This is a genomic window from Thalassospira sp. MCCC 1A02898, assembly GCF_001618185.1.
GTDB classification, from domain to species: Bacteria; Pseudomonadota; Alphaproteobacteria; order Rhodospirillales; family Thalassospiraceae; genus Thalassospira; species Thalassospira tepidiphila.
Genome location: NZ_LPXK01000007.1, coordinates 1 through 54,059 on the forward strand (window position 1 = coordinate 1; position 54,059 = coordinate 54,059).

Below are 54,059 nucleotides of genomic sequence, written 5' to 3' on the forward strand. Positions count from 1 at the left end.
GTCACACGCCGTTCTTCTCGAACTACCGTCCGCAGTTCTACTTCCGTACGACTGACGTAACCGGTTCGATCGAGCTGCCGGCTGGCACTGAAATGGTTATGCCGGGCGACAACGTTCAGATGACCGCAACTCTCATTGCACCGATCGCAATGGACGAAGGTCTGCGTTTCGCAATCCGTGAAGGCGGTCGTACCGTCGGCGCGGGCGTTGTTGCCAAGATCATCGAATAATTTTTTCTCTTGATCTTTGTGGAGCGGGCGGCTATGTAAGCCGCCCGCAACACTTTTGCGGCAATCGTCAACTCCAGTTGAGGGGCCGGTGTCCTTTTGAGGGCTCCGGTACATAATTACATGGATAGTCAGAACATTCGCATTCGCCTCAAGGCGTTTGACCATCGCGTGCTGGATCAGTCCACGCGTGAGATCGTCAATACGGCGAAGCGCACTGGCGCAGAGGTCCGCGGCCCGATTCCGCTGCCGACCCGCATCGAAAAGTACACTGTTCTGCGGTCTCCGCACGTGAACAAAAAGTCACGCGAACAGCTTGAAATCCGTACGCACAAGCGTCTTCTCGACATTGTCGACCCGACCCCGCAAACCGTCGATGCTCTTATGAAGCTCGACCTTGCGTCCGGTGTCGATGTCGAGATCAAACTTTAATCGGGAGTAAGCCGCAATGCGTAGTGGACTTATTACCCAGAAGGTCGGTATGACCCGCGTCTTCAACGACGACGGTTCCCACCTTCCTGTAACCGTTCTGAAGGTCGAAGATCTTCAGGTTGTCGCCAACCGTACCAACGACACCGACGGCTACGTCGCTGTTCAGCTTGGTTATGGCAAAGCGAAAGTGAAAAACGTATCCAAGCCGATGCGTGGCCACTTCGCCAAAGCCAAGGTTGAGCCGAAAGCCAAACTTGCTGAATTCCGCGTGAGCGAAGATGGCCTGATCGAAGTTGGTGCAGAACTTGCTGCAACCCATTTCGTCGAAGGTCAGTACGTTGACGTAATCGGCACGTCCATCGGTAAAGGTTTTGCCGGTGCGATGAAGCGTCACAACTTCGGTGGTCTGCGTGCGTCGCACGGTGTGTCTGTATCGCACCGTTCGCATGGTTCCACCGGTCAGTGCCAGGACCCGGGCCGCGTCTTCAAAGGTAAGAAGATGGCTGGTCACCTCGGTGCCGCACGTGTAACCGTTCAGTCCCTTAAAGTCGTGTCTTCGGACGCCGACAAAGGCCTGATCCTGGTGCATGGTGCCGTTCCGGGTCACAAGGGTGCCTATGTCCTTGTCAAGGATGCCGTGAAGCGTGCTGCACCGGAAGGTCTGCCGTTCCCGGCCGCGCTCAAGGGTGCTGCCCCGGCCGCTGAAGAAGCTGTCGCCGAGGATAAGGAATAAGCATCATGAAGCTCGACATTCTCAAACTTGACGCTTCCAAGTCCGGTAAGATTGATCTTGCAGAAGACATCTTTGGTCTGGAAGTACGTCGTGACGTCCTGCACCGCATGGTGAACTGGCAGCTGGCAAAACGCCGTGCCGGTACCCACAAGGTAAAGGAAAAGTCCGAAGTTTCCGCAACCACGAAAAAATTCGTGCGTCAGAAGGGTAGTGGCGGTGCACGTCACGGTTCCCGTAAAGCCGCACAGTTCCGTGGTGGTGGTACCGTGCACGGTCCGCGCGTTCGCGACCACGCACACGATCTGACCAAGAAGTTCCGTAAACTCGCGCTGAAAACCGCTCTGTCGGCCAAGGCAAAAGACGGTAAGCTTATCGTTCTTGATAATGCGGAATTCTCGGACGCCAAAACCAAGAATCTGGTCGCAGTTTTCAATAAACTCGGCTGGAAGTCTGCACTGATCATCGACGGTGCGCAGGTCAACGAAGGTTTTGCACGCGCAGCGCGCAACATCCCGCAGGTTGATGTGCTCCCGCAGATTGGTGCTAACGTCTATGACATCCTGCGCCGTGACACCCTGGTGCTGACCAAGGGTGCGGTCGAAGCGTTGGAGGCACGTCTCAAATGACGATCATCAGCAAAGAGCGGATGTACGAAGTCATCCGCGCCCCGCATATCACTGAAAAGTCGACGCTGATTTCTGAACACAACGCAGTTGCGTTCAAAGTTGCGATCGACGCCACCAAGCCGGAGATCAAGGCTGCTGTGGAAGGTCTGTTCGGGGTGAAGGTCAAGGCGGTCAATACCTCTGTGGTAAAAGGAAAGACCAAGCGTTTTCGCGGTATTTCCGGTCGTCGGAGCGATTTCAAGAAAGCGATGGTGACCCTCGAAGAGGGCCAGTCCATCGATGTGACTACGGGAATCTAAGACAATGGCTTTGAAGAAGTTTAAACCAACCTCTCCTGGTCGCCGTCAGCTGGTTCTCGTGGATCGTTCTGATCTCCACAAGGGCAAGCCGATCAAAGCGTTGACCGAAGGTCTTCGCAAGAAAGGTGGCCGTAACAACACTGGTCGTATCACCGCCCGCCGTATTGGTGGTGGTCACAAACGTCGTTACCGTCTCATCGACTTCAAACGTACCAAGTTTGACGTCGTCGGTACCGTCGAACGTTTGGAATATGATCCGAACCGTACCGCGTTTATCGCACTGGTTCGCTATTCCGACGACGAGCTGGCCTACATCCTCGCACCGCAGCGTCTCGCTGTCGGCGACAACATTGTTGCCGCTGAACGCGTAGACATTAAGCCGGGTAACGCCGCACCGCTGAAGAACATTCCGGTCGGTACCATTGTCCATAACGTCGAACTGAAAGCCGGTAAAGGTGGTCAGGTCGCACGTTCAGCAGGCTCGTATGTACAGCTTGTTGGTAAGGACCAGGGTTACGCCCAGCTTAAGCTGTCCTCCGGTGAGGTACGTTTGGTTCGTGGTGAATGCATGGCTACCATTGGTGCCGTGTCCAACCCGGACCATCAGAACTCGAACCTTGGTAAAGCCGGCCGTAATCGCTGGCTTGGCAAGCGTCCTTCGGTTCGTGGCGTTGCCATGAACCCGATCGATCACCCGCATGGTGGTGGTGAAGGTCGTACGTCGGGTGGTCGTCACCCGGTTACGCCGTGGGGCAAGCCTACCAAGGGCAAACGTACCCGCTCGAACAAAAAGACCGACGCGCTCATCATGCGCCGTCGTCACAAGAGCTAACGGAGGAGGCTAGACTATGGCGCGTTCCGTTTGGAAGGGTCCGTTTGTTGACGGATACCTTCTTAAGAAAGCCGATACTGTCCGTGCCTCAGGCCGGAATGAGGTAATTAAGACCTGGTCGCGGCGTTCGACGATTCTGCCGCAATTCGTAGGCCTCACCTTTGGGGTTTACAATGGCCAGAAATTCCTGCCGGTGCTCGTGACCGAAGATATGATTGGTCACAAGTTCGGTGAATTCTCGCCGACCCGTACCTACTATGGTCACGCGGCCGACAAAAAGGCGAAGAGGAAGTAACGATGGGTAAGAAAGCTGACATCCGTCGGCTGGCGGATAACGAGGCTGCGGCTTCGCTCCGGGCAGTACGCATTTCCCCGCGTAAGCTCAACCTCGTCGCCGAGTCGATTCGTGGTATGAAGGCAGAAGCTGCTTTGGCAGAACTGACCTTCTCCAATAAACGCATTTCGCAGGACGTCAAAAAGCTGCTGGAATCGGCAATTGCTAATGCCGAAAACAACCATCAGCTCGATGTTGACCGTCTCTATATTAAAGAGGCATCTGTTGGTAAGGCCTTCGTAATGAAGCGCTGGCGCGCCCGTGCACGCGGTCGTGTTGGCAAAATCATTAAGCCGTTCTCCAACATGCGCATCGTCGTTTGCGAACGTGAGGAGGCCGAGTAATGGGTCAGAAAATTAATCCGATCGGTCTGCGCGTTGGCATTAACCGTACCTGGGATTCCCGCTGGTACGCCAACAAGGCCGATTTCGCTGGTCTTCTTCACGAAGATCTCGCGATCCGCAATTTCATCTTCGACCGTCTGAAACAGGCGGGTGTATCGAAGGTGATTATCGAACGTCCGGCGAAGAAAGCCCGCATTTCGATTCACACCGCTCGTCCGGGCGTTGTGATCGGGAAAAAAGGCCAGGACATCGAGAAGCTCAAGAACGATCTGCAGAAACTGGCAAATGCCGAAGTGCAGGTTAACATCATCGAGATCCGCAAGCCGGAACTCGATGCCAAGCTGGTCGCTGACAACATCGCCCAGCAGCTTGAGCGCCGTGTTTCGTTCCGTCGCGCTATGAAGCGCTCGGTTCAGAACGCAATGCGTCTCGGTGCCGGTGGCATTCGTATTAATGCTGCTGGTCGTCTTGGTGGCGCTGAAATCGCCCGTACCGAATGGTACCGTGAAGGTCGCGTTCCGCTGCATACCCTGCGTGCGGACGTTGATTATGGCACTTCGGAAGCACACACCACCTACGGTGTTTGCGGTCTGAAGGTCTGGATCTTCAAGGGCGAAATCATGGCACATGATCCGTTGGCTTCTGAGCGTCGCGCTCTCGAGTCGGCTGGTTCCGGTCGTAAGTAAGGAGATCCCGATATGCTTTCTCCGAAACGTACAAAGTTCCGTAAAGCCCACAAAGGCCGCCTCAAAGGCGAAGCCAAGGGTGGTACCGAACTTAATTTCGGCGCTTATGGCTTGAAAGCCATGGAGCCGGAGCGTATAACGGCGCGTCAGATCGAAGCGGCTCGCCGCGCGATCACCCGCCACATGCGCCGTCAAGGCCGTGTGTGGATTCGCGTTTTCCCGGATCTCCCGGTCTCGCAGAAGCCTGCCGAAGTCCGTCAGGGTAAAGGTAAAGGCTCGCCTGAATATTGGGCGGCACGCGTTAAACCGGGTCGGATCATGTTTGAACTCGACGGTGTTCCGTTGGATCTTGCACGCCGAGCTTTCGAGCTGGCGTCGGCAAAACTGCCGATCAAGACCAAGTTTGTCACCCGTCTTGGTGAAGGGGAGTAATTAGTGATGAAAATTGCTGATCTCCGCGCTAAAAGCGCTGACGAACTGAAGCAGCTGCTTCTGGACCTGCGTAAGGAATCGTTCAATATGCGTTTCCAGCAGGCTTCGGGGCAGTTCGAGAACACTGCGCGGGTCCGCCAGGTCCGTCGTGATATTGCCCGCATTAAAACCCTTCTCGGTAACGAGAAGGGTGCAACCGCGGCCTAACTGGACACGCAGAGGAGTAGACACACATGCCGAGGCGTGTATTGCAGGGGACAGTCGTTTCGACCAAAAACGACAAGACCGTGGTGGTCCGAGTGGAGCGCCAGGTCATGCACCCGCTGTATAAAAAGTACGTGCGTAAGTCGAAGAAATTCCACGCGCACGATGAAGAGAACCGCTTCAAAACGGGTGACGTTGTTCGCATTCGCGAATGCAAACCGATCTCGAAGTTGAAGTCTTGGGAAGTAGTGGTCGAGGAGTGAGTCCTCAGCCCAATCATAGTCAAGGGGTAAACCCATGATCCAGATGCAGTCCAATCTGGACGTCGCCGACAACAGCGGCGCTCGCCGCGTCCAGTGCATCAAGGTGCTGGGCGGCTCGAAGCGCAAAACCGCCAACGTTGGTGATGTTATCGTGGTTTCCGTCAAGGAAGCCATTCCGCGCGGTCGCGTAAAGAAGGGTGCAGTTCACAAAGCTGTCATCGTTCGCACCGCAAAGGAAATTCGTCGTGCCGATGGCTCGGCGATCCGCTTTGACCGCAACGCTGCCGTTCTCATTAATGCGAACGGCGAGCCGATCGGCACGCGTATTTTTGGCCCGGTAACCCGTGAACTTCGTTCTAAAGGTTACATGAAGATCATTTCGCTCGCTCCGGAGGTGCTGTAATGGCTGCCAAGATTAAAAAGGGCGATCGCGTCGTTGTTCTGACGGGTAAAGACAAAGGGAAAACCGGCGAAGTTCTCGCCGCTTTCCCGACCGAGAACAAAGTTCTGGTTTCGGGCATTAACCTGGTGAAACGTCACCAGCGCCCGACCGGTGCTGATGCTGGTGGCATCGTCGAAAAGGAAGCAAAAATTGCTGTTTCCAACGTCGCGATTGTTGACCCGAAAGAAAACAAGCCGACCCGCGTCGGTTTCAAGACCCTCGATGATGGTCGCAAGGTTCGCGTAGCGAAGCTCAGCGGCGAAGTCATCGACAACTGAGGGACGGAAAAATGACGCGCCTGCGCGAACATTATAAAGAAGTGGTGCGTGACGCACTCCAGAAGGAGTTCTCCTACGAGAACACCATGGAGATTCCGCGCCTCGAGAAAATCGTGATCAACATGGGTGTCGGCGACGCCACCCAGGATCGTAAGAAGCTGGAAGGTGCTGCTGCGGATCTCGCTGCTATCACCGGTCAGAAGCCTGTCTTCACCAAAGCGAAAAAGTCCGTTGCGGCTTTCAAGCTGCGTGAAGGTATGAACATCGGTTGTAAAGTGACCTTGCGTCGCGACCGTATGTTTGAGTTCTTGGACCGCCTGGTCACCATCGCGCTGCCGCGCGTTCGTGACTTCCGCGGCCTGAACAAAAAATCTTTCGATGGTCGTGGCAACTTTGCCATGGGCTTGAAAGAACAGTTCGTCTTTCCTGAGGTAGAGTACGACAAAGTCGACTCTGTTCGCGGGATGGATATCATCATTTGTACCACGGCTAAGTCCGACGATGAAGCTCTCGCCCTTCTTAAGGGCTTTGATCTTCCGTTCGGAAACTAACGGAGGTTGGCCCATGGCCAAGAAAAGCGCTGTAGAGCGTGAACTCAAACGTGAACGCCTGGCAAAAAAATATGCTGCCAAGCGTGCCGCCCTTAAAGCGGTTATCGCAAATCGCGAGACGACCCCTGAGGATCGTATCGTTGCTGTGATGAAACTCGCCCAGCTGCCGCGTAACTCGGCTCGTATCCGTCAGCGTATTCGCTGCCAGATCACCGGTCGTCCGCGTGGTGTCTATCGCAAATTCCGCCTGTCCCGTATCGCGCTTCGTGAACTTGCTTCACGTGGTCAGATCCCGGGCATGGTGAAGTCGAGCTGGTAAGGAGGACATCACATGTCGATGACTGATCCAGTCGGTGATATGCTCACGCGTATCCGTAACGGCCAGCGCGTTGGTAAATCCAGCGTCGTTTCGCCGGCTTCGAAACTGCGTACCGGTGTGCTGGATGTTCTCCAGCGCGAAGGTTATATCCGCGGTTACAATGTTAATGAAATTCGCAAGGGCGTCAGCGAAATCACCATCGAACTCAAATATTTTGAGGGTGATGGCGTGATTAAGCAGATCGACCGCGTCTCGACCCCGGGTCGTCGTGTATATTCGAAGATCAAAGATCTTCCGAAGGTATATAACGGTCTGGGCATCGCAGTCCTGTCCACTCCGCGAGGGGTTCTATCGGATCAGGAGGCTCGCGAGCAGAATGTCGGCGGCGAAATCCTCTGCAAGGTATTCTAAGGAGGGCCAACGATGTCGCGAGTAGGAAAAAACCCGGTGGTCGTGCCTAACGGCGTTACCATCACCTTGACCGAAGAGCAGATCAGCGCAAAAGGCAAGCTCGGTGAGCTTAACCTGGCTTTGACCTCGGACGTATCCGTCACTCAGGAAGATAACCAGATCTTCGTGAAACCTAAAAACGATAGCAAGCGCGCACGTGCCCTTTGGGGTACCACCCGTGCCAATATCGCGAACCTCGTTACCGGGGTTTCGGAAGGGTTCACCAAGAAACTGGAAATCACCGGTGTTGGTTACCGTGCGCAGGTTCAGGGCAAAAACCTGGTTCTGCAGCTTGGCTTCTCACATGACGTAGAAATGGAGATCCCTGCGGGTCTTAACGTCGTTGCTGAAAAGCCGACCCTCGTCGCCATTTCTGGCGCAGATAAACAACTCGTTGGTCAGTTCGCTGCGAATGCACGCGGCTGGCGCGGTCCGGAGCCTTACAAAGGCAAGGGTGTCCGCTACGAAGGCGAGTATATCTTGCGCAAAGAAGGCAAGAAGAAGTAAGGACAGGCACGATGAAAAACGTGAGAAGCCTATTCGAACGCCGCAAGCGTCGCGTTCGTTTTGCGATCCGCCAGAAAGCGGCCGGTCGCCCGCGCCTCAGCGTGCACCGTTCGAACGCCCACATCTATGCTCAGATCATCGACGATGTCAAAGGCACCACCCTGGTGGCTGCCTCGACGATGGAGAAAGATCTGAAGGCGAAAGGCAGCAATGCCGACGCCGCTGCTCTGGTTGGCAAGGCAATTGCCGAGCGCGCAGTCAAAGCTGGTGTGAAAACGGTCGTTTTCGATCGTGGCGGGTATCTGTTCCATGGCCGGGTGAAAGCTCTGGCCGATGCCGCCCGTGAGGGCGGTCTGGACTTCTAAGGAGCACGACCATGGCACGTAACCAGAATCAACAGCAGCAGGCGCCGAAAGCCCGTGAAGAAAACGAACTCGTCGACAAGCTGGTTGGTATCAACCGCGTCGCGAAAGTCGTTAAGGGCGGCCGTCGCTTTGCTTTCTCCGCAATGGTAGTTGTCGGTGACCAGCGCGGTCGCGTCGGATACGGCACGGGTAAAGCCCGTGAAGTTCCGGAAGCGATCCGTAAGGCCACCGAAGCTGCTAAACGTAACATGATCCGCGTTCCGCTGCGTGAAGGCCGTACCCTTCACCATGATACGCAGGGCCATTTCGGTGCAGGCAAGGTTATCCTTCGCTCCGCTCCGGCTGGTACCGGTATCATCGCAGGCGGTGCGATGCGTGCGGTTTTCGAAACCATGGGCGTTCAGGACGTTGTGTCCAAATGCACCGGTTCGAACAACCCGCACAACGTGATCCGCGCAACCCTTGACGCTCTGGTCAACGGTGCTTCCCCGCGTCAGGTCGCTGCTAAGCGTGGCCTGAAAGTCGGTGACGTCGTTGCCCGTCGCGATAGCGGTTCGGCTGCTGCCGCCGTTCTCGAAAAGGAGTAATTCGATATGGCTGCTAAGAAAAAAGCGACCGTACGCGTTACCCAGACGGGTTCGCCGATCGGACGTCCGGCTGATCAGCGCCAGACCCTCGTTGGTCTTGGCCTGAACAAACTGCACCGGACTCGTGAGCTGGAAGATACTCCGGCTGTTCGCGGTATGATCGCAAAGGTCAAACACCTCGTCCGTGTGGACGAGGCTTGATTGACCCCAGATCGAAAAGGTGTTGAACGATGAAACTCAACGAACTCGCCGATAACCCGGGTGCCCGCAACGCGCGCACCCGCGTCGGTCGCGGCATCGGTTCGGGCAAAGGCAAAACTTCTGGCGCAGGTCAGAAGGGTCAGAAGTCCCGTTCGGGTGTAGCCATCAATGGCTTCGAAGGTGGGCAGATGCCTATCTATCGCCGTCTTCCGAAACGCGGCTTCAAAAACCCGTTCAAGAAACAGTTCGGCGTTGTGAACCTTGGTACCCTTCAGACTGCCGTTGATAACGGCGTTCTTGAAGAAGGTGCAAATGTCACCGTCGCTGTTCTTGCGGAAAAAGGTCTGGCTCGTCCGCAGAAAGACGGTCTGCGTCTTCTTGCCAAAGGCGAACTGAAAGCGAAACTGAACATCGAAATCTCCGGTGCTTCCAAAGCAGCTGTCGAAGCTGTCGAGAAAGCTGGTGGTTCGGTCAAGGTTCTTGCTCCGGTCGCTGCTGCAGAATCCGCAGAATAAGCCTAAATTGACTTCGAGAGGGTCCGGTTCCAGTACACGGGACCGGACCCTCCAGTTTATGTGTATTGGGAGATGAGTGCATGGCATCGGCCGCCGAGCAGCTTGCCGCGAACCTGAATTGGTCCGCTTTTTCAAAGTCAACCGAGCTTAAAAAGCGTATCTGGTTCACTTTGGGCGCGCTTATTGTTTACCGTCTTGGAACCTATATTCCGGTTCCTGGTGTCGACCCGTCTATTCTTGCTGACATTTTCCGTCAGAATGCGGGTGGCGTTCTGGGCATGTTTGACATGTTCGCCGGTGGTGCGCTGGGTCGTATGACGATCTTCGCGCTGAATATCATGCCGTACATCTCGGCCTCGATTATTATTCAGTTGATGACGACTGTTTCGCCAACGCTTGAGCAACTCAAGAAGGAAGGCGAGCAGGGTCGTAAAAAGATTAATCAATATACCCGCTATCTGACGGTGCTGATTGCAACGGTGCAGGCATGGGGCATTGCTGTTGGTCTTGAAAGCATGACCGGTTCGACCGGTGCTGCTGTTGTGGATCCGGGCATGTTCTTCCGCATTACCGCTGTGATCACCCTTGTTGGTGGCACCATGTTCCTGATGTGGCTTGGTGAACAGATCACCCAGCGCGGCATTGGTAACGGTATTTCTCTGATCATCTTCACCGGTATTGTTGCCGGTCTGCCAAGCGCGATTGCAGGAACCCTTGAACTGGGGCGTACCGGTGCGATCTCTGCACTGGTTATCGTTGCAATCATCGTTCTGGCAATCGCGGTTATCGCCTTCATCGTCTTTGTTGAACGTGCGCAGCGCCGCGTTCTGATCCAGTACCCGAAACGCCAGGTCGGCATGAAGGTCATGGAAGGTCAGAGCTCGCACCTGCCGCTCAAGATCAACACTGCCGGTGTTATTCCGCCGATCTTCGCAAGCTCGCTGCTGCTCATGCCGCTGTCGGTTGCCCAGTTCACCACCGGTGTTGATGCTCCGGCCTGGTTGACGACTGCAACTGCACTGCTTGGTCGTGGTCAGCCGCTTTATATTGCGCTTTATATCGGTTTGATTGTCTTCTTTGCCTTCTTCTACACCGCGGTTGTTTTCAACCCGGAAGATACGGCAGACAACCTGAAGAAACATGGTGGCTTTATTCCGGGCATTCGTCCGGGTAAAAATACAGCCAACTATCTGGATTTCATTCTGACCCGTCTGACGGTGATCGGTGCAGCGTATCTCGCATTCGTCTGTATCCTGCCGGAACTTCTGATCGCGGAATGGTCTGTTCCCTTCTACTTTGGTGGGACTAGCCTCCTGATCGTTGTCACGGTAACCATGGATACCGTTGCGCAGATTCAGTCTCATATGCTGGCTCATCAGTATGAAGGCCTGATCAAGAAATCCAAACTGCGTGGTCGCCGCCGTTAACAAGCGACCACCGCATTCAGGGGGAAGACGATGAATATTATCCTTCTTGGCCCTCCCGGCGCAGGGAAAGGTACCCAGGCCAAGCGTCTTGAAACAGGACGCGGCATGATCCAGCTCTCGACGGGCGACATGCTCCGCGCGGCGGTTGCTGCTGGCACGGAACTGGGGCAGAAGGCAAAGGAAGTCATGGACGCGGGCCAGCTCGTATCCGACGATCTGATGATCGGTCTGATTTCCGAACGACTTGACCAGGATGATACCAAAGGTGGTTTCATTCTGGACGGGTTCCCACGCACGACCGCCCAGGCAGAAGCCCTGGACGAGATGCTGGAATCCAAGGGACTGGCACTTGACTATGTGATTGAACTGCGTGTTGACGATGCAGCACTGGTGGCCCGTATTGTCGGCCGCTATACCTGCGCGAAATGCGGGCAGGGCTATCACGACGAGTTCCAGAAACCCGCCAAGGAAGGTGTCTGTGACGTATGTGGCAGCACCGAATTTAAACGCCGTGCGGACGACAATGCCGAGACGGTCACTTCGCGACTGGAAGCTTATCACAAGCAGACAGCACCGATCATTCCTTACTATGAAAAGGTCGGTAAGCTGAAAACAGTTGACGGGATGGCTGAAATCGACCAAGTTACGCGCGAGATTGAAGCCATCCTGGGGTAATTTCCCGGGCAGGGCGTTTTTTTGCTGGCGGGTTGGCAGTAATGCTGGCCCGCTTTTGCAGCGTCCTACCCTACCGGATCTGCCCCTGGGTTTGTTAACAGGAAACAGGAGTTCACATAGTGGCTCGTATTGCTGGCGTAAACATCCCGACCGCTAAGCGTGTCGTGATTGCGCTTACCTACATCACCGGTATTGGCCCGGCTAAAGCCAAAGAAATTTGCGCAAAGGTTGGCATCGAATCCGCAACCCGCGTTCATCAGCTTTCTGATGACCAGGTTCTGAAGGTTCGTGAAGTCATCGACGCTGATTACACCGTCGAAGGCGACCTCCGTCGTGAAACCGCAATGAACATTAAACGTCTGATGGACCTGGGCAGCTATCGCGGCCTGCGTCATCGTCGCGGTCTCCCGGTACGCGGTCAGCGTACCCACACCAACGCTCGCACCCGTAAGGGCCCGGCTAAGCCGATTGCTGGCAAGAAGAAGTAAGGTAGGGGAACGACAATGGCGAAGACTCCTCAGACTCGCGTGCGTCGCCGCGAGCGCAAGAACATTACGAACGGTATCGCGCACGTAAACGCGACCTTCAACAACACCATGATCACCATCACCGACGTACAGGGAAATACCATTTCCTGGTCGACCGCTGGTGGTATGGGTTTCCGCGGTTCGCGTAAATCGACTCCGTATGCTGCACAGATGGCTGCCGAAGACGCAGGTAAAAAAGCTGCTGAACACGGTATGAAAACCCTCGAAGTACAGGTTAAAGGCCCGGGTTCGGGACGTGAATCTGCACTGCGTGCGCTTCAGGCTGTCGGTTTCACCATTACGTCGATCAAAGACGTAACGCCGATTCCGCACAACGGTTGCCGTCCGCGTAAACGTCGTCGCGTCTAATCGCGTCGATCCTTGCGGACGACCCCGCGTTTGGGCCCGGGATGACCGGGCCTCTTCGCGTTTCTCGTGGGGGCAAGTTTATTGCCCTCCTTTCCATAGGCTCCAGTTGCGAAGGTGGGTCTCGTGATTCAAAAGAACTGGCAGGAACTGATTAAGCCGACGAAGCTTGATGTTACTCCGGGTACTGATGCCAGCCGTATTGGTACGATCGTGGCAGAACCGCTGGAGCGCGGTTTTGGTCAGACTCTGGGTAACGCGCTGCGTCGCATTCTGCTGTCGTCGCTCCAGGGTTCGGCAGTTACCGCGATCCAGATCGACGGCGTATTGCACGAATTTTCGTCGATCCCGGGTGTGCGTGAAGATGTCACCGACATCATCCTGAACATTAAGACCATGGGCGTGCGCATGCATGCTGAAGGTCCGAAGAAAATGGCTCTGAAGGCGACCGGCCCTGGTGCCGTCACCGCAGGTCAGATCGAAACCGGTGCGGATATCGAAATCCTTAACCCGGATCTCGAGCTTTGCCATCTTGACGATGGTGCTACGCTCAACATCGAATTCACCGTTGATAACGGTAAAGGCTATGTTGCAGCCAGCTCGCACAGCTCGTCGGACGCGCCGATTGGTCTTATTCCGATCGATGCGATCTTCAGCCCGATCCGTAAAGTGGCCTACAAGGTGGAAAACACCCGTGTTGGTCAGGATACCGACTTTGACAAGCTGTCGCTGACCGTTGAAACCAACGGTGCACTGACCCCGGAAGATTCGGTTGCGCTTGCTGCCCGTATCCTTCAGGACCAGCTGTCGCTGTTCGTCAACTTCGAAGAGCCGGAAGCGGTTGTCGAAGAGAAGAAAGAAGACGAACTGCCGTTCAACCGTAACCTTCTGCGTAAGGTTGACGAGCTTGAGCTGTCGGTACGTTCGGCTAACTGCCTGAAGAACGACAACATCATCTATATCGGTGATCTTGTTCAGAAGACCGAAGCAGAAATGCTCCGTACGCCGAACTTCGGCCGTAAGTCGCTGAACGAAATTAAGGATGTACTGGCTCAGATGGGTCTGCATCTTGGTATGGAAGTCGGCGGTTGGCCGCCGGAAAACATCGAAGAACTTGCTCGCAAGTTCGAAGATCCGTTCTAAGAACGGGTCTTCGGCCTTCGGGCCGAGATCGGAACATTCGTGTTCCAAACCGGGGACCCAGTTGTTTGGGCATCCGGCGGGCTTGTTGCCCACACCGCACGTGCATAACCTGGCCTTTGTGTAAAAGTGATCAGGGTGGCGGCGCGGTTTTACAATCGGTTTCGTGAGCGAAGCCAGGCTATTAAGGAGAGTTACCATGCGTCACGGTATGCAAGGCCGTAAGCTTAATCGTACTTCGTCCCATCGTAAGGCGATGTTTGCCAACATGGCAGTTTCGCTGCTCACCCACGAGCAGATCAAAACCACTCTTCCGAAGGCCAAGGATCTTCGCCCGTATGTCGAAAAACTGATTACGCTGGGCAAGCGGGGCGACCTGCATGCACGCCGTCAGGCCATTTCGATCCTGCGCGATGACAAAGTCGTTGCCAAGCTGTTCGGCGAAATCGCTGACCGCTACAAAGAGCGCGCTGGTGGTTACACCCGTGTTCTCAAGGCTGGCTTCCGTTATGGCGATGCGGCTCCGGTTGCTGTGATTGAACTTGTCGATCGCAACGCCGATGCAAAAGGCGCGGAAGACCGTGCTCGCCTCGAAGCAGAGGGCGAAGGCGAAGAAGCATCTGCTGAATAAGCAGCGCTTCGGCCTTTAAGAAACAGAAACGGGCGATGCCTTACGGTGTCGCCCGTTTTCTTTTTGCTAAATGACGTAAAGTTCATATTTCCGACAAGGTTGCGCGTAAGGTCTAGTTTCCCTAATTGATGACAAGTCTTTGTCGGTCACAAGACCGCGAACAAGCAAACCAACAGAGAGAGTGTGACGTGCAGGCAAGATGGATTTCAAAGATTGTCGCCTTTGCCATAATCGGCCTCGCGACGATTTCCAGCACAGGCAATCTGGCCCATGCCCAAAGCGATGAAGCCACCCTGGATCGGCGTTTGCCGTCAAGCCAGGCGGACATCAAGATGTCGCTTTCGCCATTGGTCAAACAAACCGCCCCGGCGGTTGTCAACATCTACACCAAGAAAGTCGTCGAACAACGCCAGCGCACGCCGTTCTTCAACGACCCGTTCTTCAAGCAGTTCTTTGGCGATCGTTTCGGCGGTGCTTTTGGCGCCCCGCGCCAGCGTGTTGAACGCTCGCTCGGCTCCGGTGTGATTGTTTCGGGCAATGGCACGGTGGTCACCAACCATCACGTGATCGATGGCGCCAGCGAGATCCGCGTCGTCTTACATGACAACCGCGAATTTGATGCCGATCTGGTCGGCTCGGACGAACGCACCGATCTTGCTGTCCTCAAACTGCGCGGGGTGGATAACGAACTGCCGGCCATTCCGTTTGGCGATTCGGACGCGGTCGAGGTTGGCGACCTTGTTCTGGCCATCGGCAACCCTTTTGGTGTCGGACAAACCGTGACCAGTGGCATCGTTTCGGCATTGGCGCGTGCCGGTGTCACCGGTCAGGATTATCAATCCTTCATCCAGACCGATGCGGCGATCAACCCCGGCAACTCCGGCGGCGCATTGGTCGATATTGATGGCAACCTGATCGGGGTGAACTCGGCGATCTTTACCAAGTCTGGCGGGTCGAACGGCATCGGCTTTGCCGTTCCGGCCAATATGATCAAGGTGGTGATGCGCGGCCTGATCAGTGGCGATCTGCGTCGCCCCTGGCTGGGTGCGGCCGGACAGTCGGTGACGGCCGATTTGGCGGCCTCGCTTGAACTTGATCGCCCGCATGGGGTCCTGATCAACAAGGTTCGCGCTGGAAGCCCCGCTGAACGCGGCGGCCTGCAATCGGGTGATGTTGTCATCGCAGTCAATGGCCTGGCGGTTGATAATCCGAACGAGCTTAAATTCCGTATCGCAACACTTGAGCTGAACGGCGAGGCAAAGCTGTCAGTCCTGCGGCGCGGGGCCGAAACCATCCTTGCCATGCCGCTGGAAGTCGCACCGGAAATTCCCGCCCGTGACGAAAGCATCATTGATGGCCGCAATCCTTTCAGCGGCACCAAGATCGCCAATATGAACCCGGCACTAGCCGATGAACTGGGCATCGATACACTTAGCGAAGGTGTGATGATCCTTGCTGTTGCCCGCGATAGCCTCGCACGTCGTACGCGTCTTCAGGCCGGTGACTATATTGTCGAGGTCAATGGACAACCGATCGATACGGTCGCGCGTTTCAAGGAAGTCGTCCGTGCCGGTGAACGCAGCCGCGACTGGAAGATTTCCGTCAAACGCGATGGCAAGGTCCTGACCGGTGATTTCACCCTGTAACCCTCAGGCCTGATACCCAAAACAAAGGCGCGGACCTGTGTGGTGCGCGCCTTTTTTGTGTCTCGGTCAGTCGGCATTACCAGACACGGGCTGATGACGCAGCATCATCAGGGCGGCAAAGGTGACAAGGCCAAGCACGATGGTCAGTAAAATCGCATATTGCCCGTAATCATCGATCAAAAGCCCAAAGACAAACGGGGCGGCCGCCTGTGCAAAGCGCGATGGCGCCATGATATAGCCTTGCCGGGCGCCATATCCAACCGGGCCAAAGGTCGCCAGTGGCAGGGTGCCCTTGGCGATGGTCAAAATGCCATTGCCGATCCCGTGCAAGCTGGTAAACAGCATTCCGACCGGTCCGCCAAAGACCAAAAGCAACACCGCCCCCACCGGATGGGTCAGGGCAGAAAGCCGTGATGAAATCAGCGGATGCATCTTTTTCAGCAAGCCGAATTCGGCCAAGCGGCCCGCAACCTGTGCTGGCCCCACAAGCGACGCGGCAATCAGCGCACCGGCGGCATCCATCCCCGAAATTTGTAACAGGCGCGGCAAATGGGCGGCCATGGCCGTTGCGGTAAACCAGCTGGCGGCAAACACGATGGCCAGCAGGATCATCTGCATATTGAAGATATCCGAACGCGATAGCTTGGCCGGGGCAGGGACAGCGGCAGGGGATGTTTTGGCCGTATCTGCGGCAGCGGATGCTCGGTTGCCTGTCTTGCTGCGCGGGATCAGAAACAGATTAAGCGGCAAGCCCAGCACGATGTGCATCGCCGCCCAGAAATAGCAAGCCGTGCGCCAGTCAAACTCGGCCTCAATCCCGGCGGTAATAGGCCAGCAGATCGTGCTGGCAAAACCGGCAATCAGGGTAATGCCGGTGATCGGACCGCGTGCATCATGGCCATAAATCCAGCTCAGCGTGGCAAAGGCCGACTCATAAAGCCCCATCGACATGCCAACACCAATGACGCACCACGCCACACACATCATGGTCAGGCTATCGGCCGTACCCAGCATCGCAAGACCGACGGCAAAGATCAGGCTGGAAACCGCCAGCACCGCGCGACCACCAAACTGATCAATCCGCGCCCCGGCCTTCGGACCCAGCAGGGCGGCAAACACCAGCGCAAGTGAAAAGGCGCCAAACGCCCAACCCGGTGGAATGCCAAGCTCAATTGCCATCGGTTCTGCCAGAATGGCCGGCAGATACAATGTGGTGCCAAATGCAAGGGTCTGTCCCGTGCCCAACCCGATCACAATCGGCAATTTGGCGGGCGTGCCATGCGAAGTCGACGTCATGGCAGGCACCGACAGTCAGGATCGGGCAGGCAGGCAAAAACGAGCGTCACGAACGTGTTCTTTTTGTTGCTTGGATGGAAACAAGCCTGAAAGCTATGCCGCACATATGCCAGCGTCAATCGACGATGTTTCGTCTGTCATCAATGTCATCTGCGTGTTACGTTTCGCCAAAGTCACCAACCCGCTCAACATCATGATGTCGCTGTATGGTTTCCCTGTTTGAAAGTCAGGTCACGCGCCCTTTGGCCGACAGACTGCGCCCCGCCAAACTCGATGAAGTGGTAGGCCAGGGGCATCTGTTTGGCGATGATGGCCCGATCACCCGCATGATCAAGACCGGCCGTGTGCCGTCGGTGATCCTGTGGGGGCCGCCGGGCTGTGGCAAAACGACATTGGCCCGTCTGATGGCCGATGTTGCCGATATGGCGTTTGAACCGCTTTCTGCGATCTTTTCTGGCGTTGCCGACCTGCGCAAGGTGTTTGAACGTGCCCGTGCGCGCCGGTCGACCGGCGGGGCGACCTTGCTATTCATTGACGAGATCCATCGTTTCAACAAGGCCCAGCAGGACAGCTTCCTACCCTATGTTGAAGACGGCACCATCACCCTGATTGGCGCGACCACCGAAAACCCGTCTTTTGAGCTTAACGCAGCCCTTCTGTCACGGTGTCAGGTATTGGTGCTCAAGCGTCTTGATGATCAGGGCCTCGAAGAACTGCTGGTGCGCGCCGAAAAGGAAATGGGCTTTGAGCTGCCGGTCACGCCCGAGGCCCGCGAAACCCTGCGCGCCATGGCCGATGGCGACGGGCGTTATTGCCTGAACCTGGCAGAGGAACTGTTTTCCCTGCCGCCCAGCGAAGATGACGGTCCGCTTGGCGTGGCGGAGCTTGCCCGCACCGTGCAAAAGCGCATGCCGATCTATGATAAGGGCGATGACAGTCACTACAACCTGATCAGTGCGCTGCATAAATCCATCCGGGGTTCCGACCCGGATGCAGCGTTGTATTGGTTTAACCGGATGCTGGCCGGGGGCGAGGATCCCAAATTCGTTGCCCGCCGACTGACCCGCATGGCGGTCGAGGATATCGGTCTTGCCGATCCGCAGGCCCAGCAATTCTGTATTGGCGCGTGGGAATCATACGAACGCCTTGGCAGTCCCGAAGGCGAACTGGCCTTGGCACAGGCGGTGATTTATCTCGCCCTCGCGCCAAAATCCAACGCCGGTTATGCGGCTTATAAAAAGTCGCTCAAGATCGCGCGCGATACCGGGTCGCTGATGCCGCCCGCCCATATCCTTAATGCCCCGACCAAGCTGATGAAGGATATCGGCTATGGCACCGGCTATGCCTATGACCATGATCAGGAAGATGGTTTTTCCGGCCAGAACTACTTCCCCGAAGGCATGCGTCGTCAAAATTTCTACGAGCCGGTTGAACGCGGCTTTGAACGCGATCTTAAAAAACGCGTCGAATATTTCGACCGCCTGCGCGCAGAGCGTCAAAAGAAACACGACAATAAATAACCAACGGTTATTTAGGTTCCAAAATGGAAACAATCTGGTGAAGAGTCTCTGGCTAAACAGATTGGTTTGGCAGGCGTAAGTTCAGGGCAACAAACAAACCCGGACTCGGAGACTGAAAATGACTAAAGTTCTGCATGTTAGCGCATCTGTGAATGGTGAGAACTCGAACTCCCGCCAGATCGCCCTCAAACTGATCGACCGCATCAAGGCCGCTGATTCTTCGGCAACCGTTATCGAACGTGACACCAACGAAGCAGTCGTTTCAGCGATCACCGGCGAAACCGTTGGTGCCTATTACACCCCGGCTGAAAACCGTTCAGAAGCTCAGAAAAAAGTGATCGCCGCATCTGACAAGATGGTGGCCGAGATTATGGATGCTGATGTTCTTGTCATCGGTGCACCGATGTACAACTTCTCCATCCCCTCGACCCTTAAGGCTTGGGTTGATCTGATTGCACGCGTTGGTGTGACCTTCAATTACACCGAAAACGGCCCGGTTGGTCTGGTCGAAGGCAAAAAAGCCTACATCGTTGCCGCAACCGGTGGCGTTCCGGTCAATAGCCCGGCTGATTTCGCGACCCCGTACCTCAAACAGGTTCTGGCCTTTATCGGCATCACCGATGTCGAAGTTGTCGAAGCGTCTGGTTTTGGCGTTAACGCCGAAGAAGCCATGGCCAAGGCAATTGCCAATGTCGAAGCGGCCAAGCTTCCGGCCGCTGCCTAAGCATCCCGGCTCACAAACTCCGATACATTCCCGCCGATCAGCGAATTTCCATATCCCCCCCCCTTGGTTTGCTGATTGACGGGCGTGTTTCCCGAAATGCCCGACGGTTCCCTCCCGTTCGGGCATTTTGATTCTTAACCTTTTGTGGTTAATGTATCGGAGTTCGCAAAAGGGCAGGTGGTGTCATTGAAACGGCTGGCGATGGTTGCAATCTGGGGACTGCTGGTACTGGCAGGCATTTTCGTAACGGTCCGTTTTACCGGGCTGATGGATCATATGTTGCCTGCTGGCGATCCCCCCAATATGACCTTCGGGCGCGATGCCGACCTTCCGAATGTGCCGAATTTCTTCCTTGCCTGTCCGGCTGACCGGCTGCCTGACAGTGATCGCGCCATGCAAAGTCCGTCTTTTGCGGCATCGGTCGCGACACTGACCGAAGTCTTGATCGAAACAGCCCCGGATCACGGCATGACGTTGATGACCGATGTTTCAGGTGGCAAGGCGGGTCGCCTTTATTTCCTGGCGCGCTCGGCAGTATTTCGTTTTCCCGACTGGGTCGAGATCGAGCTGATCCTGCCGGAAACAGGCAATGATGTGGCTTTCTGTTTGTTCGCCCAATCGGTCTATGGCCGCGATGATTTCGGGCAAAATGAAAAACGCACACGGGCCTGGCTTGATAGCGTAAGCCTGCGGTTCCAAACGCAGAAATGATTGCGTCGGGATATTACTGCTCTATGTCTAGATGCTTACCGAGCAGTGACGAAACAAATTGCTTTGTTGGGACAGGTAACAGGTCGACTGGATGATCACCGCCAAATGTTGCCCATTTGCTGCTAGCGCTTAGAGTGCTGGTTACCAAAAGCATTTTATCGTCTACCTGATAAGCTTGATACTTGATGGTAATTCTGTCCGGCCTACCAGACCATTCAGTTGCTCGGTCTTCCCAATGGAGAATTTCGGGGTCTATGAGAAAGTCGAGCTTCTTTTCTGCTGCTCTCACAAAAGCCTCTTCTAAGTCTTCCACGTTTTCTGCGCGATAAACGGTCTCGCTGTATGGTAGAAGTCGTCTATAGACTTCGTTCGAGAGCATTTGGCCAGAGTTCATATAGTTGATTTCGCCAAAGATCCCGTCTTTGGGGAGCATGATGTAGAAGCTGCTTCCGGGAGCAACAGTCTCGATCACTTGGTGATTGTCAGTTCTATACTTGCTCGAGCATCCAGCGAGTGCAAACGCAAAAGAGATGGTGCACAATAAAGCGAACTTGCGAATGGTCATTGGGGCCCCGAATTTTTATTTATCACTAGAAATTGATATATGAAGAAGAGAGCATCTTCAAGTTGTTCAACGCTGTGTCGTGTTGAAGCAACCTTGGTTGCGTATTTGATATGACCTTTTCACACGTGACATTTCAGGACTGAGGGAATAGGTTCCGCGCCATGCAATTTTCACCGTTGTTAATCGCATCCATTGCCTTGGGCGGTGCCATTGGTGCCGTTGCGCGTCACAGTGTTTCCGTCATGATGGGTTCTGTGATGGGCACTGGATTTCCCTGGGGAACTTTGACGGTCAATGTCGTCGGTTCGTTCCTGATGGGGGTGCTGATCGAGGTTTCCGCCCTGAAGCTATCCATGGGGCTGGAAACGCGCGCACTCCTTGTGACCGGTTTTCTGGGGGCGTTTACAACTTTTTCGACGTTCTCGCTGGATGTTGCGACCTTGTATGAACGGGGCAATATGGGGCTTGCCGCCCTTTATGTTGGTGTTTCCGTGGTGGTCGGTATTTCGGCATTGTTTGGCGCAATCGCGCTGGTAAGGGGTATTCTGCAATGAGTGGTGTCACTCTGCGCAAGGTCAAGGCAGACGAGGCCGACATTCGGCTCGATCGCTGGTTCAAGCGCAACTGTCCCGAATTCACATTTGGTCAGGTCCAGAAATTCCTGCGTGGCGGTCAGATCCGTGTCGATGGCAAACGTGCCAAGGCCAATCAGCGTGTTGAGCCGGGCCAGGAAATCCGTGTGCCACCCGCGCCGGTTATGTCTGGTGGCGGTACAGGCCCATGGGGCGAAGACGGTTCGGGTTATAACCCGTCTGAAGTCCAGCAACGCAAACAATCCGGCCCCGCCAAGTCCGATGCGACCGAGGCAGAGCTGCAGGCACTGCGCGATTCCGTCATTTTCTATGACGAGTTGGTTCTGGCGATCAACAAGCCCGCCGGCCTTGCCGTGCAGGGCGGGACCAACACCAATGTTCATGTCGATGGCATGCTTGATGCGCTGAAGCTTGATAGCAAGGAACGCCCGAAGCTGGTCCACCGTCTGGATAAGGACACCAGCGGTGTTTTGCTGTTGGCCCGTTCGGCATCGGCGGCCCATGCGCTGACCAAGGCGTTCAAGGATAAATCGACCCGCAAGCTTTACTGGGCGATTGTCACCGGTGCGCCAGCGGAACGCGAAGGCATGATTGATGCCCCGCTTGCCAAAATCGCTGGCAAGGGCGGCGAGAAAATGGTCATCGATGAAAAGCTTGGAAAATCGGCACAGTCCGTCTTCCGTCAGCTTCATCGCGCCGGGCGTAAGGCCGCATGGCTTGCCCTGTCACCGCTGACCGGTCGTACGCACCAGTTGCGTGTTCATTGCGAGGCCATCGAATGCCCGATCCTGGGGGATGGCAAATATGGTGGACCCAAGGCGTTTATTGATGGCCTGTCCAATCAGATGCATCTGCATGCACGTGCGATTGATTTCCCGCACCCGGTCACTGGCCATCGCGTCGTGATCGAGGCACCCGTGCCGGAACATTTCGCCGAAACGCTCAAAAAGCTGAACTTCGATCCGAAAACGCCGACCAAATTCCTGACCCCGGAAATTCACCGCGAAAAGGAAGAAAAGCCCAAACCAAAGGCAAAGCCGTCGCGTGCACGCAAGAAATAGGGTGTCGTCGAAACAGACCAGACACCGAAAAGCCGACGCATTGCGTCGGCTTTTTCGTCCTCCTGATCAAACGGCGTTGGGACACAGTCTGTACTAGGTGTTTTTGCTGTCGAAACGTCTCATGAAGGCGTCATAGACCCGGTTCAGGTGTTGGGCATGAACCGTGTTACCCATGCGTTCACACATTTCGGCCTGGCCCTTGATCATCACGGCAAGCTGTTTGCGGCCGTTTTTGGTATGCACCATACACTCACCCTCCTCAAGGGCGGTGACCAATGGAATATGCTCGCACTCGGCAATAGCCAGCACTTCCTCCTCGGTGAGGTCGCTGAAGTCGATGCAGTCGCGAAGTGTAAGCATGGTCTGCCTCCTGTCGCAGAGAGCCTGCCTCTGTCGGGCAGGGCCCTGTAGGCCAGAATTCAATTGTAGCGCGCATTGCACGGCTAAGACAGTAATACAAAATTCACTTGTGGTTTCTGTTGCTTCCCGCACAGCACAAAAAATGCACGGCAATACAACCGCGGGAGACTCGATCTTTGAAACGCTTTCGATTAGTCTCCGCGTTCCAAAATTCGGGATGCCAAACTTTTGATGAAAGACCCCACATGACCACTGATCCGCTGAGACTTGTGATTTTTGATTGCGACGGCACCCTTGTTGACAGCCAGCACGCCATTGCGCATTGCATGGATCATGCCTTTGCGCAGCACGGTCTGGATTGTCCGGGACTGGAAAACACGCGCACTATCATTGGTTTGAGCCTGCCCGAAGCCATCACAAAGCTGGCAAGCCCGGCACGGGTGGATGAGGACATCATCGCAGCCGTGACAGCGGCCTATAAAACCGCGTTCTTTACCCTGCGCCAGACCCCCGATTTCCACGAGCCGCTGTTCCCCGGTGTGCACGAAGTTCTGATGGAAATCGATGGCCGCAAATGGCTAAGCGGTGTGGCAACCGGCAAGGCCCGTCGTGGTCTTGATGCGGTGCTGGCGCGCAACGAACTTGAAGGCCGCTTTGTCACCCTTCAGACCTGTGACAATCATCCGTCAAAGCCCAATCCCGCCATGTTGATGGCAGCCCTTGAAGAAACCGGGGTCGATGCGCCCAATGCGGTGATTGTTGGCGATACCAGCTATGACATCGAAATGGGCCGGGCGGCTGGCATGATCGCCATCGGGGTTGATTGGGGCTATCATGATGTCGATACGCTGCATAAATCAGGTGCGCACGCCGTCATCAGCCACTTTGATGAACTGACCGCTGCCCTTGATACGATTTGGGAAATTGACCGTGACGCCGCTTAAGAATCCCGACCTTGCTCCGATCCGTTTTGAGCTGACCCTGGCCGTCGATCCTGATGATGCGTTCAACGCCTTCACATCGGGTTTTGGCGACTGGTGGCCGACCGATACCCATTCGATCTCAAAAAAGGACTGCATCACGGTCGAATTCAATGACGGGGTCGGCGGCGAAATCATCGAACGCGCCAAGGGGCAGGATGATATCCCGTGGGGTCGGGTAAGAAGCTGGCAACCGGGCGAACATGTGTCCTTTACCTGGCATCCGGGCTGGAGTGCCGGCGACTTTACCCTGGTTGAGGTGTCCTTTGACCTCAACGAGTTTGGTCGCTGTGTGATCCGGTTGGAGCACAAGGCATGGGAAAATGTCGGCCAAATCGCACCAACCCTTCGCGAAGGCTACCTCAAGGGCTGGGAATTTGCCTTTGGCGAATGTTTTGGCAATTACCTGCGCCAAAAACGCTGATCAGTACAGCTGGTATTCAATCAATTCACGCTGCAATTTGACCGGGTCGCGGAACCAGTGGGTGATAAAGCCCAGTTCACGTGCCTGCTGAATGTTGCGTTCGCTGTCATCGATAAACAGGGTTTCGCGCGGGTTAAGCTTGAAGCGTGAAATCGCCAGATCAAAAATCCGAGGATCGGGCTTGGCGAGTTTTTCCTGACCAGACACCAGAATGTCTTCGAAGTGATCAAGGAACTCAAAGCGTTCCAACGCATGCGGCCATGTTTCCGCCGACCAGTTGGTCAGGGCAAACAGGCGGACCTTTTTGCGTTTTTTAAGGTCTTCAAGAATCCCGACCGTGCGATCAATCGCGCCTTTTAGCATCTCCGGCCAGCGTTCCTGCCATGCGGCGATCTCGTCATGATGCTGCGGATAGCGGTGCTGAAGATCAGGGATGGAATTGGCAAAGCTCAGCATCCCCTGATCATGCAGATGGTTCCAGTGCGGATGGCAAACCTCGGCCAGAAAACGCTCCATCTCCGCGTCGTCCTTGAACATCTTGCGATACAGATAGCGCGGATCCCAGTCGACAAGAACGCCGCCAAGGTCGAACAAAACCGTTTCAATATCGCGCATGTCTTCTCCATCTGGCGGGTTGTGGCTGTTGGGTGCCCCTTTTAATCAGGGGACGTGCGTTGGTGCAAGCGGCAGTTAGGGGACTGAGCGCTGTGTTATCATGATCCTTGTTGCGATTGGCACCGTAAACAAACCTGAATGAAATGCGGTCGCGCCTGAATATAGATGACAGGCCAGATGACAGTAATGTCATTTGCCAACCGGGCGTGCCGTCGCAAATGATGTTGATACGGGAAAACCCGAAAACAGGAATCAGAGGAGGCTAGAACATGTGTACGCTAGACGGATGTGGCTCCCACGAACATCTCGGTCCGCCGCCGAAGGCAACCGATGAAGAACGCCGACTGTTTCTGAAGGGCGCAGTTGCCCTGCCTTTGGCTGTTATTCTTGCCGACCCGATGCTGGCCCATGCGGCCGGGCACGGACTTGATAAAGTAACCATCACCACGCCAGAAGGTGATGAAATGGTCGCCGAAGTCGCCATGCCGGCAACCCTGCCGGCACCGACGGTCATTCTGATCCACGAATGGTGGGGGCTTAATGATCATATCCGCGCGGTGGCGGCTGAATATGCCAAGCAGGGCTATATCGCGCTTGCTGTTGATCTTTATGGTGAGCCGCCTGCCACCACGCCGGATGGGGCGCGTTCCCTGATGTCGTCGATGGACCCGGCGGTTGCGACCCGCAAATTGCAGGCCTCGGTCGAATTCCTGCGTAACCACAAGGACTCAACCGGCAAGGTTGGCTCTGTCGGTTGGTGCTTTGGCGGTGGTTGGTCGCTGAATACAGCACTCGCCACCAATATTGACGCAGCCGTGATCTATTACGGTAACGTCAAAAAGACCCCGGAGCAGGTCGCAACGCTCAATGCGCCGATCATGGGCCATTTCGGCACCCTTGATAAAAACATCAACCGGGAAATGGTCGAAGGCTTCGAAGAATCGCTGCGTATTGCTGGCAAGACCGATTACCAGTTCTTCTGGTATGACGCCGATCACGCCTTTGCTAACCCGACGGGTGGCCGCTATGACGGCGAAGACGCTATGCTGGCCTGGGAACGCACGATGGCCTTCTTTGACGAACATCTCAGCTAATCATCGCCAATGGTACGATGAAAAAAGGCCGGGGTTTCCCGGCCTTTTTATTTGTCTGATGATTGGGTTTTGTGGGCTTAATTCGTCGGATTTCCGCGGTTCGCCCATTTGGTTGACCGGCGTTCGATGACGTTAAAGATTTCGTACATCGCAATCCCCATCACCGCGATCACCAGCAATCCGGCAAACACCAGCGGCATGTTGAATTTCGACGAAGCCGACAACATCAAATAACCAACACCCACATTCGACGCGACAGTTTCCGAAATCACCGACCCGACAAAGGCCAGCGTGATTGCAACCTTAAGGGATGCAAAGAAATACGGCATCGCCCGCGGGAAACCGACCTTGATCAGGATGTCACGCCGCGTCGCGCCAAGGGATCGCAGAACATCGCGCAATTCCGGCTCAAGGGTTGCAAGTCCGGTGGCAACGTTGACCACAATCGGGAAGAACGAAATCAAAAATGCTGTGATGATCGCTGGCACCGTGCCAATGCCAAACCACATTACCAGAACCGGGACAAGGGCGACCTTGGGGACAGAGTTAAACCCGACCAAAAGCGGGTTGGCCGCATCATAAATCGCCCGGCTCGACCCGACCAGCGCACCCAGCACAACCCCGAACACCACGGCAATGGCAAAGCCCGCCAGTGTCGTATAAAGCGTGTGATAGGCATGCATCCAGATCGCTTCATGGAACTGCCAACCGACAATGATGCTTTCAGACGGGGTCGGCAGGACATAGGGCGGAATGTTGAAAATCCGCACAATCAGTTCCCACAGCACGAAAAGCCCGATGGCGCTAAGCCATGGCGTTGCTTTGCGAAGGTTCAATTTCTTTTTCATGACTTTTCCCGCCCTTCCTTATGCTTCTCGCACGTCACGAATGTGACTGCGCAATTCGTGGACAAGATCGGTGAAAGGCTGGGTAAAGGTGGTTTCCTGATCGCGTGGGCGGGGCAGGGTGTTTTCACGTTCCACAAGGATTTTACCCGGGCGTTTGGACATCACATAGATGGTATCGGCAAGGTAGGCCGCCTCACGCAAATCATGGGTCACCAGAATAACCGTGAACGGCTTGATCATCCAAAGGTTCTGCAAGATGTCCCAAAGCTCTTCGCGGGTAAAGGCATCCAGCGCACCGAACGGTTCATCCAGCATCAAAAGATCCGGCTCATGGATCAATGACCGGCAGAGCGATGCGCGTTGCTGCATGCCCCCCGACAATTCCCACGGATATTTGTCTTCGTGGCCTTCAAGCCCGACGGTCGCCAGAAGCTTGCGTGCGCGTTCTTCATATTCCGCGCGATGTTTGCGCAGGCGGTTGCGGTGCGGCTTGACGATTTCCATCGGCAGCAAAACGTTATCAAGGGTCGTGCGCCACGGCAAAAGGGTCGGGTTCTGAAACGCCATGCCAACAATCTTGAGCGGCCCGGAAACCTCCTTGCCATCGACAATGACATTGCCCTCTGATGGCGGCATCAGGCCGGAAACCAGTTTCAGCAAGGATGACTTGCCACAGCCCGACGGGCCGACAACGGCGATAAATTCGCCCTTGTCGATCTTCATGTTGGTGGTTTCAAGCGCCAGTTCATCGCCTTCGCTATAGCGAAGTTTGACGTCGTTGAGTTCGACGAAGCTTTTGGACACTGCAGTTATTCCCCCTGCTTGGCCTGTTCGTATTCTTGTTTCTCTGTCATGGAAAACGGGGCAGTCAGAAAATCCGACTGCCCCGCCTCATAAGATGATTACTTCAGCATGCGGTCTTCAGCAGACGGCATGAATTCATCGGTATAGATGTCATCAACAGACGGCTTGTTCTCAAACCCGAATGCCAGCGCAACCTGATCGATGGCCTTGGCCATACGATCTGCTTTGACAAGGCCCATGCCTTCTTCAAGGGTTGCCGGGGTGACGACGTTTTCATCAATCGCCATCTGCAGACGCTGCAGCTCAAGATCCGGGTTGATCAGTGGATCGACTTCCTTAAGCGCATCAATTGCAGACTGCGGATCGGCAATCGCCGCCGCCCAGCCTTTGACCACACCACGCAGGAAGCCTTTAACTTCTTCCGGGTGGTTTTCCATCATGTCCGGTGATGCCAGAATGCCGTTGCCATAGAAGTCCATGCCAAAGTCTTTGTACATAAAGACGGTCAGGTCGTCCTTGGCAACACCCTGCGCCTGCAGGTTCAGGATCGAGGTGAAATAGTGACCGGAAATCGCATCCACATCGCCACGCACCAGCATCGGCTCACGCAGCGGCGGATCCATGCTTTCCCATGTCACAGCATCAAGGTCGAGACCGGTGGCCGATGCAAATGCCGGATACAGTTTGCGCGACGCATCAAAGACCGGTGCGCCAAGGGTTTTGCCAACCAGATCTTCCGGCTTGGTAATGCCGGAACTTTTCAGCATGAACAGCGCGAATGGCGGGCGATCATAAACCATGAAGATCGACTTCATGGCGCGATCCGGGTTGGATGCGTTGAATTCCACCAGCGAGTTGATGTCAGCAAGCGAAAGGTCATAGGCGCCGCTGGCAACGCGGGTGATCGCACCGACCGAACCGTTGCCCGAGTCAATCGTGACATCAAGGCCTTCTTCTTCAAAATAGCCGTTCTTCTTGGCCAGAAGATACGGTGCCGCCGGACCTTCGTATTTCCAGTCGAGCGAGAATTTGATCGCCATATCTGCAAGGGCCGCATGCGCGCCAAGGGCAACAGCCGCCCCGATAGCAGCCCCCAAAAGTCTGTTCGTAAACGTGGTCATGTCTAAAGAAGCCTCCTGAATGCGGATCGATGAAACAATCCAGCCACCTGATAAATCCAATGCGCACTTAGCAATGGTCATGCCATGTCGCCCGTGCGCCCGCTTTGTCGCGGTTTTGTAACCTTCGCCCAGCAGAGTAAGGGTGTTTATTATTTGGTCAATGGGGCAATTTGATCAAAAATTATACAGAAATTCTTGATAATCGCTCAATTGGCGCTCTTTATCTGGCAAATTATGTGGCAAATCACTTGCGCAATCCGCTGCTTTTGGGCATATGGCGGTCATGCTTACACAATCGATCAAACGTTTCTATAAAAAGGCCGATGCGAGCGCCGATGAAACCGGTGCCGGCTGGCGCGTGCTTCTTGATGGTCGTGCGGTGAAAACCCCGGCCAAGGCGGACTTTTTGCTGCCATCCGAAGTCCTTGCGCGTGAAATCGCTGCGGAATGGGATGCGCAGGGCGAAAAAGTCCAGCCTTCCACCATGCCGATCATGCAGCTTGCCGCGACCGCGATTGACCGGGTGCGCTCGAACCGCGATGCGGTGATTGCGGAACTGACCGGCTATGGCCGATCGGATTTGCTGTGCTATCGCGCATCGTTCCCCGAAGACCTGATCGAACGTCAGGCCAAGACATGGCAACCGCTGCTCGATTGGTCAAAAGACCATCTGGGGGTGGTGCTAACGGTCACCGAAGGTGTGATGCCGATCACCCAGGATGATCATGCATTGCTGCGTTTGCAGGATCATGTCGAAGGTTTTGACGACTATTACCTGACCGCCTTGCACAGTCTGACGACGATTTCGGGCTCCGTGATCATTGGTCTTGCTGTCATGAACCGCAAGCTCGACACCACAACCGCGTTTGAAGCCTCGATCCTTGACGAAGGCTATGCCATGGAAAAGTGGGGCGACGATGCCGAGGCCATCGCCCGTCTCGACCGTCATCGGGCAGAGTTCTTGGCCGCCGGACGCTATCTGGAGTTGCTGGGCTAACCTGCAACTGGCCACGCAAACACCGTGACCCATACAAAGGAGCAGGTAACTGCTCCTTTTTTTAATGCCTGTTTCCTGTGCATGTCGGAGCCTTGTTTATCGGTGTTCTACTTTTGAAGGGATTGCCGATCCGGGGCTTCAGTTCAATAAGTTAGCTCGTTCGGGAAAACGATTTCGCGTCTTCGCTGCAGAATCTGCTTTGCATCAATTTTCAATAGGTATAAAACGATACCTATACATTGGTATCGGTTACTTTGGTTTCCTGAAGGAGACGCCAGTACGGCGACGGGATGAATTTGTCGGTAAACTTGACCAAACAGACAGGAACTGACGCTTGCGCTGCTGGTGCGGCGCCGGTTCTCTATGAGTTTTTCCGCAAGACCCCGTCACGGAACTATTTCGGCGCAGGCGTTTTTGAATTGCTTGGCTACGATCCGGTCGACAGTGACTTTGATCGCACACTGGGTTGGGCGTCCTTGCTTCATCCCGATGATGCTTTGATCTTCGCGCAGCACCGAAATCAACAGACGAAAAATGATGCCAACCGGCGGCTAACATTCCGCTTGCGCCATAAGGATGGCAATTGGATCACGGTCGAAGATTGCGCAACGATCCACGAATTGGCCAGTGGCGATGTTGTGACGTCGGGATGCTTGACCCGTCTTGACGCGGCGCAAACCTTGTCGTCATCGGATGGCACCAGTCACACGCTGCAAAAGGGCGGCAATCTGCACAAGCGCCTTCTTAACTCCCTTGCCGAGGGGGTGGTTGTCTATGACGCCACTGGTACGGTAGTCGAGTTCAATAATACTGCGCTTGAGATTCTTGGTCTCACGGGCGACGAACTTTGCCGAAAGACCGTGCCCGAAACACCATGCACCTTTGTGCGCGAAGATGGTGTGCCGCTGACCCGCGATGAGCTTCCCGGCAAAAGGGTGCTTGCAACCGGTGACCGCGAATATGGCGTTGTGTTGGGGGTCAATCGCCCGAATGGCGAATTTGCCTGGATCCGGGTTAATGCAGAACCCCTGCATAACGAACAGACCGGCACCTTTGACGGCGTCATCGTTTCATTCGCCGATATTAACGATGTCAAACAGGCCCAGGTCGCCTTCCGCGAACGTGAACTGCTGTATCGCCAGATGTTTAGCAACACAACGGCGGTCAATATTCTGGTCGATCCGGCAGATGGCCGGATTGTTGATGCCAGCCGCGCAGCAGAAGAACTTTATGGTTTTGCGGATGGCGGTCTTGTTGGTCGGACGATCCCGGACCTTGATGTCGATGGCGCACCATCCATGCACAGGCATGTCAGTGCGGTTCTCGAACATGGCGCGTTGTCGTTTGTCGTTCAGCATCGCCTGGGGAATGGCGAAATCCGCAAGATGCAGGTGCATGCCGGCCTGATAGAGCTGCATGAACGCAAATACATTCACACCACCAATGTCGATATTACCGAGCGCGAACATTACGAACGCATGCTCAAGGATGCCAACCGCAAACTGGCCGAGGAACGCCAGCGTCTTGATGAAATCATCTGGGGCACCAGCGCGGGCACATGGGAATGGAACGTTCAGACCGGCGAAACCCGGTTTAACGAACGCTGGGCCGAAATCATTGGCTACACCCTCGACGAACTTGGCCCCGTAAGCATCGACACATGGCTGGCATATTGCCATCCCGAAGACCTCGAAAAGTCCGAGGCCGCCTTGCAAAGCACCTTCCGGGGTGAGACCGATCACTATCAGTGCGAATGCCGGATGCGCCACAAGGATGGCAGTTGGGTATGGGTTCTTGATCGTGGCAAGGTCGTAGAATGGGATGCGAGTGGCAATCCGCTGCGCATGTCGGGCACCCACGCCGATATCACGCCGACCAAGGCGGTCGAAGCCGAAATTCGCAGGCTTGCCCAGACCGATCAATTGACCGGTCTTTCCAATCGCTATCAGTTCAATTCAATGCTGTCGCAGATCATTCAGATCAACCGGCGCTTTGAAAAAAGCATCGTTTTGCTGCTGCTTGATCTTGATCGTTTCAAACAAGTGAATGACACGTTTGGCCATCCGGTCGGGGACAAGCTTCTGGTCGAAGTGGCCGAAATCATCAAACGCAATTGCCGCGAAGCCGATGTCGTTGCCCGTCTTGGCGGCGATGAATTCGCCGTGGTCCTGCCATTGATGGATGATGTCCGCGATGCCGCCATTCCGGCCCAACGGATTATCGAGGAAGTGTCACGTCCCCTGATCATTGATGGCAACGAAGTCCATGTCGGCATCAGTATCGGCATTTCGACCTGTGCCGATCATAACGGAACGCCGGACTCAATCTATCGCGATGCCGACAAGGCGCTTTATCGCGCCAAGAATTGCGGGCGTAACCGTTTTTGCTTCTATGTCGAAGGCGGTTGCAACGAATGCGGCGCGCTTGATCGGGAACTGTGCGGCCGATACGCCCTGAACCCGCAAAATCAGGATAACTAGGTAAGGTTGGCGGTCGTTCGCAGGCCTACTGCATCCACTTCGCGATCATCTTGTGCTGCACCGCTGCCTGTGCAGCCACCCGGTAATAGGACAGCAATTCACGCATCGGCGATGACATCCGGTCAAAGCCGGAAATAAACGCCACGATGATACCAACCGATGTCTGGCCCTGGATCACAAGGTAACCGCCAACAAACAGCACGCAAATCGGTGCCAGCGCATTCAAAAGGTTGATCAGCGACTTCATGCCGAACTTCAAGACGAAAAGCTGCATGCGATTATCAAACAATGCGGTGATGCCGTTATTGATCGGGCGAAGCTGTTCGTCATCATCCTTGTCGGTCGACATTTCCGAAAGTTCGTCACTGACATCACGCATCTTCTCAACCCGTGCTTCAATAAGTGCATTGATGCGTTTCTGAATGACCGGCACGAGTGCGACCTGCGGGATCAGGGCGATCACGCCAATAAGTCCAATCATCGGCTCGACACTGATCATATAGCCAAGGCCAAAGATCAGCATGCCGCTATTGACGACCGGCTGTGACAGGCCATCGCCCACAAACCCGCCAAGCTTTTCAATCTCGGACCCGATGATCGAAACCGCACGCCCGTTGCTTTCATCCTGGCTGCCGGCCTCGTTATGGGCGTGCAGGCGCGTTAAGTGCTTGCGGTTATACTGGATCGCACTTTCACTGAGCCACCCTTCGTAAATCCGAAGCACAAACTTGATCCCGCCATGGACGACAATCAGGCCGAGATAAAGGGCGGCCAGCGTGATCAAAAGATCAAAGTCCTGTGGCGTGATGGCGTTATCGACAATCCGGCGTTGTAGCTCGATCGGTGCAATGCCAAGGGCGGCCACCAGCACCGCAAGGCTGCAAACCACAACCTGATGCCAGCCACTCATCCGCCAGACATACCCCCATAAGGAGCTGGCAGGGCGGTCGTCGCCGGTTTTTTCCGGATTGCGCGGGCTGAATTTAAACATGGGCTCAATCGATTGTGGTGACGAAGGCGATAAAGGTATGTTGGTGTACGTGGTCTGGGTGCCCCGGATCAGGGGCGATTGCAGTGTGCACCATAATGCCAACGTCTTGCGCATCAAAATGATCCAGCGGCGGGGACGGGCGGATAAGTCGGGCGGACATGCTGCTCTAGACTTTAGTTCAGCCTGCGCGGATATATCGAAATGACGTTAGGGAAATCAGGCGTTTAGGGACTATTCTGGAGCTCTGTCAGAACAGTAAAAATAATTGGCATTCCAGTACCGAATAATGCTATTTCATTCTCCAGACGCGCATACCGGGCCGAAAAGTGCCAGAAGGCCGACCACAGCAAGGAAAACGCAACATGCAGGATATTGTCGCCAAACTCGAAGCGAAGCGCGCCGAAGCTGCCATGGGCGGCGGCCAGCGCCGCATTGATAATCAGCATGCCAAGGGCAAGCTCACCGCGCGTGAACGCCTTGATGTGCTGCTTGACGAAGGCTCCTTCGAAGAATGGGACATGTTTGTCGAACATGATTGCGTCGATTTCGGCATGACCGAAAACCGCATTCCGGGCGACGGTGTCGTCACCGGCCATGGCACGATCAACGGCCGCCTGGTGTTTGTATTCTCTCAGGATTTCACCGTTTTCGGCGGCGCACTTTCGGGTGCCCATGCACGCAAGATCGCCAAGATCATGGATCAGGCGATGAAGGTTGGCGCACCGGTGATCGGGCTTAATGATTCGGGCGGGGCACGTATTCAGGAAGGTGTCGAAAGCCTGGCCGGCTATGCCGATGTCTTCCAGCGCAATGTCGAGGCATCCGGCGTCATCCCGCAAATCTCGCTGATCATGGGGCCATGTGCCGGTGGTGCGGTCTATAGCCCGGCCATGACCGACTTTATTTTTATGGTCAAGGACAGCTCCTATATGTTCGTGACCGGTCCGGATGTGGTCAAAACCGTCACCCACGAGGAAGTCACCCATGAACAGCTGGGCGGGGCATCGACCCACACCAGTGTTTCCGGTGTGGCCGATCTCGCCTTTGACAATGATGTCGATCTGCTGCTTCAGACGCGCCGCTTCATGGACTTCCTGCCGCTGTGCAACAAGGAAGATCCGCCCGCGCGTCTCTGCGAAGATCCGATCAACCGTGATGACTTCTCGCTCGATACCCTGGTGCCAGAAAACCCCAACATGCCCTATGACATGAAGGAACTGATCACCAAGATCGTCGATGAGGGCGACTTCTTTGAAATTCAGGCCGACTACGCCAAAAACATCATTATCGGCATGGCACGCATGGATGGCCGCACGGTTGGTGTGGTTGCCAACCAGCCGATGGTGCTTGCCGGTTGCCTTGATATCGACAGCTCCAAAAAGGCCGCGCGCTTCGTGCGCTTCTGCGATGCCTACAACATTCCGATTGTTACCTTTGTCGATGTGCCGGGCTTCATGCCGGGCACCGCGCAGGAATATGGCGGCATCATCAAACATGGTGCGAAACTGCTCTATGCCTATGCCGAGGCCACCGTGCCCAAGGTCACCGTCATTACCCGTAAGGCCTATGGCGGCGCCTATGACGTGATGTCATCAAAACATCTGCGTGGGGATGTCAACTATGCCTGGCCGACCGCCGAAATCGCGGTGATGGGGCCGAAGGGGGCGGTGGAAATCATCTTCCGCGCGGATATGGATAATCCGGCAAAGATCGAAGCCCGCACCGAAGAATACCGCGAAAAATTCGCCAACCCGTTTGTCGCGGGCCGCAAGGGGTTCATTGATGATGTCATAATGCCGCATGGCACACGCCGCCGCGTCTGCAAGGCGCTTGGCATGCTGCGCAACAAGGACATCAAGAACCCTGAAAAGAAACACGGCAACATTCCGCTGTAAGACAAATTGGGAGACAGAAAAATGTTCAGCAAGATCCTGATTGCCAACCGCGGTGAAATCGCCTGCCGTGTGATCAAATCAGCCCGCAAAATCGGCATCAAAACCGTTGCGGTCTATTCCGATGCCGACAAGGCCGCCCTTCATGTCCAGATGGCTGATGAAGCCGTTCGCATCGGCCCGGCACCGTCTAATCAGTCCTATCTGATTATCGAAAACATTATTGAGGCCTGCAAATCCACCGGGGCCGAGGCTGTCCATCCGGGCTATGGTTTCCTGTCGGAAAATCAGGCTTTTGCCAAGGCGCTTGATGCCGCCGGTATTGCCTTTATCGGCCCGCCGAATGGTGCGATTGCCGCCATGGGCGACAAGATCACGTCAAAGAAAATCGCGGCTGACGCCGGTGTTTCGACCGTGCCGGGCTATATGGGCGTGATCAAGGATACCGCAGAGGCGATCAAGATCGCCAACGATATCGGCTATCCGGTGATGCTCAAGGCGTCTGCTGGCGGCGGCGGCAAGGGCATGCGTATTGCGCGCAACGATGCCGAATGCCGCGAAGGCTTCGAACGTGCCACGTCAGAAGCCGCAAGCTCCTTTGGCGATGACCGTGTCTTTGTAGAAAAATTCGTCGAAGAACCGCGCCACATTGAAATTCAGGTGCTGGCCGACAAGCACGGCAATGCGATCTATCTCGGCGAACGCGAATGCTCCATCCAGCGTCGCCACCAAAAGGTCGTCGAAGAAGCTCCGTCACCCTTTATCGATCCCGCCACCCGCAAGGCCATGGGCGAACAGGCTGTGGCACTGGCACGCGCGGTGGATTATTGCTCTGCCGGTACGGTGGAATTCATCGTTGATAAAGACAAGAATTTCTACTTCCTTGAAATGAACACCCGTCTTCAGGTCGAACATCCGGTGACCGAACTTGTCACCGGTCAGGACCTTGTCGAATGGATGATCAAGATCGCCGATGGCGAGAAGCTCACACTCAAACAGGATGACGTCAAACTCACCGGCTGGGCCATGGAAACCCGCGTCTATGCCGAGGATCCCTTCCGCGAATTCCTGCCGTCCACCGGGCGTCTGGTGCGCTATCAGCCGCCTGCGGAATCAGACACCGTACGTGTCGATACCGGCGTCTATGAAGGCGGCGAGATATCGATGTTCTATGACCCGATGGTCGCGAAACTGATCACCTATGGTGAAAATCGCGATCAGGCGATTGGTGAAATGCGCCGCGCGCTTGATGCCTATTACATCCGTGGCATCTCGCACAACATCCCGTTCCTGGCCGCCGTCATGGCCAACAAACGCTTCCAGGATGGCAACATCACCACCAACTTCATCGCCGAAGAATATCCTGATGGTTTCTCGGCAGATGATCTGCCCAACGACGATCCAGCAACTCTGATCGTGGTTGCCGCCTACATCAATCAACGCCACGCCGAACGCAATGCCGGCATCACCGGTCAGGTCAGTGACCATCCGCTTGAAATCGCCGAAAGCTGGGTCGCGGTTTGCGGCGATGAACATACCCCGTTCGATATCGAGTTCGATGGTGTTAACGGCGATTACATCGTCGCCATCGGGGACCGCAGCTATGGCGTGGTCTCGGATTGGAAAATCGGCGATCCGCTGTTTGTCGGTGAAATCGACGGTGCCCCGGTCTGTGTGCAGATCGACATCGAAGGGGTGGGCTACAAACTTGCCGCCAACGGCATTCAGCGCCACTTCAAGGTGATGCTGCCACGCGTCGCGGAATTGCAAAAACTGATGCCGTTCAAGGCTCCGCCGGATATGTCGAACTTCCTGCTCTCGCCAATGCCGGGCTTGCTCGTCAAGGTCTCGGTCGAGGAAGGCCAGACCGTCCAGCCGGGCGAGGAGCTTTGCATCCTTGAAGCCATGAAAATGGAAAACGTCCTGAAGTGCGAAAGCAAAGGCGTGGTCAAAAAGATCCACGCCGAACAGGGCGCAAACCTCTCGGTCGACGCCATCATCATCGAGTTCGAAAAAGACGAATAAGCCACCCGATCCCTCTGGGGTGATGCTTGATCAAGGCGCTGTCCGGGTTTTCGGATGGCGCCTTTTTTGGGTCTGAACCCTAACCTGTTCAAACACTTGTGTTTTCAAGGCCTTTCCGATCCGTTTCACGCATATTAAATACAGATAACGGGGCTTTACGGGGCGTTTGCACTGCCATATGGTCGTGAATTGAGGCCGTAATACCCTGTGAACATCGAGGTTGACTGCCAACGCATTGAACGTGCCTGCGGCCATCCAATAACAAGAAACGAGGCTTAAGAATGTACAAGCTGATTGCTTTTGATGGCGACGATACCCTGTGGCACAACGAGCCACTTTTCCGCCAAGCCCATGTGCAGCTTCGCGAAATGCTGGGACATTATGTTGATCCCGAGCTGGTTGATGATCGTCTCTATCAGGCCGAGTTGGCCAACCTTTCCATCTATGGCTATGGCGTGACGGGCTTTACCCTGTCGATGATTGAAACGGCGATCGAATTGTCTGATCGTAAAATCAGCGCCGAAGACATCCACAAACTGGCCGAAACCGGCAAATCCATGCTGCGTGCGCCCACCCGGATCATTGACGGGGCCGAGGAAGTGCTCAAGCAATATGCCAAGCACCCGAATTACAAGGTGGTCCTGATCACCAAGGGCGATCTGATCGCCCAGCAGCTCAAGATTGATCGCTCAGGGTTCGAGGACCTGTTTGACGGGATCGAGATTGTCTCGGAAAAGGATCCGCTGACCTATCGCAACATCTTTGGCCGCTATGGCGTTGATCCCGAGGAAGCGATCATGATCGGCAATTCGATGAAATCCGATATTCTGCCGGTCCTTGCGTGCGGGGCGACCGCGATCCACATTCCCTATGAAATCACTTGGGTCCATGAAATGGTCGATCAGACAGAGATCGACAATGACAAGGTCATCACGGCCGAAAGCATTGCCCATGTGCCCGGGATTATCGAGAAACTCGAAAACCAAAAGACCAGCGGGAGTATGGAACATGTCTGATTGCGCCGGTTCTGAAATGTCCACCGAGGCCGTCTTGGCCAACGGCCCGGCGGCCGATCTTGATCCGCAAACCAAGCTCGAACTCGAAGCCGCTGCCTTTCGTGGGCTGGTCACGCACCTCCAAGATCGCAAGGATGTTCAGAATATCGATCTGATGAACCTTGCCGGGTTCTGCCGCAACTGCCTCGCCAAATGGTATCTGGCAGCTGCCCGCGAACGCAGTGTTGCCATGGATTATGATGGGGCGCGCGAAGTCGTCTATGGCATGACCTATGACGTCTGGAAGGATAACCATCAGGCGCCGGCGTCTGATGAACAGAAACAGAAGTTTCAGGACACCGCCCATCTCCATGCCAAAATCCCCGGCGCGAAATAAGCCCGGGATAAAACCATCGACAAGGGAGGAGGCCCGATCATGACCGATACAAGCCCCGACCCGTCAACGGGGGATGGTAACATCGCCGTCCACGCCCGGATCGAAGGCCGGGTGCAGGGTGTGTGGTATCGCGCCTGGACCGTCGAAGAAGCCCGCAAACGCGATCTGACCGGCTGGGTGCGCAATCGCAATGATGGCTCGGTCGAGGCGGTGTTTTGTGGCCCGGCCAAGGTGGTGCAATCCATGATCACCGCCTGCCACGATGGCCCGACCCATGCGCGTGTTGATCGCATTCACGAAGAACCGGCCCTTGAAGACGGGTTCGCCACGTTTGAAAAGCGCCCAACCGCCTGAAACACAGTGTACGCCAAGGCGTTGGCGGTTTTGTTAAACCGATTGCAAAAGCCTTTTTCCAATTGATTTTGGAAAAAGGCTTTTTCTTTATCGCACTGCGGTGGCATGGTTATGAAATCCTGACTGCATGGTCAGACGCAATGCGTCGGGAAATCAACAGGGAGACTACACATGACCTTTATCGCAAAATCATTTGGCGTTGCTGCCATTGTTGCGACCAGTGCGCTTTGCGCGTTCGGCGCACAGGCAGAGCCGGAACAGAATGACGGCCTGAACGGCACGCTGTGGCTGCAGACCTCGGTCGAATACAAAACGACCGCCATGTCGGTCTATGCCGGTGCCACCCGTTTGCTTGATGCCGCCATTGGCGATCACAGCTGGACCGCAGCGCTGGAGCAGGACGGCAACTATATGACCAAGCCGCCGGCAGTTATCCTCGACGTTGATGAAACGGTTCTGGATAACTCCGCCTATCAGGCATGGGTTGTCACCGACAAAACCCATTACAGCTCCAAAACCTGGGCGGCCTTTGTGCATGACATGATTTCCACCCCGACCCCGGGTGCGCTGGAATTCACCAAGGCGGCCGCTGCACGCGGTGTGGAAGTCTTCTATGTCTCGAACCGCAAGGCCCCGGAAGAAGAACCCACCATCGAAAACCTCAAGAAATATGGCTTCCCCTATGCGGATGAAAAGCATGTCATGCTGCGGGGCGAAGTCGAAGAATGGGGTTCGAACAAGACCCCGCGCCGGGCGGCTGTGGCCGAAGACTACCGTGTGATCATGCAGTTTGGTGACAATTTCGGTGACTTCACCGACGAAATTGATGGTTCGATTTCTGAGCGTCTCGAAGTCATGGAAAAATACGGCAATTACTGGGGCGAACGCTGGTTCATGCTCCCGAACCCGAGCTACGGCTCATGGGAAGAAGCCGCCTTCGGTGGTGACTGGGGCAAGTCCGGCGACGAACGCCGCCAGGACAAACTCAATGCCATGACCCCGTGGGCAGGCCCGGCCGAGTAATCCTTGCCGCCTAATTACGTTAAAGGGCGTCCCAACCGGGGCGCCTTTTTTATATCTCACTTTCTGCGCAACCTCCGGGGTTCATCTTTGTCGCGCAATGGTGTTAGAGTCATTTTAACCGCTTTGCACGCGCCACCATGCGTCACCACGCAGGATGTTATGAAAGCGACTGCCAACGCCACCACCCCGCACCGTGATCGTGTCCCACTGGCTGTCGGAACGATCATTTTTACCGTCTTCGCCCTGTCGCTGGGTGATGCGCTGATCAAGCAATCGAGCAGCCAGTTCGTCATCTGGCAAATATTCGTCGTCAGATCGGCAATCGCCATTCCCTTTCTGGTGGGCTATCTGGCCATTCGTGCCCCGTCGGCCTTGCGTCTTGGCCATGCTTTTGGCTGGACCACGTTGCGCAGCCTTTTACTGGTGGTGATGTGGGTTTGCTATTATCTGTCGCTGCCACATCTGACCCTGTCTGTGGCGGCGGCAACCTATTATACCTTGCCGATTTTCATCACGCTGTTTAGCGCCATCACGACCCGAACCAAAATCAGTAAAACAGGCTGGCTTGCCGTCATAATCGGCTTTGTGGGCGTGTTGTTTATTCTGCGTCCGGATGCGGGAAACTTTAATGGTTATGCATTGTTGCCGCTGTTCGCGGCCATGCTGTATGCGGTGGCGATGATCTTGACCCGCACCAAATGCCGGGACGAACATCCGATCAAGCTCTCGCTTGCGCTGAACATCGCCTTTGTCGCGGTCGGGGCCATTGCTGCGCTGGTGATCAGCCTGCTGTCTGATGACATGCGCGATGGCTTCCTTCTTGCCCCCTGGAGCACCATGACCTTAACCGGCCTGGGCACCATGGCGATCCTTGCGGCCTCCATCCTGATTGGCAGCATCGGGGCAGCCATTGCCTATCAAAATGGCCCGCCCGCCATGATCGGCACGTTTGATTTTGCCTATGTCGGGTTTTCGTTTGTCTGGGGTGTGGTCTTCTTTGCCGAAACCCCTGATGCCTTGTCGCTCGTCGGTATTGTCCTGATTGTCGGGGCGGGGATTATGGCCCTTCGGCAGTAAAATCAGACTTCGGTTACTTCAGAACCCAGGAAAAGGCGCGCTTAAGTTCCGCCACGGCATTGGTGTCGTAACAGCGCCCATGCGCCAGAACCACATAGTCGGGCTTCCAGTCAATCATGGTGTGGACGGCTTTGCGCACGCTGTCCTTATAGCCGGCAAAGGTCAGGCGCATATCACGTGGTGTGCTGCCATGCGGGTCCATGGTGCCAAACAGCCTGACCATAAACCGCCAGACCGGGCTTTTGATTTTAGGTGCTTCGAAGTTTTCGATCAGGTCGGTCAGGATCAGGGTTTTGGACGCGGGATGGAAAAACACCGCCTCGTTCAAATAACTGCCGCGCACCAGAACCTGTTCGATCTCATCGGCCCACTCAGACTCCGGCGTATCGGCAAGTTCCGCATCAAACGCAACCGCGATCCCAACCGATTTGGCGCGCTTGATCACACCGGGCGCACAGAACGCCTTTGCATCCGGATAGGCCTTTTGCCAATCGGGCACACCGGCATAATGGATGGTGTTGGGCGCAATCAGATAGGCAACCTCACCCAGCGCATCGACCTCGGCCTTAAGCGTTTCATTGAGCCGTATCGGCGAATGGACAAACAGTTTACCGCTTTGAAGGCGGATAACCGTCATCCGGGTCGGGAAGGGCAGTTTAAGCCCGGCATACTGAAACCCGATAACCGGACCATCAAAGATCCAGACATTTTCAGCAATCGGTTTGGCGTGATCAAGCGGGGCATAGGTCTCGACAGAGAACATGGGGCGATCTTCCATCTTTAAGGCGGCGGCGGCAGCGGCGATTATACAACCTTGCCCGGATTAAGCCTGCCATCTGGATCAATTGCTGCCTTGATCGCATGCAGCAACTTCAGTTTTTCCACACTGGCATAATGCGCAAGCTCGTCGCGTTTTAGCTGCCCGATGCCGTGTTCGGCACTGATCGATCCGCCGAGCTCGGCAACAATGTCGTGAATGACGCTGTTCAGGCTTTCCCACTGCGCAAGATAGGCTTGCTTGTCCATGGTGGCGGGCTGGGTGAAGTTGAAATGGATATTGCCATCACCCACATGGCCAAACGGGCAGGGGCGAATGCCGGGTATCAGCGCATCCGCACTCGCCATGCCGCGTTTCAAAAGCTCGGCAACCTTTGAAACCGGCACCGACACATCATGCTTGATCGATCCGCCTTCATAGCCTTGCGCCTCGGGGATGCCTTCGCGGATCGCCCACAGGTTTTTACGCTGTGCCTCGGACTGGGCAAGGGTCGCATCCGTGGCAAGCCCGATCTCCACCGCCTGCGCCAACAGATCGACCAGAAGTGTTTCCAGGTCATCCTTCGGGCGCGACGAGGTCAGCTCGATCAAGACATGCCAGTTCGTCTTGGTCGCAAGCGGCCGCGTCAGGCCCTTAAGATAGGTCACCGACAGATCATGGGCAAAACTGCTGATCAGCTCAAACGCCGCAATCGCATCTCCGGTATGGCGGCGCGCAAGTGCAAGCAAGTCAATCGCACATTCCGGCGACGGCACGGCAATCCAGGCGGTGGCGATGTGTTTTGGCTGCGCAAAAAGCTTTAGCGTCGCCTTAGTAATGATGCCAAGCGTACCTTCCGCGCCGATAAACAGATCGCGCAGGTCATAACCGGTATTGTCCTTGCGAAGCTTGGATAACCCATTCCAAACCGTGCCATCGGGCAACACGACCTCAAGCCCAAGGCAAAGATCACGCGCATTGCCGTATCGAATAACGTTCAACCCACCGGCATTGGTCGCAAGGTTGCCACCAATCTGGCATGTGCCCTCGGCGCCGAGTGACAGCGGGAAAAGCAAATCCTGCTCCTCGGCGGCTTCCTGAATGTTTTGCAGGATCGCACCGGCCTCGACAGTTGCGGTAAAATCACGCTCGTCAATCTCGATGACGCGGTTCATGCGTTTGAGGTTGATCAGGACCTGCTTATGATCGGCAACCGCACCGCCGCACCGTCCGGTATTGCCACCCTGCGGGACAATCGCGATGTCATGTGCTGCACAAATGGCAACCGCCTTGGCGACTTCCTCGGTGCTGGCGGGAAACAGGATGATCTCGGCATGGCCTTCAAACTTGCCGCGTGCCTCTGCATTGTGGGTGGCCAGAATGTCGCTTTCCATGCTGAAACCTTTGGGTCCCAGCAGGTCCTTTAATTCATCAAGTGCGGCTTCTGGCAGGAACGACATGGCGCTGTTCCTTTACTTGGCATCATGCGGCGCGCGCGGGGCGCTCGCGCGTTTCAGGCGGTCATTGATCGCAATGCCCAATCCAAGATCCGGGATCGGTGCAATCGCAATCCCGGCAAAGTGGCTCTGATCGGCTTCATGTAGCTTGGCAAAAAGATTGGCGGCGGCCTCGATATCATTGCCCGATTTCGAGAGCCACAACACCGCATCAAATCCCTTGGTATTGCAATCGCCAAAGCCGAGCAGGACCTCATGTCCGTATTTCGCTGGATCGGCGGTGGTAGCGTCAAGCCGCACGGGAAGACCCGGCGCATAATGGCTGGTCATCATGCCGGGGCTTTTGGGTGCGGTATCATCGCTTTCCGCCATGACAACATCCGTACCCAGCAGTTCCGAAACCTGATCGGCTGTCACCCCGCCGGGGCGCAGCATCACCACCCGATCCGTGGTCAGATCAATCACCGTGCTTTCAAGCCCGACACCACATGGCCCGCCATCGAGGATCATACCAATCGCATTACCCAGCGACTGCGCGACATGGGCGGCAGTGGTCGGGCTGATCTTGCCAGACCGGTTGGCGGATGGGGCGGCGACAGGGCGGCCCACCGCGCGCAACAATTCGCGCGCCATCGGATGGGCCGGCACCCGAACGGCAATGCTGGGAAGACCGGCTGTCACCAGATCACAAACATCACTATCGGCTTGGCGCGGCAACACAAGTGTCAACGCACCCGGCCAAAATGCCGAGGCCAGCTTGTCGGCCCGCGCATCAAACACCGCATGCTTGGCCGCCGCATCTCGGTCGGGAAAATGGCTGATCAGCGGATTAAAGCTTGGCCGTTTTTTGGCGGCATAAATCCCAGCCACCGCATCGGCATTGGTTGCATCCGCCCCAAGCCCGTAAACCGTCTCGGTCGGAAAGGCCACCAGCTCACCGGCGCGCAGCTTCGCTGCCGCCTGACTAAGGGCACCTTCGGAATAGGGACGGATGGTCAAAGCCGGGGACATCAAGCATTCCATGAAAAATATAGCGCTATGAGATACCTAGCGATGATGACCCCGAATGACAAGCTGCAACATCGACAACCGCAAATTGCGCGAATGTGGATTGAAAGGTCCGCTGCTTCGAATTAACGTGGCCACCGACAGGAAGAACTGCGACAAAAACGCGGTTCGCACTTGGTGAGTGTCAAGGCCTGCAAATCCGATTTTCGACCTGTCGCCAGACACCCGTGTCAGGTCCCCGAACGGTGCCATGCATCGCAAGGAGGGCCTTTCATGCCAGCCAGACTGTTTTTAAAATCAACATCAATCCCGCCTGCAACGGCGATGTCGCTGGCCTTGGTCAATCTTGCCTCCTTTGTGTCGCAAGTGATCCAGATCGGGGTGATTGATACCTTGTTGCCGCTGGCGCTGACCAATGCGGGGCTGGGCGAACAACATGGCGGCATGATGCTGTCGCTGTACTGGATTGCCGATCTGGTTGGCGGATTTTTTGTTGCCGCCATCCTGCGCAAAACCCATCCCGCGATCCCGCTTTTAATCAGCAGCGCGTCCTTCTGTCTTTTGATTGCGGTTGTGATGTATGCGCCGCAATCGGTTTGGGTTCTGCCGGCAACACTGTTTGCCGGTGTCGGCCTGATCCTGCGCTGGGTAATCTGTGACGGGCTGATTGTGCAACTGGCACCCCGCGACAAGGTCGGTCGTGTTGTCGGTTTTCACGAAACCCTGATGGGGCTGGGGATTGTTCTTGGCCCCATCCTGATTGGCTGGTTGGGTGATGATGCCTTTGCCATGTCAGGTCTGGCGGTGTTGGCAGGCGTGATTGCGCTTGCATGTGCGTTTTTCCTGCCGACCATCGAAATGGCGTCCACAGGCAAGGGGGCCGGGGCCGCATTGCGGCGCTGGATGGATAACTGGGATCTGGTGGTCATCGCCCTGGTCGCAGGCTTCGTTGAAATCTGCTTTTTGTCGGTTTTACCGCTTCAGGCCCAACGCGATACCGGGCTTGCCGACGCCGGTTTGTGGATGGCGGCGGTATTTGTCTTTGGTGGAACCGTTTGTCAGCCGCTGGTGGGCTATATCTCCGACAAGGCAGGCCCAACCAAACTGGCCTCTCTGTGTTTCGGGCTGCTTTTGATCGGTGCTGTGCCAATGGCAGTGGCCGGATATGGCGTGATCGCCGCGTCCATCCAGTTCATTTTGGGGGTTGCTGTCGCCGGGCTTTACACCGCGGCTGTCCTGATTGCCGCCAGCGGGCGCGGGCAGGGATATCAGGTCGGCGTGCTGGTGATTGTCTCGCAAAGCTATACGCTGGGCGCAATTGTCGGTCCGTCGGCGGGGACATCGCTTCTGGTGATGGTCGGAAGCTGGGCCTTGCCTGTTTTGGTGTTGGGTGCTGCGGGGCTGTCTATCGGGCTTTTGATGCTGCGCCGTCAGAGCTAGCTACGGGGCTTCGGCAATTAAACACCACCCCAAAAAGCGCAGAGCCGCCATGAAAATGGCGGCTCCAATTTACGCTCTAGCCCGGTTTCGCCCCGCGGTGGTGAAATCGGACCGCGTCGCCGTGATTCCGGCGGCTATTTACGTCACCTACACTCTGTGTGGCGATAAGGAATGGATAGCGCAAAGCGTCCTGAAAGTCAAGAAAACTGCGGGGTGGAGCAGTTTCAAACTTTCCCGAAAAATGCCGGTCTGATCGGTATTGCAGCGCGGGATCGGCAAGCTTTTGATGCGGCTTTGTAATTCGCTTTCGATCCCGCTTTGCGAAGGATCAGTTCTTGTATTTGACCGGCACCGATGGGCTGCGTGCGATGAAGAACGGGTTGCGGAAATCGGCCTTGCCATAAACGAATCCTGATCCGTCCATATTTTCAACCACACCGCCGGCCGCAAGCAGAACCGCATGACCGGCCCCGATGTCCCATTCCATGGTCGGGCCAAGGCGGGGATAAAGATCGGCTTCACCCGCCGCAACCAGACAAAGCTTGAGCGAGCTTCCCGCCGGGCGCAGTTCCTTGACGGCAAGATCACCCAGAAAGGCCTTCATCGCCTCCGGATCGCCGTGCGATCGTGATCCAACCACAACCACGCCGTCTTCGGGCATGTCGCGGACCGAAATCGCGGTGATTTTGGGGGCAACGTCGCCTTCGATCAGTTTCGCACCATCCGGGCCACCGTAATAAAGCTTGTCGATTGCCGGGGCATAAACCACGCCCAGAACCGGTTTTCCCTTGGCAATCAGGGCGACATTGACGGTGAACTCGCCATTGCGTTTGATGAATTCCTTGGTGCCGTCCAGCGGATCAACCAGCCAGAAGAAATCAGTATCCCCGTTCACATCGGGCACATCGCCCTTGGCGGCACTTTCCTCGGACACGATTTTGATATCGGGGGTCAGGGCCCGAAGGCCTGGCAGGATCACAGCCTCTGCCGCCTCATCGGCCTCGGTCACCGGGCTGGCATCATCCTTGGACCGGACTTCGAAATCGGTGTGATAGATTGCCATCATCGCAGCACCTGCCTTGCGGGCAATTTCAATCAGGCCGTTTTCAAGGGCATCGGCATTGGCGGGCAGGGCAACGGTCATGGCAATCTCGTTTCAAGGGATAAAATCAACTATCCCACGGGAATAGGGAATTTTGCCCCTAACGTCCAGTCCGGCCTTGTAACGCGTACCTGTTTTCAGCTTTGCGTGCCAAACCGTTCGTCCATGACGTCCTTGAGCGCTGCCATAATATCATCGCTCAGCTGATCAAGGGTGACGACGATGGCGGGTTTGGCCGGGGTCGGGCAGATGCCGGCCATGACCTCTTCGGCGCGCCATTGCATCATCACGCTTTCGGTCAGTTCAACCAGCGTGATCGCACTTGGGACATGGTCGCTCTGGATGCTGGCGGCAAAGCTTTGTGCCTCTTCGCGGGTGGCAAAGATCGGACAGTATTTCTCGCCACTCGCGGTTGTTTGCAGCAACCAGCCATTATGATAAAGCGCCCAAACGCCTTCCCATTCGGCGACTTCGTGAATGAAGTCGGCGTAGCGTGTGTCAATCTGTGTGCTGCTTGCCATCATCTTTAATCCTGTTGGTTCCAAAAGCCGTGCGGGCGGATGTTTTTCGATAAAGCCCCACACGGGACAAACCGCTTTGCGCGCATATGTGGGGACGTGTGATCCATTGCAAGGCCTGCTTTACGTTTCAGGCGGGGCAGCGACCCTTCTTTTTATGATGTTACGATCAAGCCGATTGTCGCAGCTTGAAACGGTTGCGATAGCTTGCCGGTGGCGTTCCGGCGATATCGCGAAAGGCGATGCGAAATGTCTCAAGCGATTGAAACCCGCATTGTTCTGCAATGTCGACCAGCGCAAGGTCGGTTTCCTCAAGCAGTTTCATCGACCGGATGATGCGTTCCCGGCGCAACCATTTCAGTGGCGACAGGCCGGTGCCATCGCGGAACCGGCGCAGGAAAGTGCGCTGGCTCAAACCCGATTGCCGTGAAAGGTCATTGATTTCAATCGGCTGATCAAGGTTCTCCCGCGCCCAATCGAGAACGGCCGCAATCGATTTGCCCGGGCGTTCCTGAATAGGGGCCTCGACATATTGCGCCTGGCCGCCATCGCGATGGGGTGGCATGACAAGCCGTCTGGCCACGGTATTGGTCACCTGCGCGCCATGGTCGGATCGGATAACATGCAGGCAGGCATCAATCCCCGCACTGCTGCCCGCAGAGGTAATGATGTTGTCGTGATCAACATAAAGCACATCATCGACAATTTCGGTTTCCGGGAACATCGCGCGGAATTTATCGATATAGCGCCAGTGCGTCGTCGCCCGGCCATTTTGCAGAATCCCGGCATGGGCCAGAACAAACACCCCCGAACAAATCGTGACGATCCGGCATCCGCGTGCATGTGCCTTTAAAATGGCGTCGCGCAATGCCGGTTCGGGCACCGCATCCGCGCCGCGCCAGCCCGGAATGATGATGGTGTCCGCCTCATCCAAAAGCTCCATCCCGGCATCAACCGCGACAGAAAAGCCCCCCATGGCCCGAATATGCGGATCAACCCCGGCAATGGAGCACCGATACCACGGGAAATCAAATTCCGGTCGCGGCAGGGAAAAGATCTCAAGCGCGATGCCGAACTCAAATGTGCAAAGCCCGTCATAGGCCAGAACAACCACATGATGATTGGGTTCGTGCGGCTGGGTATCGGCATGTTGGGGGCTTTGGGGCATTCGTGGTCACTTTGGCGAAAAATTACTGAATAATGGCATTTTGGTCACTTTTGCAAAATGGGGCAAGGCCTAATATCGGCGTCATCAATTTGATGGAGATCGAAACATGACCAGCTACATTAATGAAGTCCCGCCAGCCCCGTCCCACATTGCCCGTGCGCATTTCGACGCCTTGTTGGCGTTTGAAACCGATTGCTGGGATACCCATGCATCGCTTCAGGCCGGTGCGGATGATTTCATTCTCCTCGATGTGCGCTCGCCCGCCCTTTATGAAAGCGGCCATATCGAAGGTGCCTTGAACCTGCCGCATGGCAAGATGACCGAACGCCGCATGGCGGAATACCCGACCGGCAAGACCTTTGTTGTTTATTGCGCCGGTCCGCATTGCAATGGTGCTAACAAGGCGGCCTGTCGCCTTTCGGCGCTTGGTCTTCCGGTCAAGCTGATGATCGGCGGCATCACGGGCTGGATCGATGAAGGCTTCAGCCTTGTGACCGGCAAGGATTGATGATGATGCCCCGCCGGTGATCGCATCCGGCGGGGTAATTCCATTGTGCCGATGGACGGAAAGGTAAAACCACGTGCCACACGACACTGTCATAAGGCCGGTTCAGCCCGGCGATCTTGATGCGCTGATCAATCTGATCGCCGATCATGCGGCCTATGAACGCGCAACCGTTGACCGGGAAAATCTGCGTTCCGCATTGCCAAAACATATCTTTGGCGATGCTGTGCGGGCCCTTATCCTCGTTGCCGATCGGGCGGGTGACATGATCGGCTATCTGTCTGCCGCGCGCGAGTTCTCGACATGGAACGCCGCGAACTATCTGCATATGGATTGTTTGTATCTGGCACCAACGTGCCGCGGGGACGGAATCGGGGGCCTGCTGATGAAGGCTGCTGCGCGCTATGCCGCCGATCATGACCTTGGCTGGATGGAATGGCAAACACCCGATTGGAACACGGGCGCCATCCGGTTTTATGAACGCCTTGGCGCGGTGGCGAAATCAAAATTCCGCTTTTCCGTGGCTGTCAAAGACCTCTCAGCGGGCGAACCAGAACCCGCTTGCCTGGATATCGCGTGACGATATCCCGCGTGCGATAAACCGCTCGGCCCGCATATTGGCCGACCAGTGATCCATCGGAAGTCCCGCCTTGCGCTTAAGCTGTGCCAGAAAATCTTTCGGGTCGGGCAACTGATCCCAAACTTGCGGCAGGAACAAGCCCCGACGGTTGCCATCAGACAAAATAATCCCGTCCTCGAACGGTGTCAGTTTGCTGATCAAATCGGCCTCGCTGTCAAACGGGAACGGCGTCGGTGGCGACAGGACCGAAATCGAAAGCTCCAGATCATCATTGATCTCATCGCGGCCGAGCCCGGCAAAGCGCGGATCGCGAAAGGCTGCCTTGAACGCATTTTCGCACAGATCGGTGGCAAGCGGCGCATGGGCCATGATCGACCCGATACAGCCCCGCAACTGCCCGGCTTTCTTGAGCGTCACAAAACACGCCCCCGGTGCCGAAAGCTCCGGGCCAAACTCATTGGGGGAAACCTGCAACGGTGCCCCGGTCTCGATCCCATGCAGGATCGATTGCCGACACAGGCCCAGCATCTCCGCCCCATGCGTCTTGATCAGATGTTCGGTCGCCTTGGTAAAGTCATCCCCGCCGTCGCCCTGCATATTCTCGGCCTTCGCGTCATAAACCGCCCAGGCACCATAGCCGACCACGCGCGACTTATCGCCCGTCACATCGCCGGAATTGCGCATGCCAAGGGTCTTGATCTTCATGCCGCGATTGCGCGCTGCGATCAGCATCCCGGCAACCGGTAACGCGCCACAGGCATCGCTGCTATCAATATTCTCGGCATCGAAATTCTCGATCATCGTCCGCGTGCGGTTATCCATGCGTTGGGCCGTGTCATAATCATGGAAATGCGACAGATCCGATGAAATCACGATCAGGGTTTCCGGCCCACCCCAAAGCTTCTCGATCACTTCATGCACCTGGCGCGGGCTGCACCGGCTGACCAGAAGCGGCACAATGCCGATGTCAGCATCCTCGCCAAAAAGGCGCTGGATAAACGGCAATTCGATCTCAAGTCCATGCTCAAGTGTGTGTGCGTCATCCAGCATCTGAACATGCGGCAACGCCAACGCCTTTTGCAGCGCCGGCAGGTCACAGCGCATATTGCCAAGCGGCGTGGCAAACTGATCGGCACGCGCCAGCGCAATCCCCTGAAACGCCATGCGATGCGCCGGGCCAATGATCACAATGCGTTTGATGGTATCCTTCAGCGCCCGAACGGTGGCAAAGCCAAGGGCCGCAATCGCACCGGAAAACATCAACCCCGCATGCGGCACAATGATCGCCTTGGGCGACACGTCCCCTCGCTGCACAGCATCCGAATGCAAGGCCGCATCCATCAACCCGTCAATCTCGCTGCGCAAGATATCGGCATCGGCCGGATAAAACGTCCCGGCAACAGCAGGCGGGCGGATGATGGTCATATCATGTCCAATCAGTTTCTTTGAAAAAGATAGCGATCAGGACTAAAATTTCAAAGGCGAACCTTGATCAATACTGTCCGCTGATAGACGTTTGCTGGTTGGGGCAAATTAGTATAGACGCAATTCGCTTTTCGTTGGCTTCTTAAGTCACTGTAACGCAGGAGAAAATATGTCCATCGAAAGTTTGAAGATGCTGAGGCTAATCACGCCTGGGGTAATGTGCTTATTGTTTATAATTATTTTTGGCCATTCTACCGGATTCTACAAAATAGAGTTTCCCAGTAGCGTGCGGGATCTCGATAAATCCTTAGCAGCTATATGTATTGCTTTTGTTTATCAAATTCTACCGATACGTAAATGGTCCAATAAACCATTTCAGAGCGACATCGCTGGAAACATAAGGGATAAGATGAGGGAGATATATGGTGTTGGTGCGCCAGAATTAAGTAATAAAGACGCTATGACTATTTTTTACAATTTTGTGGATAATGATGAGAGTTTAAAAATACAGGCGAAAATCGCATACTTTAATGGATATATTTGGAGTAGTGTTGCGGATTTTCGTGCTTTAACGCTGATTTTTTGTTTGTTGTCGATTGTATGCGGATTTTTTGTTGATAATGTATTTTTTAATGTGAATGCATTAGCGTTCGGTGTTCTGTTCGCCTGTTCATTCTTCGTGTCTTATCACGTGACGGCCGAGCACAAGAAGATAAGCGATAACCAAATGCGAACGATCAAAAATTTTTATCGTGAAAAGCTCATCTCTAAAATGGATGAACTTAGTGGTGGTTGAAACGATTGACCTTGCTGTCGCTGAAACTATTACTGCATTCCGTGAGAACCCAAAATCAAGGTGGATAATAGGGTTTTCTGGAGGTAAAGATTCAACTGCATTATTGAAAGTGATTTACGCAGCTTATTTATCATGTGAGACAAAGCCGACAAAAATTGATGTCATTTACTGTGATACTGGAGTGGAAAATCCAATTCTTGATCGGTATGTCAAGAATCTATTCTCCAGCTTAAATCGAGAGTTTCAGAGGGAAAGGGTGAGTTTCGAAACCCATCTTCTGAAAGCACCAGTTTCAGATCGGTTTTTTGTTAAGGTGATTGGCAGGGGATATCCCACTCCGACCAACAAATTTCGCTGGTGTACTAATAAGTTGCGGATTGGTCCTGTATCGAATTTCATCGGATCAGCTGCAGAGGCAGATGCCATTGTTTGTCTTGGTTTGCGCCGAAATGAGAGTATTCAACGTGATCGGTCCCTAAGTAACAACGGAAATCATATTTGGCAGGAGCAGACTGAGGCTGGAAATAAGTATAGACTGTTTCTGCCAATTCTAGACTTTTCGGTTGAAGATGTTTGGGAAGCGATTTGCGAAATGTCTTCCCCTGCGTCAATCAATGCAAACGAATTGGCTGAACTGTACAAGGGCGCATCGGGTGAGTGTCCAATTGTTAGGCCGCTTGAACCCACTCCATGTGGATCAGGTAGATTCGGTTGTTGGACCTGCACTGTAGTACGACAAGATAAATCCTCTTTAGGGCTTATTCGCGCTGGGTTTTCTGAGCTGATTCCATTTTATGACTTTCGCAGTTGGTTGTTGCAGATCCGTAATGACCCGGATCGGCGCTGGCCGCAGCGGAGAAATGGGGCAACTGGACCCGGGCCTCTCACATTGTCTGCTAGAAAAGAAATTTACTCTAAGCTCCAAAAGCTAGAACGTGAGACTGGCACCACTTTGTTGGAAGCTGAAGAAGTTCAAGAGATAGAGAGGTTGTGGAAACTAGACGAGGGGAGCGAACCCATACGTTGCTGAGGAATGTTGGGGATATTTAACGTTACTTTTTTGAAAGGCGAACACCTCCATTTGAAGAGTATGGTCATGAATACCGTCCCAGCCCGCTACTGGCACCATCTCGATGATGGCCGTATTCAGTGCGATGTCTGCCCGCGCTTTTGCAAGCTGAATGACGGGCAGCGGGGCTTGTGTTTTGTCCGCGCCCGCCAAGGCGATCAGATGGTGCTGACCACTTGGGGCCGGTCATCGGGCTTTTGCATCGATCCGATTGAGAAGAAGCCGCTCAATCATTTTCTGCCCGGCACCCCGATCCTGTCGTTTGGCACGGCGGGCTGTAATCTAACCTGCAAGTTCTGCCAGAATTACGAAATCTCAAAAGCGCGCGAGATGGACAAGCTTTCCTCGCTCGCCACACCCGAAATGATCGCCAAGACCGCCAAGGCGCATGGCTGCTCGGCAGTCGCCTTTACCTATAATGATCCGGTGATTTTCCTTGAATATGCCGTCGATGTCGCCATTGCCTGTCGTGAAATGGGCCTACGCACCGTCGCGGTCACGGCGGGTTATATCGGCGATAAGGCCCGCGCGGAATTCTTCCGCCACATGGATGCCGCCAATGTCGATCTGAAGGGCTTTACGGATCGCTTTTATCATCAGCTCTGCTCGGCGCATCTCGATGACGTGCTGGAAACGCTTAAATATCTGCGCCATGAAACCGGGGTCTGGATGGAGCTGACCAACCTTGTGATCCCCGGCGAAAATGATGGCGACGCGGAATTTCAAGAAATGACCCAGTGGGTGCAGAGTGAACTCGGCCCCGATGTGCCGATGCATTTTTCGGCCTTTCATCCCGACTGGAAAATGATGGATACCCCGCGCACCCCGCCCGAAACACTGGTGCGTGCGCGCAAAATCGCCATGGAAAACGGCATTCGCTATGCCTATGTCGGCAATGTTCATGACAAAAACCACAGCAGCACCTTTTGCCACGGCTGCGGTGATATCCTGATTGGCCGTGACTGGTATCAGCTGTCTGACTGGAACCTTGATGCCCATGGCGCATGCAAAAGCTGTGGTACACATTGTGCCGGTGTGTTTCGGGCACACCCCGGCACATGGGGCCCCAAACGCCAACCGGTCCGCCTGATGGCCGGCAACTAAGCAGTCAGAGCCAACAAGACTTCAGCCATAATTCCACAGGGAGAACGTCATGGATATCAAACGCGCCGGATCACAGGCCTCAACGGTCGGATCCCCGGAATATTTCACCGGACGGGTTCGCATCGAACCGATCATCAGTGCCAC

The 54,059-nt window shown here is 55.3% G+C and carries 69 protein-coding genes and 1 pseudogene (1 of these 70 running past the window's edge); 55 read left to right on the forward strand and 15 right to left on the reverse strand.

All coding sequences use genetic code 11. The features are described 5' to 3' along the window. From tuf to AUQ41_RS05155, 29 genes and pseudogenes are all read left to right on the forward strand, one after another. Positions 1–230: pseudogene (gene tuf / locus AUQ41_RS05015) on the forward strand (elongation factor Tu); the annotation flags it as partial. Positions 231–350: 120 nt separating this feature from the next. Then, positions 351–659: a 30S ribosomal protein S10 gene (rpsJ, locus tag AUQ41_RS05020; RefSeq protein ID WP_008892173.1), complete on the forward strand. Its 309-nt coding sequence runs from the start codon at positions 351–353 to the stop codon at positions 657–659. Between the two features lie 16 nt (positions 660–675). Then, positions 676–1,392, forward strand: a complete 717-nt coding sequence (gene rplC / locus AUQ41_RS05025) for a 50S ribosomal protein L3 (protein ID WP_008892174.1) — start codon at positions 676–678, stop codon at positions 1,390–1,392. Between the two features lie 5 nt (positions 1,393–1,397). After that, on the forward strand, positions 1,398–2,018 hold the full coding sequence (gene rplD / locus AUQ41_RS05030; protein WP_008892175.1) for a 50S ribosomal protein L4: 621 nt from the start codon (positions 1,398–1,400) through the stop codon (positions 2,016–2,018). Then, the gene (locus AUQ41_RS05035) at positions 2,015–2,317 is read left to right on the forward strand and encodes a 50S ribosomal protein L23 (RefSeq protein WP_008892176.1); all 303 of its coding nucleotides are present in this window, start codon (positions 2,015–2,017) and stop codon (positions 2,315–2,317) included. Before rplD ends, AUQ41_RS05035 begins: the two co-directional genes overlap by 4 nt. Before the next feature lie 4 nt (positions 2,318–2,321). Continuing rightward, positions 2,322–3,149 carry a 50S ribosomal protein L2 gene (gene rplB / locus AUQ41_RS05040; RefSeq protein WP_063087033.1) on the forward strand — a complete coding sequence of 276 codons (828 nt, stop codon included), beginning with the start codon at positions 2,322–2,324 and terminating at the stop codon, positions 3,147–3,149. A 16-nt stretch (positions 3,150–3,165) separates the two neighbouring features. Beyond that, a complete protein-coding gene (rpsS, locus tag AUQ41_RS05045) occupies positions 3,166–3,444 on the forward strand; it encodes a 30S ribosomal protein S19 (RefSeq protein WP_008892178.1) in 279 nt (92 codons plus the stop codon). Positions 3,445–3,446: 2 nt separating this feature from the next. Continuing rightward, the gene (gene rplV / locus AUQ41_RS05050; protein WP_008892179.1) at positions 3,447–3,827 is read left to right on the forward strand and encodes a 50S ribosomal protein L22; all 381 of its coding nucleotides are present in this window, start codon (positions 3,447–3,449) and stop codon (positions 3,825–3,827) included. Beyond that, positions 3,827–4,513, forward strand: coding sequence for a 30S ribosomal protein S3 (rpsC, locus tag AUQ41_RS05055; RefSeq protein ID WP_008892180.1), 687 nt, complete (start codon positions 3,827–3,829; stop codon positions 4,511–4,513). Before rplV ends, rpsC begins: the two co-directional genes overlap by 1 nt. Before the next feature lie 12 nt (positions 4,514–4,525). Continuing rightward, positions 4,526–4,945: a 50S ribosomal protein L16 gene (gene rplP, locus AUQ41_RS05060; protein ID WP_063087034.1), complete on the forward strand. Its 420-nt coding sequence runs from the start codon at positions 4,526–4,528 to the stop codon at positions 4,943–4,945. Between the two features lie 6 nt (positions 4,946–4,951). Continuing rightward, positions 4,952–5,152, forward strand: a complete 201-nt coding sequence (gene rpmC, locus AUQ41_RS05065; protein WP_008892182.1) for a 50S ribosomal protein L29 — start codon at positions 4,952–4,954, stop codon at positions 5,150–5,152. A 26-nt stretch (positions 5,153–5,178) separates the two neighbouring features. Next, a complete protein-coding gene (gene rpsQ / locus AUQ41_RS05070) occupies positions 5,179–5,412 on the forward strand; it encodes a 30S ribosomal protein S17 (protein ID WP_008892183.1) in 234 nt (77 codons plus the stop codon). A 34-nt stretch (positions 5,413–5,446) separates the two neighbouring features. Next, a complete protein-coding gene (gene rplN / locus AUQ41_RS05075; RefSeq protein ID WP_008892184.1) occupies positions 5,447–5,815 on the forward strand; it encodes a 50S ribosomal protein L14 in 369 nt (122 codons plus the stop codon). After that, entirely contained in the window at positions 5,815–6,132 is a 318-nt protein-coding gene (gene rplX / locus AUQ41_RS05080) for a 50S ribosomal protein L24 (RefSeq protein WP_008892185.1), read from the forward strand. The genes rplN and rplX overlap by 1 nt, the downstream gene beginning before the upstream one ends. 11 nt (positions 6,133–6,143) lie before the next feature. After that, positions 6,144–6,683 (forward strand): 50S ribosomal protein L5, encoded by a 540-nt coding sequence (rplE, locus tag AUQ41_RS05085; protein WP_008892186.1) that lies wholly within the window; start codon positions 6,144–6,146, stop codon positions 6,681–6,683. Positions 6,684–6,696: 13 nt separating this feature from the next. Further along, on the forward strand, positions 6,697–7,002 hold the full coding sequence (gene rpsN, locus AUQ41_RS05090) for a 30S ribosomal protein S14 (RefSeq protein WP_008892187.1): 306 nt from the start codon (positions 6,697–6,699) through the stop codon (positions 7,000–7,002). Positions 7,003–7,014: 12 nt separating this feature from the next. Further along, positions 7,015–7,413 carry a 30S ribosomal protein S8 gene (gene rpsH / locus AUQ41_RS05095; protein WP_008892188.1) on the forward strand — a complete coding sequence of 133 codons (399 nt, stop codon included), beginning with the start codon at positions 7,015–7,017 and terminating at the stop codon, positions 7,411–7,413. 12 nt (positions 7,414–7,425) lie between these two features. Further along, positions 7,426–7,959 carry a 50S ribosomal protein L6 gene (gene rplF / locus AUQ41_RS05100; RefSeq protein WP_008892189.1) on the forward strand — a complete coding sequence of 178 codons (534 nt, stop codon included), beginning with the start codon at positions 7,426–7,428 and terminating at the stop codon, positions 7,957–7,959. An 11-nt stretch (positions 7,960–7,970) separates the two neighbouring features. Beyond that, a complete protein-coding gene (rplR, locus tag AUQ41_RS05105) occupies positions 7,971–8,324 on the forward strand; it encodes a 50S ribosomal protein L18 (protein WP_008892190.1) in 354 nt (117 codons plus the stop codon). 11 nt (positions 8,325–8,335) lie between these two features. Next, positions 8,336–8,911 carry a 30S ribosomal protein S5 gene (rpsE, locus tag AUQ41_RS05110; RefSeq protein WP_008892191.1) on the forward strand — a complete coding sequence of 192 codons (576 nt, stop codon included), beginning with the start codon at positions 8,336–8,338 and terminating at the stop codon, positions 8,909–8,911. Positions 8,912–8,917: 6 nt separating this feature from the next. Then, positions 8,918–9,112 carry a 50S ribosomal protein L30 gene (gene rpmD / locus AUQ41_RS05115; protein ID WP_007091489.1) on the forward strand — a complete coding sequence of 65 codons (195 nt, stop codon included), beginning with the start codon at positions 8,918–8,920 and terminating at the stop codon, positions 9,110–9,112. 29 nt (positions 9,113–9,141) lie between these two features. Then, on the forward strand, positions 9,142–9,627 hold the full coding sequence (gene rplO, locus AUQ41_RS05120) for a 50S ribosomal protein L15 (protein ID WP_063087035.1): 486 nt from the start codon (positions 9,142–9,144) through the stop codon (positions 9,625–9,627). 80 nt (positions 9,628–9,707) lie between these two features. Beyond that, positions 9,708–11,054 carry a preprotein translocase subunit SecY gene (secY, locus tag AUQ41_RS05125; protein ID WP_008892193.1) on the forward strand — a complete coding sequence of 449 codons (1,347 nt, stop codon included), beginning with the start codon at positions 9,708–9,710 and terminating at the stop codon, positions 11,052–11,054. A 30-nt stretch (positions 11,055–11,084) separates the two neighbouring features. Next, positions 11,085–11,729: an adenylate kinase gene (locus AUQ41_RS05130; protein ID WP_008892194.1), complete on the forward strand. Its 645-nt coding sequence runs from the start codon at positions 11,085–11,087 to the stop codon at positions 11,727–11,729. 119 nt (positions 11,730–11,848) lie between these two features. Continuing rightward, on the forward strand, positions 11,849–12,217 hold the full coding sequence (gene rpsM, locus AUQ41_RS05135) for a 30S ribosomal protein S13 (protein WP_008892195.1): 369 nt from the start codon (positions 11,849–11,851) through the stop codon (positions 12,215–12,217). 15 nt (positions 12,218–12,232) lie between these two features. Next, positions 12,233–12,625: a 30S ribosomal protein S11 gene (rpsK, locus tag AUQ41_RS05140; protein WP_008892196.1), complete on the forward strand. Its 393-nt coding sequence runs from the start codon at positions 12,233–12,235 to the stop codon at positions 12,623–12,625. 123 nt (positions 12,626–12,748) lie between these two features. Continuing rightward, positions 12,749–13,765 carry a DNA-directed RNA polymerase subunit alpha gene (locus AUQ41_RS05145; protein ID WP_008892197.1) on the forward strand — a complete coding sequence of 339 codons (1,017 nt, stop codon included), beginning with the start codon at positions 12,749–12,751 and terminating at the stop codon, positions 13,763–13,765. A gap of 196 nt (positions 13,766–13,961) precedes the next feature. Further along, positions 13,962–14,393: a 50S ribosomal protein L17 gene (gene rplQ / locus AUQ41_RS05150; RefSeq protein ID WP_063087036.1), complete on the forward strand. Its 432-nt coding sequence runs from the start codon at positions 13,962–13,964 to the stop codon at positions 14,391–14,393. Between the two features lie 188 nt (positions 14,394–14,581). Then, entirely contained in the window at positions 14,582–16,039 is a 1,458-nt protein-coding gene (locus tag AUQ41_RS05155) for a DegQ family serine endoprotease (RefSeq protein WP_063087037.1), read from the forward strand. A gap of 66 nt (positions 16,040–16,105) precedes the next feature. Here the strand turns inward: AUQ41_RS05155 and AUQ41_RS05160 are convergent, their stop codons facing one another. Then, positions 16,106–17,335, reverse strand: a complete 1,230-nt coding sequence (locus tag AUQ41_RS05160; protein WP_063087038.1) for an MFS transporter — start codon at positions 17,333–17,335, stop codon at positions 16,106–16,108. Between AUQ41_RS05160 and AUQ41_RS20655 the strand changes: the two genes are divergently transcribed. From AUQ41_RS20655 to AUQ41_RS05175, 4 genes are all read left to right on the forward strand, one after another. Then, on the forward strand, positions 17,334–17,558 hold the full coding sequence (locus AUQ41_RS20655; RefSeq protein WP_143588696.1) for a hypothetical protein: 225 nt from the start codon (positions 17,334–17,336) through the stop codon (positions 17,556–17,558). The two genes, AUQ41_RS05160 and AUQ41_RS20655, sit on opposite strands and share 2 nt — an antisense overlap. Further along, positions 17,542–18,855 carry a replication-associated recombination protein A gene (locus tag AUQ41_RS05165; RefSeq protein WP_063087039.1) on the forward strand — a complete coding sequence of 438 codons (1,314 nt, stop codon included), beginning with the start codon at positions 17,542–17,544 and terminating at the stop codon, positions 18,853–18,855. The genes AUQ41_RS20655 and AUQ41_RS05165 overlap by 17 nt, the downstream gene beginning before the upstream one ends. A 118-nt stretch (positions 18,856–18,973) precedes the next feature. Beyond that, positions 18,974–19,579, forward strand: a complete 606-nt coding sequence (locus AUQ41_RS05170; RefSeq protein ID WP_063087040.1) for an FMN-dependent NADH-azoreductase — start codon at positions 18,974–18,976, stop codon at positions 19,577–19,579. A 180-nt stretch (positions 19,580–19,759) separates the two neighbouring features. Next, positions 19,760–20,290, forward strand: a complete 531-nt coding sequence (locus AUQ41_RS05175; protein ID WP_143588697.1) for a DUF1499 domain-containing protein — start codon at positions 19,760–19,762, stop codon at positions 20,288–20,290. Between the two features lie 13 nt (positions 20,291–20,303). Here AUQ41_RS05175 and AUQ41_RS05180 read toward each other — a convergent pair whose 3' ends face one another. Then, positions 20,304–20,855, reverse strand: coding sequence for a DUF4823 domain-containing protein (locus AUQ41_RS05180; protein WP_063087042.1), 552 nt, complete (start codon positions 20,853–20,855; stop codon positions 20,304–20,306). A 161-nt stretch (positions 20,856–21,016) separates the two neighbouring features. On the opposite strand from AUQ41_RS05180, the gene crcB reads away from it, so the two are divergent. Next, positions 21,017–21,409, forward strand: coding sequence for a fluoride efflux transporter CrcB (gene crcB, locus AUQ41_RS05185; protein ID WP_063087043.1), 393 nt, complete (start codon positions 21,017–21,019; stop codon positions 21,407–21,409). Beyond that, a complete protein-coding gene (locus tag AUQ41_RS05190; RefSeq protein WP_063087044.1) occupies positions 21,406–22,509 on the forward strand; it encodes an RluA family pseudouridine synthase in 1,104 nt (367 codons plus the stop codon). Before crcB ends, AUQ41_RS05190 begins: the two co-directional genes overlap by 4 nt. Before the next feature lie 93 nt (positions 22,510–22,602). Here the strand turns inward: AUQ41_RS05190 and AUQ41_RS05195 are convergent, their stop codons facing one another. After that, on the reverse strand, positions 22,603–22,869 hold the full coding sequence (locus tag AUQ41_RS05195; protein WP_063087045.1) for a hypothetical protein: 267 nt from the start codon (positions 22,867–22,869) through the stop codon (positions 22,603–22,605). 245 nt (positions 22,870–23,114) lie between these two features. Here AUQ41_RS05195 and AUQ41_RS05200 point away from each other — a divergent pair, with 245 nt between their 5' ends. Continuing rightward, complete coding sequence (locus tag AUQ41_RS05200) at positions 23,115–23,813, forward strand: HAD-IA family hydrolase (protein WP_008892208.1); 699 nt, start codon at positions 23,115–23,117, stop codon at positions 23,811–23,813. Beyond that, positions 23,800–24,273, forward strand: a complete 474-nt coding sequence (locus AUQ41_RS05205) for an SRPBCC domain-containing protein (protein ID WP_063087046.1) — start codon at positions 23,800–23,802, stop codon at positions 24,271–24,273. Before AUQ41_RS05200 ends, AUQ41_RS05205 begins: the two co-directional genes overlap by 14 nt. On the opposite strand, the gene AUQ41_RS05210 is transcribed toward AUQ41_RS05205, so the two are convergent. After that, positions 24,274–24,888, reverse strand: coding sequence for an HAD family phosphatase (locus AUQ41_RS05210; protein ID WP_063087047.1), 615 nt, complete (start codon positions 24,886–24,888; stop codon positions 24,274–24,276). A gap of 269 nt (positions 24,889–25,157) precedes the next feature. Here AUQ41_RS05210 and AUQ41_RS05215 point away from each other — a divergent pair, with 269 nt between their 5' ends. Then, positions 25,158–25,982, forward strand: a complete 825-nt coding sequence (locus tag AUQ41_RS05215; RefSeq protein WP_063087048.1) for a dienelactone hydrolase family protein — start codon at positions 25,158–25,160, stop codon at positions 25,980–25,982. Between the two features lie 77 nt (positions 25,983–26,059). Here AUQ41_RS05215 and AUQ41_RS05220 read toward each other — a convergent pair whose 3' ends face one another. The 3 genes from AUQ41_RS05220 to AUQ41_RS05230 form a co-directional block, all read right to left on the reverse strand. Next, positions 26,060–26,830, reverse strand: a complete 771-nt coding sequence (locus tag AUQ41_RS05220) for an ABC transporter permease (protein ID WP_008892212.1) — start codon at positions 26,828–26,830, stop codon at positions 26,060–26,062. An 18-nt stretch (positions 26,831–26,848) separates the two neighbouring features. Next, a complete protein-coding gene (locus tag AUQ41_RS05225; RefSeq protein WP_063087049.1) occupies positions 26,849–27,634 on the reverse strand; it encodes an ABC transporter ATP-binding protein in 786 nt (261 codons plus the stop codon). A gap of 98 nt (positions 27,635–27,732) precedes the next feature. After that, the gene (locus AUQ41_RS05230; RefSeq protein WP_063087050.1) at positions 27,733–28,755 is read right to left on the reverse strand and encodes an ABC transporter substrate-binding protein; all 1,023 of its coding nucleotides are present in this window, start codon (positions 28,753–28,755) and stop codon (positions 27,733–27,735) included. Positions 28,756–29,038: 283 nt separating this feature from the next. On the opposite strand from AUQ41_RS05230, the gene AUQ41_RS05235 reads away from it, so the two are divergent. Next, complete coding sequence (locus AUQ41_RS05235) at positions 29,039–29,752, forward strand: ATP12 family chaperone protein (protein WP_232308312.1); 714 nt, start codon at positions 29,039–29,041, stop codon at positions 29,750–29,752. A gap of 308 nt (positions 29,753–30,060) precedes the next feature. Then, positions 30,061–32,232 (forward strand): diguanylate cyclase domain-containing protein, encoded by a 2,172-nt coding sequence (locus tag AUQ41_RS05240; protein ID WP_168173398.1) that lies wholly within the window; start codon positions 30,061–30,063, stop codon positions 32,230–32,232. Between the two features lie 25 nt (positions 32,233–32,257). Here the strand turns inward: AUQ41_RS05240 and AUQ41_RS05245 are convergent, their stop codons facing one another. Further along, the gene (locus AUQ41_RS05245) at positions 32,258–33,223 is read right to left on the reverse strand and encodes an ABC transporter ATP-binding protein (protein WP_063087053.1); all 966 of its coding nucleotides are present in this window, start codon (positions 33,221–33,223) and stop codon (positions 32,258–32,260) included. 362 nt (positions 33,224–33,585) lie between these two features. On the opposite strand from AUQ41_RS05245, the gene AUQ41_RS05255 reads away from it, so the two are divergent. From AUQ41_RS05255 to AUQ41_RS05285, 7 genes are all read left to right on the forward strand, one after another. Then, positions 33,586–35,118, forward strand: a complete 1,533-nt coding sequence (locus AUQ41_RS05255; RefSeq protein WP_063087055.1) for an acyl-CoA carboxylase subunit beta — start codon at positions 33,586–33,588, stop codon at positions 35,116–35,118. A 21-nt stretch (positions 35,119–35,139) separates the two neighbouring features. After that, positions 35,140–37,140: an acetyl-CoA carboxylase biotin carboxylase subunit gene (accC, locus tag AUQ41_RS05260; RefSeq protein ID WP_063087056.1), complete on the forward strand. Its 2,001-nt coding sequence runs from the start codon at positions 35,140–35,142 to the stop codon at positions 37,138–37,140. Between the two features lie 281 nt (positions 37,141–37,421). Then, the gene (locus AUQ41_RS05265) at positions 37,422–38,156 is read left to right on the forward strand and encodes an HAD family hydrolase (RefSeq protein ID WP_063087057.1); all 735 of its coding nucleotides are present in this window, start codon (positions 37,422–37,424) and stop codon (positions 38,154–38,156) included. Next, a complete protein-coding gene (locus AUQ41_RS05270) occupies positions 38,149–38,532 on the forward strand; it encodes a DUF1244 domain-containing protein (RefSeq protein ID WP_083952734.1) in 384 nt (127 codons plus the stop codon). Before AUQ41_RS05265 ends, AUQ41_RS05270 begins: the two co-directional genes overlap by 8 nt. Positions 38,533–38,571: 39 nt before the next feature. After that, on the forward strand, positions 38,572–38,886 hold the full coding sequence (locus AUQ41_RS05275) for an acylphosphatase (RefSeq protein WP_063087058.1): 315 nt from the start codon (positions 38,572–38,574) through the stop codon (positions 38,884–38,886). A gap of 171 nt (positions 38,887–39,057) precedes the next feature. Next, positions 39,058–39,909, forward strand: coding sequence for a 5'-nucleotidase, lipoprotein e(P4) family (locus AUQ41_RS05280; RefSeq protein WP_063087059.1), 852 nt, complete (start codon positions 39,058–39,060; stop codon positions 39,907–39,909). Positions 39,910–40,068: 159 nt separating this feature from the next. Continuing rightward, positions 40,069–40,986 (forward strand): DMT family transporter, encoded by a 918-nt coding sequence (locus AUQ41_RS05285; protein WP_063087060.1) that lies wholly within the window; start codon positions 40,069–40,071, stop codon positions 40,984–40,986. A gap of 13 nt (positions 40,987–40,999) precedes the next feature. On the opposite strand, the gene AUQ41_RS05290 is transcribed toward AUQ41_RS05285, so the two are convergent. From AUQ41_RS05290 to AUQ41_RS05300, 3 genes are read right to left on the reverse strand one after another with little or no spacing between them, the layout of a single operon-like run. Next, complete coding sequence (locus AUQ41_RS05290) at positions 41,000–41,749, reverse strand: DUF4336 domain-containing protein (protein WP_063087091.1); 750 nt, start codon at positions 41,747–41,749, stop codon at positions 41,000–41,002. 41 nt (positions 41,750–41,790) lie between these two features. Further along, positions 41,791–43,203: an FAD-binding oxidoreductase gene (locus AUQ41_RS05295; RefSeq protein ID WP_063087061.1), complete on the reverse strand. Its 1,413-nt coding sequence runs from the start codon at positions 43,201–43,203 to the stop codon at positions 41,791–41,793. Positions 43,204–43,215: 12 nt separating this feature from the next. Continuing rightward, positions 43,216–44,211 (reverse strand): L-threonylcarbamoyladenylate synthase, encoded by a 996-nt coding sequence (locus tag AUQ41_RS05300; RefSeq protein WP_063087062.1) that lies wholly within the window; start codon positions 44,209–44,211, stop codon positions 43,216–43,218. Between the two features lie 270 nt (positions 44,212–44,481). Here AUQ41_RS05300 and AUQ41_RS05305 point away from each other — a divergent pair, with 270 nt between their 5' ends. Further along, positions 44,482–45,648: an MFS transporter gene (locus tag AUQ41_RS05305; RefSeq protein ID WP_063087063.1), complete on the forward strand. Its 1,167-nt coding sequence runs from the start codon at positions 44,482–44,484 to the stop codon at positions 45,646–45,648. 171 nt (positions 45,649–45,819) lie between these two features. After that, positions 45,820–45,948 carry a hypothetical protein gene (locus AUQ41_RS21265; RefSeq protein ID WP_255356171.1) on the forward strand — a complete coding sequence of 43 codons (129 nt, stop codon included), beginning with the start codon at positions 45,820–45,822 and terminating at the stop codon, positions 45,946–45,948. Between the two features lie 28 nt (positions 45,949–45,976). Here the strand turns inward: AUQ41_RS21265 and cysQ are convergent, their stop codons facing one another. From cysQ to ftrA, 3 genes are all read right to left on the reverse strand, one after another. Then, complete coding sequence (gene cysQ / locus AUQ41_RS05315; RefSeq protein WP_063087065.1) at positions 45,977–46,792, reverse strand: 3'(2'),5'-bisphosphate nucleotidase CysQ; 816 nt, start codon at positions 46,790–46,792, stop codon at positions 45,977–45,979. A 95-nt stretch (positions 46,793–46,887) separates the two neighbouring features. Then, positions 46,888–47,271, reverse strand: a complete 384-nt coding sequence (locus tag AUQ41_RS05320; protein WP_168173399.1) for a DUF2750 domain-containing protein — start codon at positions 47,269–47,271, stop codon at positions 46,888–46,890. 166 nt (positions 47,272–47,437) lie between these two features. Continuing rightward, a complete protein-coding gene (gene ftrA, locus AUQ41_RS05325; RefSeq protein ID WP_063087067.1) occupies positions 47,438–48,436 on the reverse strand; it encodes a transcriptional regulator FtrA in 999 nt (332 codons plus the stop codon). Positions 48,437–48,542: 106 nt separating this feature from the next. On the opposite strand from ftrA, the gene AUQ41_RS05330 reads away from it, so the two are divergent. After that, positions 48,543–48,944: a rhodanese-like domain-containing protein gene (locus AUQ41_RS05330; RefSeq protein ID WP_063087068.1), complete on the forward strand. Its 402-nt coding sequence runs from the start codon at positions 48,543–48,545 to the stop codon at positions 48,942–48,944. A 73-nt stretch (positions 48,945–49,017) separates the two neighbouring features. Further along, complete coding sequence (locus AUQ41_RS05335; protein WP_063087069.1) at positions 49,018–49,521, forward strand: GNAT family N-acetyltransferase; 504 nt, start codon at positions 49,018–49,020, stop codon at positions 49,519–49,521. On the opposite strand, the gene amrB is transcribed toward AUQ41_RS05335, so the two are convergent. Next, positions 49,480–50,946 (reverse strand): AmmeMemoRadiSam system protein B, encoded by a 1,467-nt coding sequence (gene amrB, locus AUQ41_RS05340; protein ID WP_063087070.1) that lies wholly within the window; start codon positions 50,944–50,946, stop codon positions 49,480–49,482. The two genes, AUQ41_RS05335 and amrB, sit on opposite strands and share 42 nt — an antisense overlap. A gap of 169 nt (positions 50,947–51,115) precedes the next feature. On the opposite strand from amrB, the gene AUQ41_RS05345 reads away from it, so the two are divergent. The 4 genes from AUQ41_RS05345 to AUQ41_RS05360 all read left to right on the forward strand — a co-directional run. After that, positions 51,116–51,742 (forward strand): hypothetical protein, encoded by a 627-nt coding sequence (locus tag AUQ41_RS05345; protein WP_063087071.1) that lies wholly within the window; start codon positions 51,116–51,118, stop codon positions 51,740–51,742. Beyond that, positions 51,735–52,772, forward strand: a complete 1,038-nt coding sequence (locus AUQ41_RS05350) for a phosphoadenosine phosphosulfate reductase family protein (protein WP_198155616.1) — start codon at positions 51,735–51,737, stop codon at positions 52,770–52,772. Before AUQ41_RS05345 ends, AUQ41_RS05350 begins: the two co-directional genes overlap by 8 nt. Before the next feature lie 66 nt (positions 52,773–52,838). Then, on the forward strand, positions 52,839–53,915 hold the full coding sequence (gene amrS, locus AUQ41_RS05355; RefSeq protein ID WP_232308313.1) for an AmmeMemoRadiSam system radical SAM enzyme: 1,077 nt from the start codon (positions 52,839–52,841) through the stop codon (positions 53,913–53,915). A gap of 49 nt (positions 53,916–53,964) precedes the next feature. Next, a protein-coding gene (locus AUQ41_RS05360; RefSeq protein WP_063087074.1) for a cupin domain-containing protein crosses the window boundary here: on the forward strand, positions 53,965–54,059 show its beginning. Its footprint extends 304 nt past the window's final position; 95 of the gene's 399 nt are visible here — the first part of the coding sequence; its start codon is at positions 53,965–53,967; the stop codon falls past the right edge of the window.

Coding starts and splice junctions, on each gene's coding strand:
- accC (WP_063087056.1), top strand. CDS start 35,140: ATGTTCAGCAAGATCCTGATTGCCAACCGCGGTGAAATCGCCTGCCGT.
- rpsN (WP_008892187.1), top strand. CDS start 6,697: ATGGCCAAGAAAAGCGCTGTAGAGCGTGAACTCAAACGTGAACGCCTG.
- AUQ41_RS05285 (WP_063087060.1), top strand. CDS start 40,069: ATGAAAGCGACTGCCAACGCCACCACCCCGCACCGTGATCGTGTCCCA.
- AUQ41_RS05295 (WP_063087061.1), bottom strand. CDS start 43,203: ATGTCGTTCCTGCCAGAAGCCGCACTTGATGAATTAAAGGACCTGCTG.
- rplV (WP_008892179.1), top strand. CDS start 3,447: ATGGGTAAGAAAGCTGACATCCGTCGGCTGGCGGATAACGAGGCTGCG.
- rplX (WP_008892185.1), top strand. CDS start 5,815: ATGGCTGCCAAGATTAAAAAGGGCGATCGCGTCGTTGTTCTGACGGGT.
- rplF (WP_008892189.1), top strand. CDS start 7,426: ATGTCGCGAGTAGGAAAAAACCCGGTGGTCGTGCCTAACGGCGTTACC.
- cysQ (WP_063087065.1), bottom strand. CDS start 46,792: ATGACCGTTGCCCTGCCCGCCAATGCCGATGCCCTTGAAAACGGCCTG.
- AUQ41_RS05210 (WP_063087047.1), bottom strand. CDS start 24,888: ATGCGCGATATTGAAACGGTTTTGTTCGACCTTGGCGGCGTTCTTGTC.
- AUQ41_RS05300 (WP_063087062.1), bottom strand. CDS start 44,211: ATGTCCCCGGCTTTGACCATCCGTCCCTATTCCGAAGGTGCCCTTAGT.
- AUQ41_RS05320 (WP_168173399.1), bottom strand. CDS start 47,271: ATGGCAAGCAGCACACAGATTGACACACGCTACGCCGACTTCATTCAC.
- AUQ41_RS05270 (WP_083952734.1), top strand. CDS start 38,149: ATGTCTGATTGCGCCGGTTCTGAAATGTCCACCGAGGCCGTCTTGGCC.
- rplD (WP_008892175.1), top strand. CDS start 1,398: ATGAAGCTCGACATTCTCAAACTTGACGCTTCCAAGTCCGGTAAGATT.
- rpsK (WP_008892196.1), top strand. CDS start 12,233: ATGGCGAAGACTCCTCAGACTCGCGTGCGTCGCCGCGAGCGCAAGAAC.
- AUQ41_RS05220 (WP_008892212.1), bottom strand. CDS start 26,830: ATGAAAAAGAAATTGAACCTTCGCAAAGCAACGCCATGGCTTAGCGCC.
- rpsS (WP_008892178.1), top strand. CDS start 3,166: ATGGCGCGTTCCGTTTGGAAGGGTCCGTTTGTTGACGGATACCTTCTT.
- ftrA (WP_063087067.1), bottom strand. CDS start 48,436: ATGCCCCAAAGCCCCCAACATGCCGATACCCAGCCGCACGAACCCAAT.
- AUQ41_RS05230 (WP_063087050.1), bottom strand. CDS start 28,755: ATGACCACGTTTACGAACAGACTTTTGGGGGCTGCTATCGGGGCGGCT.
- AUQ41_RS05165 (WP_063087039.1), top strand. CDS start 17,542: ATGGTTTCCCTGTTTGAAAGTCAGGTCACGCGCCCTTTGGCCGACAGA.
- AUQ41_RS05160 (WP_063087038.1), bottom strand. CDS start 17,335: ATGACGTCGACTTCGCATGGCACGCCCGCCAAATTGCCGATTGTGATC.
- AUQ41_RS05305 (WP_063087063.1), top strand. CDS start 44,482: ATGCCAGCCAGACTGTTTTTAAAATCAACATCAATCCCGCCTGCAACG.
- rpsQ (WP_008892183.1), top strand. CDS start 5,179: ATGCCGAGGCGTGTATTGCAGGGGACAGTCGTTTCGACCAAAAACGAC.
- secY (WP_008892193.1), top strand. CDS start 9,708: ATGGCATCGGCCGCCGAGCAGCTTGCCGCGAACCTGAATTGGTCCGCT.
- crcB (WP_063087043.1), top strand. CDS start 21,017: ATGCAATTTTCACCGTTGTTAATCGCATCCATTGCCTTGGGCGGTGCC.
- AUQ41_RS05190 (WP_063087044.1), top strand. CDS start 21,406: ATGAGTGGTGTCACTCTGCGCAAGGTCAAGGCAGACGAGGCCGACATT.
- rpsC (WP_008892180.1), top strand. CDS start 3,827: ATGGGTCAGAAAATTAATCCGATCGGTCTGCGCGTTGGCATTAACCGT.
- AUQ41_RS05180 (WP_063087042.1), bottom strand. CDS start 20,855: ATGACCATTCGCAAGTTCGCTTTATTGTGCACCATCTCTTTTGCGTTT.
- amrS (WP_232308313.1), top strand. CDS start 52,839: ATGAATACCGTCCCAGCCCGCTACTGGCACCATCTCGATGATGGCCGT.
- rplR (WP_008892190.1), top strand. CDS start 7,971: ATGAAAAACGTGAGAAGCCTATTCGAACGCCGCAAGCGTCGCGTTCGT.
- AUQ41_RS20655 (WP_143588696.1), top strand. CDS start 17,334: ATGGCAGGCACCGACAGTCAGGATCGGGCAGGCAGGCAAAAACGAGCG.
- AUQ41_RS05195 (WP_063087045.1), bottom strand. CDS start 22,869: ATGCTTACACTTCGCGACTGCATCGACTTCAGCGACCTCACCGAGGAG.
- AUQ41_RS05345 (WP_063087071.1), top strand. CDS start 51,116: ATGTCCATCGAAAGTTTGAAGATGCTGAGGCTAATCACGCCTGGGGTA.
- rpsE (WP_008892191.1), top strand. CDS start 8,336: ATGGCACGTAACCAGAATCAACAGCAGCAGGCGCCGAAAGCCCGTGAA.
- rplB (WP_063087033.1), top strand. CDS start 2,322: ATGGCTTTGAAGAAGTTTAAACCAACCTCTCCTGGTCGCCGTCAGCTG.
- rplO (WP_063087035.1), top strand. CDS start 9,142: ATGAAACTCAACGAACTCGCCGATAACCCGGGTGCCCGCAACGCGCGC.
- AUQ41_RS05235 (WP_232308312.1), top strand. CDS start 29,039: ATGCTTACACAATCGATCAAACGTTTCTATAAAAAGGCCGATGCGAGC.
- AUQ41_RS05035 (WP_008892176.1), top strand. CDS start 2,015: ATGACGATCATCAGCAAAGAGCGGATGTACGAAGTCATCCGCGCCCCG.
- AUQ41_RS05265 (WP_063087057.1), top strand. CDS start 37,422: ATGTACAAGCTGATTGCTTTTGATGGCGACGATACCCTGTGGCACAAC.
- rpsJ (WP_008892173.1), top strand. CDS start 351: ATGGATAGTCAGAACATTCGCATTCGCCTCAAGGCGTTTGACCATCGC.
- rplQ (WP_063087036.1), top strand. CDS start 13,962: ATGCGTCACGGTATGCAAGGCCGTAAGCTTAATCGTACTTCGTCCCAT.
- rplN (WP_008892184.1), top strand. CDS start 5,447: ATGATCCAGATGCAGTCCAATCTGGACGTCGCCGACAACAGCGGCGCT.
- AUQ41_RS05215 (WP_063087048.1), top strand. CDS start 25,158: ATGTGTACGCTAGACGGATGTGGCTCCCACGAACATCTCGGTCCGCCG.
- AUQ41_RS05330 (WP_063087068.1), top strand. CDS start 48,543: ATGACCAGCTACATTAATGAAGTCCCGCCAGCCCCGTCCCACATTGCC.
- AUQ41_RS05245 (WP_063087053.1), bottom strand. CDS start 33,223: ATGTTTAAATTCAGCCCGCGCAATCCGGAAAAAACCGGCGACGACCGC.
- rplE (WP_008892186.1), top strand. CDS start 6,144: ATGACGCGCCTGCGCGAACATTATAAAGAAGTGGTGCGTGACGCACTC.
- AUQ41_RS21265 (WP_255356171.1), top strand. CDS start 45,820: ATGGATAGCGCAAAGCGTCCTGAAAGTCAAGAAAACTGCGGGGTGGAG.
- AUQ41_RS05280 (WP_063087059.1), top strand. CDS start 39,058: ATGACCTTTATCGCAAAATCATTTGGCGTTGCTGCCATTGTTGCGACC.
- AUQ41_RS05255 (WP_063087055.1), top strand. CDS start 33,586: ATGCAGGATATTGTCGCCAAACTCGAAGCGAAGCGCGCCGAAGCTGCC.
- rpsH (WP_008892188.1), top strand. CDS start 7,015: ATGTCGATGACTGATCCAGTCGGTGATATGCTCACGCGTATCCGTAAC.
- AUQ41_RS05170 (WP_063087040.1), top strand. CDS start 18,974: ATGACTAAAGTTCTGCATGTTAGCGCATCTGTGAATGGTGAGAACTCG.
- AUQ41_RS05200 (WP_008892208.1), top strand. CDS start 23,115: ATGACCACTGATCCGCTGAGACTTGTGATTTTTGATTGCGACGGCACC.
- rplC (WP_008892174.1), top strand. CDS start 676: ATGCGTAGTGGACTTATTACCCAGAAGGTCGGTATGACCCGCGTCTTC.
- rpmC (WP_008892182.1), top strand. CDS start 4,952: ATGAAAATTGCTGATCTCCGCGCTAAAAGCGCTGACGAACTGAAGCAG.
- AUQ41_RS05275 (WP_063087058.1), top strand. CDS start 38,572: ATGACCGATACAAGCCCCGACCCGTCAACGGGGGATGGTAACATCGCC.
- AUQ41_RS05290 (WP_063087091.1), bottom strand. CDS start 41,749: ATGTTCTCTGTCGAGACCTATGCCCCGCTTGATCACGCCAAACCGATT.
- amrB (WP_063087070.1), bottom strand. CDS start 50,946: ATGACCATCATCCGCCCGCCTGCTGTTGCCGGGACGTTTTATCCGGCC.
- AUQ41_RS05130 (WP_008892194.1), top strand. CDS start 11,085: ATGAATATTATCCTTCTTGGCCCTCCCGGCGCAGGGAAAGGTACCCAG.
- rpmD (WP_007091489.1), top strand. CDS start 8,918: ATGGCTGCTAAGAAAAAAGCGACCGTACGCGTTACCCAGACGGGTTCG.
- rplP (WP_063087034.1), top strand. CDS start 4,526: ATGCTTTCTCCGAAACGTACAAAGTTCCGTAAAGCCCACAAAGGCCGC.